General features: G+C 72.6%; 40 protein-coding genes and 6 tRNA genes (1 of these 46 only partly in view). 33 read left to right on the top strand and 13 right to left on the bottom strand.

Annotated elements, in window-relative coordinates:
* The first annotated feature begins 993 nt into the window (after window positions 1-993).
* The 12 genes from FHG10_RS10140 to FHG10_RS10085 all read left to right on the top strand — a co-directional run bounded on the left by FHG10_RS10140 (window position 994) and on the right by FHG10_RS10085 (window position 15196).
* Window positions 994-2070, top strand: a complete 1077-nt coding sequence (locus FHG10_RS10140; protein ID WP_152353171.1) for a tetratricopeptide repeat protein — start codon at window positions 994-996, stop codon at window positions 2068-2070.
* Window positions 2067-3062: an HAD-IIA family hydrolase gene (locus FHG10_RS10135; RefSeq protein ID WP_152353170.1), complete on the top strand. Its 996-nt coding sequence runs from the start codon at window positions 2067-2069 to the stop codon at window positions 3060-3062. Before FHG10_RS10140 ends, FHG10_RS10135 begins: the two co-directional genes overlap by 4 nt.
* Window positions 3059-4054, top strand: a complete 996-nt coding sequence (locus FHG10_RS10130) for a TlyA family RNA methyltransferase (protein WP_152353169.1) — start codon at window positions 3059-3061, stop codon at window positions 4052-4054. The genes FHG10_RS10135 and FHG10_RS10130 overlap by 4 nt, the downstream gene beginning before the upstream one ends.
* On the top strand, window positions 4051-4995 hold the full coding sequence (locus tag FHG10_RS10125; protein WP_152353168.1) for an NAD kinase: 945 nt from the start codon (window positions 4051-4053) through the stop codon (window positions 4993-4995). Before FHG10_RS10130 ends, FHG10_RS10125 begins: the two co-directional genes overlap by 4 nt.
* 12 nt (window positions 4996-5007) lie before the next feature.
* Window positions 5008-6750 carry a DNA repair protein RecN gene (recN, locus tag FHG10_RS10120; RefSeq protein ID WP_152353167.1) on the top strand — a complete coding sequence of 581 codons (1743 nt, stop codon included), beginning with the start codon at window positions 5008-5010 and terminating at the stop codon, window positions 6748-6750.
* The gene (steA, locus tag FHG10_RS10115) at window positions 6747-7928 is read left to right on the top strand and encodes a putative cytokinetic ring protein SteA (RefSeq protein ID WP_152353166.1); all 1182 of its coding nucleotides are present in this window, start codon (window positions 6747-6749) and stop codon (window positions 7926-7928) included. The genes recN and steA overlap by 4 nt, the downstream gene beginning before the upstream one ends.
* A gap of 12 nt (window positions 7929-7940) precedes the next feature.
* Entirely contained in the window at window positions 7941-8972 is a 1032-nt protein-coding gene (locus FHG10_RS10110; protein WP_152353165.1) for a copper transporter, read from the top strand.
* Entirely contained in the window at window positions 8969-9841 is an 873-nt protein-coding gene (locus FHG10_RS10105; protein ID WP_152353164.1) for a hypothetical protein, read from the top strand. The genes FHG10_RS10110 and FHG10_RS10105 overlap by 4 nt, the downstream gene beginning before the upstream one ends.
* Window positions 9838-11478, top strand: a complete 1641-nt coding sequence (gene murJ, locus FHG10_RS10100; protein ID WP_152353163.1) for a murein biosynthesis integral membrane protein MurJ — start codon at window positions 9838-9840, stop codon at window positions 11476-11478. Before FHG10_RS10105 ends, murJ begins: the two co-directional genes overlap by 4 nt.
* Window positions 11475-12602, top strand: coding sequence for a glycosyltransferase (locus FHG10_RS10095; RefSeq protein ID WP_227488163.1), 1128 nt, complete (start codon window positions 11475-11477; stop codon window positions 12600-12602). The genes murJ and FHG10_RS10095 overlap by 4 nt, the downstream gene beginning before the upstream one ends.
* A 291-nt stretch (window positions 12603-12893) precedes the next feature.
* Window positions 12894-14612, top strand: coding sequence for a CTP synthase (locus tag FHG10_RS10090; RefSeq protein ID WP_227488176.1), 1719 nt, complete (start codon window positions 12894-12896; stop codon window positions 14610-14612).
* A 5-nt stretch (window positions 14613-14617) separates the two neighbouring features.
* A complete protein-coding gene (locus tag FHG10_RS10085) occupies window positions 14618-15196 on the top strand; it encodes an NUDIX domain-containing protein (RefSeq protein WP_152353161.1) in 579 nt (192 codons plus the stop codon).
* Window positions 15197-15245: 49 nt separating this feature from the next.
* Here the strand turns inward: FHG10_RS10085 and FHG10_RS10080 are convergent, their stop codons facing one another.
* From FHG10_RS10080 to msrB, 3 genes are all read right to left on the bottom strand, one after another.
* Window positions 15246-16616 (bottom strand): HRDC domain-containing protein, encoded by a 1371-nt coding sequence (locus tag FHG10_RS10080; protein WP_152353160.1) that lies wholly within the window; start codon window positions 16614-16616, stop codon window positions 15246-15248.
* A gap of 4 nt (window positions 16617-16620) precedes the next feature.
* Window positions 16621-17229, bottom strand: a complete 609-nt coding sequence (locus FHG10_RS10075; protein WP_152353159.1) for a DUF3000 domain-containing protein — start codon at window positions 17227-17229, stop codon at window positions 16621-16623.
* A gap of 134 nt (window positions 17230-17363) precedes the next feature.
* Complete coding sequence (msrB, locus tag FHG10_RS10070; protein ID WP_152353158.1) at window positions 17364-17786, bottom strand: peptide-methionine (R)-S-oxide reductase MsrB; 423 nt, start codon at window positions 17784-17786, stop codon at window positions 17364-17366.
* Between the two features lie 99 nt (window positions 17787-17885).
* Here msrB and FHG10_RS10065 point away from each other — a divergent pair, with 99 nt between their 5' ends.
* On the top strand, window positions 17886-19292 hold the full coding sequence (locus tag FHG10_RS10065; RefSeq protein WP_152353157.1) for an alpha/beta hydrolase family protein: 1407 nt from the start codon (window positions 17886-17888) through the stop codon (window positions 19290-19292).
* 45 nt (window positions 19293-19337) lie between these two features.
* Here the strand turns inward: FHG10_RS10065 and FHG10_RS10060 are convergent, their stop codons facing one another.
* Complete coding sequence (locus FHG10_RS10060; RefSeq protein ID WP_152353156.1) at window positions 19338-20099, bottom strand: dihydrofolate reductase family protein; 762 nt, start codon at window positions 20097-20099, stop codon at window positions 19338-19340.
* A 188-nt stretch (window positions 20100-20287) separates the two neighbouring features.
* Between FHG10_RS10060 and zapE the strand changes: the two genes are divergently transcribed.
* Window positions 20288-21334 (top strand): cell division protein ZapE, encoded by a 1047-nt coding sequence (gene zapE, locus FHG10_RS10055; protein ID WP_152353155.1) that lies wholly within the window; start codon window positions 20288-20290, stop codon window positions 21332-21334.
* On the opposite strand, the gene treZ is transcribed toward zapE, so the two are convergent.
* From treZ to FHG10_RS10025, 6 genes are all read right to left on the bottom strand, one after another.
* Window positions 21313-23310 (bottom strand): malto-oligosyltrehalose trehalohydrolase, encoded by a 1998-nt coding sequence (gene treZ, locus FHG10_RS10050; RefSeq protein ID WP_152353154.1) that lies wholly within the window; start codon window positions 23308-23310, stop codon window positions 21313-21315. The genes zapE and treZ overlap by 22 nt on opposite strands.
* The gene (gene treY / locus FHG10_RS10045) at window positions 23307-25865 is read right to left on the bottom strand and encodes a malto-oligosyltrehalose synthase (protein WP_193636254.1); all 2559 of its coding nucleotides are present in this window, start codon (window positions 25863-25865) and stop codon (window positions 23307-23309) included. Before treY ends, treZ begins: the two co-directional genes overlap by 4 nt.
* A 67-nt stretch (window positions 25866-25932) precedes the next feature.
* Window positions 25933-28206: a glycogen debranching protein GlgX gene (glgX, locus tag FHG10_RS10040; protein WP_152353152.1), complete on the bottom strand. Its 2274-nt coding sequence runs from the start codon at window positions 28204-28206 to the stop codon at window positions 25933-25935.
* Window positions 28207-28268: 62 nt separating this feature from the next.
* Complete coding sequence (locus FHG10_RS10035; protein ID WP_152353151.1) at window positions 28269-29057, bottom strand: NAD-dependent epimerase/dehydratase family protein; 789 nt, start codon at window positions 29055-29057, stop codon at window positions 28269-28271.
* 145 nt (window positions 29058-29202) lie between these two features.
* Window positions 29203-29274: transfer RNA gene (locus tag FHG10_RS10030), tRNA-Val, on the bottom strand.
* Window positions 29275-29299: 25 nt separating this feature from the next.
* Window positions 29300-29372 (bottom strand) — tRNA-Gly (locus tag FHG10_RS10025).
* A 271-nt stretch (window positions 29373-29643) separates the two neighbouring features.
* Between FHG10_RS10025 and FHG10_RS10020 the strand changes: the two genes are divergently transcribed.
* From FHG10_RS10020 to FHG10_RS09940, 17 genes are all read left to right on the top strand, one after another.
* Window positions 29644-29715: transfer RNA gene (locus FHG10_RS10020), tRNA-Val, on the top strand.
* Window positions 29716-29741: 26 nt separating this feature from the next.
* A tRNA-Gly gene (locus FHG10_RS10015) sits at window positions 29742-29814 on the top strand.
* Between the two features lie 76 nt (window positions 29815-29890).
* A tRNA-Cys gene (locus FHG10_RS10010) sits at window positions 29891-29961 on the top strand.
* 30 nt (window positions 29962-29991) lie between these two features.
* Window positions 29992-30063, top strand: a tRNA-Val gene (locus tag FHG10_RS10005).
* A gap of 224 nt (window positions 30064-30287) precedes the next feature.
* On the top strand, window positions 30288-31820 hold the full coding sequence (locus FHG10_RS10000) for an OFA family MFS transporter (protein WP_152353150.1): 1533 nt from the start codon (window positions 30288-30290) through the stop codon (window positions 31818-31820).
* A gap of 176 nt (window positions 31821-31996) precedes the next feature.
* The gene (thrS, locus tag FHG10_RS09995; RefSeq protein ID WP_152353149.1) at window positions 31997-33997 is read left to right on the top strand and encodes a threonine--tRNA ligase; all 2001 of its coding nucleotides are present in this window, start codon (window positions 31997-31999) and stop codon (window positions 33995-33997) included.
* Between the two features lie 9 nt (window positions 33998-34006).
* A complete protein-coding gene (locus FHG10_RS09990; RefSeq protein ID WP_152353148.1) occupies window positions 34007-34639 on the top strand; it encodes an HIT family protein in 633 nt (210 codons plus the stop codon).
* On the top strand, window positions 34636-35925 hold the full coding sequence (locus FHG10_RS09985; RefSeq protein WP_152353147.1) for a PrsW family intramembrane metalloprotease: 1290 nt from the start codon (window positions 34636-34638) through the stop codon (window positions 35923-35925). The genes FHG10_RS09990 and FHG10_RS09985 overlap by 4 nt, the downstream gene beginning before the upstream one ends.
* Window positions 35926-35969: 44 nt before the next feature.
* On the top strand, window positions 35970-36728 hold the full coding sequence (locus tag FHG10_RS09980) for a YebC/PmpR family DNA-binding transcriptional regulator (protein WP_152353146.1): 759 nt from the start codon (window positions 35970-35972) through the stop codon (window positions 36726-36728).
* A 52-nt stretch (window positions 36729-36780) separates the two neighbouring features.
* The gene (gene ruvC / locus FHG10_RS09975; protein ID WP_152353145.1) at window positions 36781-37371 is read left to right on the top strand and encodes a crossover junction endodeoxyribonuclease RuvC; all 591 of its coding nucleotides are present in this window, start codon (window positions 36781-36783) and stop codon (window positions 37369-37371) included.
* 26 nt (window positions 37372-37397) lie between these two features.
* Window positions 37398-38018: a Holliday junction branch migration protein RuvA gene (gene ruvA, locus FHG10_RS09970; RefSeq protein ID WP_152353144.1), complete on the top strand. Its 621-nt coding sequence runs from the start codon at window positions 37398-37400 to the stop codon at window positions 38016-38018.
* On the top strand, window positions 38015-39088 hold the full coding sequence (gene ruvB / locus FHG10_RS09965) for a Holliday junction branch migration DNA helicase RuvB (RefSeq protein ID WP_152353143.1): 1074 nt from the start codon (window positions 38015-38017) through the stop codon (window positions 39086-39088). The genes ruvA and ruvB overlap by 4 nt, the downstream gene beginning before the upstream one ends.
* Before the next feature lie 194 nt (window positions 39089-39282).
* Entirely contained in the window at window positions 39283-39783 is a 501-nt protein-coding gene (locus FHG10_RS09960) for a preprotein translocase subunit YajC (protein WP_227488162.1), read from the top strand.
* Between the two features lie 41 nt (window positions 39784-39824).
* Window positions 39825-41729, top strand: coding sequence for a protein translocase subunit SecD (gene secD / locus FHG10_RS09955; protein WP_152353142.1), 1905 nt, complete (start codon window positions 39825-39827; stop codon window positions 41727-41729).
* Window positions 41726-42793: a protein translocase subunit SecF gene (gene secF, locus FHG10_RS09950; protein ID WP_152353141.1), complete on the top strand. Its 1068-nt coding sequence runs from the start codon at window positions 41726-41728 to the stop codon at window positions 42791-42793. Before secD ends, secF begins: the two co-directional genes overlap by 4 nt.
* A gap of 113 nt (window positions 42794-42906) precedes the next feature.
* On the top strand, window positions 42907-43419 hold the full coding sequence (locus FHG10_RS09945; RefSeq protein WP_227488174.1) for an adenine phosphoribosyltransferase: 513 nt from the start codon (window positions 42907-42909) through the stop codon (window positions 43417-43419).
* Window positions 43420-43556: 137 nt separating this feature from the next.
* Complete coding sequence (locus FHG10_RS09940) at window positions 43557-45911, top strand: RelA/SpoT family protein (RefSeq protein ID WP_152353139.1); 2355 nt, start codon at window positions 43557-43559, stop codon at window positions 45909-45911.
* Here the strand turns inward: FHG10_RS09940 and FHG10_RS09935 are convergent.
* Window positions 45854-46699 carry a hypothetical protein gene (locus FHG10_RS09935; RefSeq protein WP_152353138.1) on the bottom strand — a complete coding sequence of 282 codons (846 nt, stop codon included), beginning with the start codon at window positions 46697-46699 and terminating at the stop codon, window positions 45854-45856. The genes FHG10_RS09940 and FHG10_RS09935 overlap by 58 nt on opposite strands.
* A 106-nt stretch (window positions 46700-46805) precedes the next feature.
* Window positions 46806-48452 (bottom strand): DUF349 domain-containing protein, encoded by a 1647-nt coding sequence (locus FHG10_RS18390; RefSeq protein WP_152353137.1) that lies wholly within the window; start codon window positions 48450-48452, stop codon window positions 46806-46808.
* Between the two features lie 332 nt (window positions 48453-48784).
* On the opposite strand from FHG10_RS18390, the gene hisS reads away from it, so the two are divergent.
* Together hisS and trxA are read left to right on the top strand one after the other, a co-directional pair.
* Entirely contained in the window at window positions 48785-50140 is a 1356-nt protein-coding gene (gene hisS / locus FHG10_RS09925) for a histidine--tRNA ligase (RefSeq protein WP_152353136.1), read from the top strand.
* A 100-nt stretch (window positions 50141-50240) separates the two neighbouring features.
* Window positions 50241-50609, top strand: coding sequence for a thioredoxin (trxA, locus tag FHG10_RS09920; protein WP_152353135.1), 369 nt, complete (start codon window positions 50241-50243; stop codon window positions 50607-50609).
* Window positions 50610-50741: 132 nt separating this feature from the next.
* On the opposite strand, the gene FHG10_RS09915 is transcribed toward trxA, so the two are convergent.
* Window positions 50742-52268 carry the 3' portion of a DEAD/DEAH box helicase gene (locus FHG10_RS09915; protein WP_152353134.1) on the bottom strand. 384 nt of this gene lie beyond the right edge of the window, so the window shows 1527 of its 1911 coding nt (coding positions 385-1911); its start codon lies off the right edge, out of view — the gene reads right to left on this strand; it ends in the stop codon at window positions 50742-50744.

Raw genomic sequence — 52268 nt, 5'->3', positions numbered from 1 at the left:
GCCGGACTTCTTTGTGAATGAGGGTTGTGGCTCGTTGCCAGCTGCTCCTCGGGCTCGTTTGATCGGGTCCGGGTGGAGCGCGGTGACGAGCCACAAGCCTTTTCTGCGTCCATACGCTCTTTCCCTTGGCACGGCCGTGCTTGCCCTGCGGCGACCAGGAACTTCGTCCATTCGTCGTCATTCGTTCGGCGATGAGCTTGCAGCCCTGCGCGGACCGGGCCTCTCCACTCGACAGTGTTGCGACGGCGCTCGGGTCGGGAAGTGCTTGTCGTCCACGGCCCTGCCCACCGCGCGGTGGGCCGGCGGTCGGAGGTCCCGTGAGGGCTTGAGGCGACGTGCGCCACGCCGCGGGCTCTCCCACCCGTGGAGTCAGTCACCGCGAACGGGAGAACCCTCGGTGCTGGTGCCGCCGTCGCCTAGCCTGTGAGCCCTAGGCAGTACTCATAGAGACTTTCGAGGGTGGAGAACGTGGCGGACGAGAGCACAGGGAGCCGATCGGGCGGCTCGCACGAGGACCGTGGACACTCCGGTCGCGCCGAGCACCAGGGCCGTCCGCCTCGTGCAGCAGACCGTTCCCGCCACGGCGGCCGGGGCGACGGGCAGCGTTCGCAGCGTCCGAACGATCGCTCTGATGAGCGCCGGCAGGAGGACCGACGGGGCCCTGCTCGGGATTCCGGCCGTCGCGGTGGATACCGCGGTCAGGGCGGGGACCGGCAGGGTGGTTCATACCGCAGCGGCGATGACCGACGCGGACCTCGTCGTGAAGGCGACCAGCGGGGGTTCCGTCGCGAGGGCACTGGTTCCGGACAGCGCGGAGACGGCGATCGTCGGAGCTACGCCCGCGACGACGAGCGGCGCGGCCCTCGCCAGGGTGGTCCCTCGCGCGCCTCACGTCGAGACGACGACAGGCGCGGTCCGCGCCGGGATGACGACAAGCGCAGTTTCCGTCGTGACGAAAGCCGCCGCGATGGTCGCTCTGACGGCGACCGCCGCGTGCGCCGCGATGACGCTCGGCGAGGCCCCCGCAGGGACGACGACCGGCGAAGCCCTCGCAGGGACGAGGATCGGCGCGGTCCTCGCCACGATCGCGACCAGCGCGGCGGCGGGCGGTTCGGCGGCCCGAGGGAATCCTCCTCGCAGCGGCCGGGCGAAGCGCGGCGCAGCACCCGTCCGCCGGAGCCCGCTCTGGACGAGGCGATCACGGGTCGTGAGCTCGACCGGGACATCTCCGACGAGCTCCGCTCTCTGCGCAAGGAGACCGCGGAGCGCACGAGCCGCCACCTCGTCGCCGCCATCGCCGCGCTCGACGAGGACGACCTGCCTCTCGCGCTGGCTCACGCCCAGTTCGCCGCGAGCATCGGCGGACGCGTCGGCATCACCCGGGAGATCTACGGCATCGCCGCCTACCGCAGCGAGGAGTTCCGCACTGCGGCTCGGGAGTTCCGCACCGCGATGCGCATATCCGGCCGCGTGGACCTGCTGCCGATGCTCGCCGACTGCGAACGCGGCATCGGCCGTCCGGAGCGCGCGCTGGAGATCGCCGCCTCGGAGGACGCCTCCACGCTCGACGTCTCCGGGACGATCGAGCTGATGATCGTCGTGGCCGGCGCGTACGCCGACACCGGGGACATCGAGACCGCCCTCGGCACGCTCGACATCCCCGCTCTGCGCAGCAAGGTCGACGGGCGCTGGCAGGTGCGCCTGTGGGTCGCCTACGCCGATCTCCTCGAGCGCGCCGGACGCAGCGACGAGGCGCACCGCTGGCTCACGCTGGCCGCCGATGCCGACTCCGACCACGAGACGGACGCCGCCGAGCGCCTGGGCCGCCCCGTGCCGGAGCCCGAGCGCGATGATCTGCCCTGGGACGACTCCGAGGAGCTCAGCGTCCTCGACGCCTTCGAGGACGCCGACGGCTCCGACGAGCAGGAGCACGAGCCCGAGGCCGTCGAGCAGAAGCCCGAGGGCGACGAGCAGAAGCCCGAGGCGGACGCGCAGGACGAGGCGAGGGATCCCCGTGACGACGCTGCGGTGACCGAACAGGCGGATCAGCAGGAGGAGCGGCAGGCATGAGCGCGCGCGCACACGACCTCACCATGCTCGAGCGGTACGACGCCCTCCTCCTGGACCTCGACGGCACCCTCATGCACGGCACACGTCCCATCCCGCACGCCGCGGAGGCCGTGCGGACCGCGCGGGATCGGGGCCTGAAGATCGGCTTCGTCACCAACAACGCCTCCCGCACGCCCGAGCAGGCCGTGGCGCATCTCGCCACTGTCGACGTCGAGGCGGCACCCGAGGAGATCGCCTCCTCCCCGCAGATCGCGGTGCAGCTCCTCGCGGAGCACGCGCCGGCCGGCTCCACGATCCTCGTGCTCGGCGCCGACGGGCTGATGCAGTCCGTCGCCTCCGCGGGATTCACCCCCGTGCGCGAGGACGGCGACGAGGTCGCGGCCGTCGTCCAGGGGTTCTCCCCGGACCTCGGCTGGGCCCAGCTCGCCGAGGGCGGCTACGCGCTGCGACGGGGCATCCCCTGGATCGCGACCAACACGGATGCGACCCTGCCCACCGAACGGGGCATCGCCCCGGGAAACGGCGCGCTCGTGCAGGCGCTCGTGCACGCCACCGGTCGCACGCCGCTGGTGGCGGGCAAGCCCGAGCCGGCCATGTTCTCCCTCGCCGCGAAGGCGCTGGGAGCCCGGCGCCCCCTCGCCGTCGGCGATCGCCTCGACACCGACATCGAGGGCGGCAACCGCGCCGGCATCGACACCCTTCTCGTCCTCACGGGCGTCGACAGCATCGAGACCGCGCTGCGCGCCGAGCCCGTCCGTCGGCCGACGTGGATCCTGCCCGACCTCTCCTCCCTCACCGACCCCGCGCCCGAGGCCGTCGTCGATGGCGCGACGGCGCGCTGCGGAGCCGCCTCCGCCGGGCTCGAGGGCGAGGACCTCGTCCTCTCCGGACGCACGGGGACCCCGCAGGCCCTCACCGCGGCCCTCGGGCTGCTCGCGGCGCGTCTGCCCGAGAGCGCCCTGCCCGGCGCGGTGCGCATCCAGGACTCGTGACCGCGGACGGCGGAGCCCGGCGGCTCGACGTGGCACTGGCCGTCGCGGGCCTCGCGTCCTCCCGCACCCACGCCCGCCGGATCGTCGAGGAGGGCAGGGCCCGCGTCGACGGCCGACCCGCCCGCAAGCCCTCCGCGGCCGTCGCGGCGGACGCCCTCCTCGAGGTCACCGATGTCCCCGAGGGAGGCGAGTACGCCTCCCGGGCGGCCCACAAGCTCCTGGGCGCGCTCGACGCGGCGGGGCTCGACCCTCGCGGACTCCTCTGCCTGGATGCCGGTGCGTCCACCGGCGGGTTCACCGACGTCCTGCTGCGGCGTGGGGCGCGCGAGGTGCGTGCGGTGGACATCGGCCACGACCAGCTGCATCCGCGCCTGCGCGAGGACCCGCGCGTCGCAGTGCACGAGGGCACGTCGATCCGCGGACTGCGCCCCGCGGACGTCGGCGGGCCGGCGCAGCTCGTCGTCGGCGATCTCTCCTTCATCTCCCTCGTCACCCTCATGGCGGACCTCGCCGCCCTCACCGCGCCCGGCGGCGACCTGCTGCTCATGGTCAAGCCCCAGTTCGAGGTCGGGCGCCGCAGGCTCCCGCGCTCGGGCGTGGTCGCGGACCCCGCACTGCGCCGCGAGGCCGTGCTCGGCGTCGTCGAGGAGGCCGACGCCCGCGGGCTCGACCTGCGCGGCGTCGCCGAGAGCCCCCTGCCGGGGCAGGACGGGAACCACGAGTACTTCCTGCACCTGCATCGTCGCGACGTCCCCGCACGCGCAGAGGACACGCGTGCAGAGGATCCGCTGCCCGCCGGAGCGGCGCGCAGGATCCCGGGCGCCGCCTATGACATGATCGAGCAGGTGCTCCCGCGTACGCGCGCGGGCTCCCGCGCCGGACGTCGGCGCGGGCAGGTCACGGAGCACGTCACGGAGCATGACCAGGGTCCGCGCCGGGCCGATGGTCGCAGGACCGAGCTGAGGACGAGGGAAGGGGACCGCCGAGCATGAGGCGCTTCCTGCTGTACGCGCACTCGGGGCGCGCCGCCGCCCTCGAGGCGCTGATGAGAGTCCTGGCCGAGCTCGGGAACCGCGGAGTGCGCGCCGTCATCACCGACGAGCAGTACGACCAGATCCGCATGTCGCCGCCGGCGAGCCTGCCCGAGGGGCTCCTGGACATCCTGGACTCCGAGGAGGTCGACGTCGTGGACGCCGTCTCCGCGGCGGACCTCGTCGAGCTCGGCATCGTGCTCGGAGGCGACGGCACCATCCTGCGCGCCCTCGAAGTGGTGCGCGAGGCCGAGATCCCCGTGCACGGCGTGAACCTCGGACACGTCGGCTTCCTCGCCGAGAGCGAGGTCGAGGAGCTCTCGACGACCGTGCGGCGCCTGCTGGACGGCGACTACGACATCGAGGAGCGCTCGACCCTCGACATCGTCATCCGCGGCCCCAAGGACCAGATCCTCCACACCGACTGGGCGCTGAACGACGCGAGCCTCGAGAAGGCCGACCGCCAGAAGATGATCTACGTGGTCATCGAGATCGACGGCCGCCCCGTCTCCTCCTTCGGCTGCGACGGCGTGCTGCTGACCAGCCCCACCGGCTCGACCGCCTACGGCTTCAGCGCCGGCGGCCCCATCATCTGGCCCGAGGTGGACGCCTTCCTCGTCGTCCCGCTCGCCGCCCACGCCCTGTTCTCGCGCCCCCTCGTGCTGGGACGCTCCTCCGAGGCGGCGATCGAGCTCACCGTCGAGAACCGCGACGAGGGAGTGCTCACCCTCGACGGCCGCCGCACCATCGACATCACCCCCGGCATGCGCGTCGAGGGGCGGCTCTCCCCGCGCTCCGTGCGGCTCGTGCGCCTGACCACCACTCCGTTCGCCGACCGCCTCGTGGAGAAGTTCCAGCTGCCGGTCGTGGGCTGGCGCGGACGCGTCGGCCGCGACGTCTGAGCGGGAGCCGCCGTGCTCTCCACCCTCCGCATCCGCCGCATCGGCGTGATCGACGACGCCACCCTCGAGTTCGGCCCCGGCTTCACCGCGCTGACCGGCGAGACCGGCGCGGGCAAGACCATGATCGTCACCGGCCTCTCGATGCTGCTGGGTGCGCGGCTGGACCGCGGCCGTGCGGGCACCGCCGGTACCGTCGACGGCACCCTCGTGCTCACGGGTCACGACGAGCTGGAGTCGGCCCTGGACGAGCTCGGCGCCGAGGACGAGGACGGCGAGGTGCTCGTGGTCCGCCGCGTCACCAAGGACGGCCGCTCCCGGGCCCAGATCGGCGGAGTGCCCGTGCCGATCGGGACGCTGGCCCGGCTCGTGGGCTCCGCGGTCACCGTCCATGGGCAGGCCGACCAGGCCCGCCTGCGCGAGGCCGACCAGCAGCGCGAGGCCCTCGACCGCTTCGCCGGCGAGACCGTCGGCCCCCTGCTGCAGCGCCATCGCGAGCTCTGGGATCGTCACCAGGAGCTTCGCGGGCGCATCGAGGAGCTCGAGCACCTCGTCGCCGAGCGCGACCGCCGAGGGGACCAGCTGCGCACGGCCCTCGAGCGCATCGAGGAGGTCGACCCGCAGGACGGCGAGGACGAGAGCCTGCGCGCCCAGCTCGAGAGGCTCAACCACGCCGTGGACCTCCGGGCCGCCGCCGAGCAGGCGTCCACGCTGCTGCTCGGAGAGGACGACGGCCCCGCGGCCGGCTCCCTCCTCGACCTCGCGATCGACCAGGTGCGCACCGCGTCCGGCACGGACCCCGAGCTCGAGGGCACCCTGGGCCGGCTCGAGAGCCTGCGCCTCGAGCTCTCCGACGCCGCCGCCGACCTCTCCCGCTACGCGGACGGCATCGACGCCTCGCCCGGGAGCGTCGAGCAGGCCAACGAGCGCCTTCACGAGGTGACCACGCTGGTGCGGGACCTCGGGCCCGTCCTCGGCGGCGCTGCGACCATCGGCGAGCTGCTCGAGAGGTCCCGCACCGCCGCCGCCGACCTCGACCGCTTCGACGGCGCCGAGACCGAGCTGTCCGCCGCCAGCGAGGAGATGACGGGCCTCGAGAACGCCCTCGACGAGGCCGCGGAGGCGCTCACCGGGGCCCGGGGCGACGCCGCCTCGCGACTCGCGCGCGCCGTCGAGTCCGAGCTCGTCCACCTCGAGATGCCGCAGGCGAGCCTCGAGGTCGAGGTCGCCCCGCACTCGCCCCGTCCGCACGGCCGCGATCGCGTGGCGTTCCTCCTCGCGCCCCACGCCGGCGCCGACCACCTGCCCGTCGCGACCGCCGCGAGCGGCGGCGAGCTCTCGCGCGTCATGCTCGCCCTCGAGGTCGCGCTCGGCTCCTCCCGCGATGACCGCACCGCCGCCCCCGTGTTCGTCTTCGACGAGATCGACGCGGGCATCGGCGGCCGCGCTGCCCTCGCCGTGGGCCAGCGCCTCCAGCGACTCGCCGAGAACGCGCAGGTCATCGTCGTCACACACCTCCCTCAGGTCGCCTCCCACGCCTCCACCCACCTGCAGATCGTCAAGCACAGCGAGGACGGCGGCACGAGCTCCACCGTGCAGAGACTGGACCGCGAGGGGCGCATCGGCGAGCTCGCCCGCATGCTCTCCGGGGAGACCAGCGAGCTCGCCCTCGCCCACGCCCGGGAGCTGCTCGACGATTCGGCGGACCCGTCGGCGCAGGAGCCGGCACGGGGACAGGCGCCGGGGGAGGGGCGATGAGCACGACCGTCGGCACCGTCCTGGGGACCGCACGCATCGGCCGGCGCACGAAGGACCTCACCAAGCGCCTCGAGCCCGGCGACATCGCGGTCATCGACCACGAGGACATCGACCGCGTCGCCGCCGAGGCACTCGTCGAGAAGGCGCCCGCTGCCGTCCTCAACGCCGCCCGCTCCACCTCCGGCCGGTACCCGAACGCCGGGCCGCAGATCCTCGTGGACCACGGCATCGCGCTCGTCGACGACTGCGGCCCCGAGCTGTTCGAGAAGGTCCGCGAGGGCGCCCGCCTCACCGTCGCCGACGGCGTCGTCCGAGAAGGCGGGAGCACGCTCGCGCGCGGCACCCGCCAGGACCCCGCCACGATCGCCGCCTCCCTCGAGGCCTCCCGCGAGAGCCTCTCCGAGCAGCTCGAGCTGTTCGCCCGCAACACCCTGGAGTACATGCTCCTGGAGAAGGACCTGCTGCTGGACGGCGTCGGCGCGCCCGAGGTGCGCACCGTCATGGACCGCCGCCCCGTCCTCATCGTCGTGCGCGGCTACCACTACAAGGAGGACCTCGCGACGCTCGGCCCGTTCCTGCGCGAGAACCGCCCCGTGGTGATCGGCGTCGACGGCGGCGCCGACGCGGTCCTCGAGGCGGGCTGGAAGCCCGACATGATCATCGGGGACATGGACTCCGTCTCCGACAGGGCACTGGCATCGGGCGCCGAGCTCGTCGTCCACGCCTATCGCGACGGCCGCGCCCCGGGCATGGAGCGCCTGGCGGAACTGGATCTCGCCGAGGACGCCGTGGTGTTCCCCGCCGCCGGCACCAGCGAGGACATCGCGATGCTCCTGGCCGATGAGAAGGGCGCGAGCGTGATCGTGGCCGTCGGCACCCACGGCACCCTCGAGGAGTTCCTGGACAAGGGACGCGCCGGCATGAGCTCGACCTTCCTCACCCGGCTGCGCGTGGGCTCCAAGCTCGTGGACGCCAAGGGCGTCTCCCGGCTCTACCGGCAGCGGATCTCCACCCTGCAGCTCGTGCTGCTGGCCGTCGCCGGCCTGCTCGCCCTCTCCGTGGCCATGTGGGCCACGCCCGGCGGACAGGCGCTCTTCCAGATCCTCGGTGCACGATGGGACGACGCCATCTCATGGTTCACCTCCCTGTTCGCGACCCGACCCGCCACCGGAACCTAGGAGCCTCGGTCCGTGATCGACTTCCGCTACCACCTGGTCTCCCTGATCTCCGTGTTCCTCGCCCTCGCGGTGGGGATCGTGCTCGGGGCCGGACCGCTGCGCGAGAACCTGGGCTCCCAGCTCACCGGCCAGGTCGAGCAGCTGCGCAAGGAGAAGGACGACCTGCGCACCTCCAACGACTCGCTGACCTCGCAGAACGACGAGCTCAGCGCGTTCATCTCGCAGACCTCGCCCGACCTCGTCGCGGGGACCCTGAGCGGACGCAGCACCGCTGTGGTCTACGACGACGACTCGGTGCGCAACCAGGTCAGCACCCTCGACTCCCTGCTGGACGAGGCCGACGCGGGCACGCCGCTGAGCGTGCGCCTGGACAGTTCCCTGTGGGATCCCGAGCAGGAGGACACCCGCACCACGGCCCTCGACTCCCTGCGCGAGGCGGACGCCGCGCTCGTCACGGCGGCAGAGTCCGACACCGACTCCAGCTCCGGTGCGCTCTCCACGATCATCGGCCACCTGCTCGTCGACACCTCGATCGGCGACGAGCAGCGCCAGCAGCTGTGGGCCGTGCTGACGGACGCCCGCCTCGTCGACGTCGACGGCAGCACCGACGCCCCCGTGGACTCGATGATCTTCGCGAGCGCCGCGCCCTCGGACCTCACCGTGGGCGGGGACGACGCCTCGACCGCCGCCGAGCGCGCCCAGATGCTGCTCGAGGCCCAGACCGGACTGCTCGAGCGCATGGTCGCCGCGAAGGTCCCCGCGGTGGTCTCGGGCTCGACCCCCTCGAACGACGACAGTGCGGGCCTGCTGCGCACGGTGCGCGGGGACTCGCGGTTCACCGACCTCTCCAGCGGCGATCGCCTGCAGGAGCCCGACGGGCCGACGATCGCCGTGCTCGCCCTCGCCGAGCAGGTGCGCGGCGAGCAGGGGAGCTACGGGACCGCAGCCGACGCCCAGGACCGCGTGCCGGAGGTGCCCGGCGGGTCCGGCGGCGGGTCCGGGGATTCGTCGGGCTCCGGCGCGAGCGACGGAGGCGAGGGATGACCGACGGGATCTCCGGCGCCCTGCGCCGCACGAACCACGCCGGTCGCAGCGTGACCCTCGCGGAGGGCGTCGCCGTGGCCGGGGGAGCGGCGGCCGCTCTCGCCGCGCGCGGTCTGCGCGGCGATGCGCTCGCCGTCGCCGCCGTCGGCGGACTGGGTCTCGCCGACGACGTCCTCGAGCCCTGGCTGCGCTCCCGCGGGATCACCCCGACCAAGGGCCTGCGCGGCCACCTCGGCGCCCTGCGCCGCGGACGCCTGACCACGGGTGCCGCGAAGGCGCTGGGCATCCCCGTGGTCTGCCTGCTCGACGCCGCCGCGGCCCGTGTCCGCACGGCGAGGGTACCCGGTCCGGACGCCGGAGCGCCGACGGGCGCGCGTGCCCTCCCCGTCGTGGCGGGCGCCGGGGCCGGCGCCCTGGTCGACGCGGGCGTCGCCGCGGGTGCCGCGAACCTCGCGAACCTCCTGGACCTGCGCCCCGGGCGCGCGCTCAAGGCCACCACGGCCTGCGCGCTCGTGCTCGCCCTCCCGCCCGCCCGCAGTCCGCGCGCACGGGAGGGGAGGACCCTCGCCGTGATCGCCGCGGTCGCCGGGCTCGCGGCCCTGCCCGGCGACCTCGCCGAGGGCGGCATGCTCGGCGACACGGGCGCCAACGCCCTCGGCGCCCTCGTGGGCGCGGCGGCCGCGCGCAGGCTCCCCACCGGGCCCCGCCTCCTCGTGCTCGGCGGTCTCGGGGCCCTCACCCTCGCGAGCGAGCGCGTGAGCTTCAGCGCCGTCATCGACGCGACGCCCGCGCTGCGCCGCCTCGACCGCTGGGGGCGCCGCGCACCCGATCCCACGGGATCCGGGGACGCGGGGAGCAGTCCGTCATGAGCGCCCCGTCCTCGACCGCACGGGTCATCGTGCGCGGCGCGACGGTGATCCTCGTGGTCACCCTCGTCGCGCGCATCGTCGGCTTCCTGCGCTACCTCGTCTTCGGCGCCAGCGTGGGCGCCGGCGACGTCGGCACCGCGTACTCGAGCGCGAACCTCGTCCCGAACCTGCTGTTCGAGGTCGCCGCCGGCGGCGCGCTCGCCGCGAGCGTGGTCCCGCTCGTGGCCGGTCTGGTCGAGAACGACGAGACCGGGGAGGGCAGGCGACGGGCCGACGGCATCATCTCCGCGATGCTGAGCTGGATGCTCCTGCTCACGATCCCGCTCGCCCTCCTCGTCGGCCTGCTCGCCGGCCCGATCGCCTCGCTCGTCCTCACCAGCGGCGACTCCGACGAGTCGGTCGTCGAGCTCGGCGCGTCGATGCTGCGGATCTTCGCGCTGCAGCTGCCGATGTACGGGGTGACGGTGGTGCTGGGCGCCTACCTGCAGGCCCGCAAGCGGTTCCTGTGGCCCGCCCTGGTGCCGCTGCTGTCCTCGCTCGTCGTGATCATCTCCTACCGCGTGTACGCGGCCGCGGTGCCCGCCGTGGCGACGGCCTCGACGATCTCCCCGTTCGCGCACGGGGTGCTCGCCTGGGGCACCACCGCCGGGGTCGTCGTGATGGCGCTGTCGGTGCTCGTGCCGGCCGCACGCGCCGGGCTGCGCCTGCGCCCCACCCTGCGGATGCCCGCCGGGATGGGCAGCAGGGCCGTGCGCCTCGCGGGAGCCGGGCTCGGCGCCGTCGGCGCGCAGCAGCTCGCCCTCGCGCTCGTGCTGCTGCTGGCCATGCGCACGGGCGGCACCGGCACCCTGCCCGTGTTCCAGTACGGGCAGGCGATCTACCTGCTGCCCTACGCCGTGCTCGTGGTCCCGCTGATCACGAGCGTGTTCCCGCACCTGTCCGAGCAGCGCCTGGTCGGGGATCTGCGGGGCTTCGCCGTCACCGCCCGCGCGTCGCTGCGCTCGGTCGTGGTGATCGGGACCGTGGGCGCGGCGACACTGTTCGCCGCCGGCCCGGCCCTCGAGGCCTTCTTCCACCACATCGACCGCGCGGGCGCGGTCGGCGTCGGCGCGGTCGTCGCCGCCCTCTCCGTGGGGCTGCTGCCGTACGCGATCACCATGCAGTGCACCCGCGTGCTGTCCGCGGCGATGCGGGCGCGGGACGCGCTGCTCGTGGGCTCCGTCGGCTGGGTCGTGGGCGGGATACTCATCGTGGTCGTGGCGGTGCTCTCGAACTCCGGCAGCGCGGCCGTGGCCGCGACGGCCTTCGCCTTCGCCCTGAGCGCGGGCATGTGGGTCTCGGGCATCACCGGCCTGGCCCGGGTCGCGGATCTCCTCGAGGGCGTCGAGGGCGGTGCGCCCCTGGTGCGCGTCGTGCCGATCGGCGCCGTGGTCTCCGTGGCCGCGGCCATCCCAGGGCTGCTCCTGGGGCGCGCGATGGTGGACCAGGGGACATCGGAGGTGCTGTGCGTGCTGATCGGCGTGCTCACCGGCGGCACCGGCATGGTGCTCGCGCTCGCCGCCATGGCCCTCGCCGATCGTCGGACCGCGGCCTCGCTGCTGGCGCGCCTGCGCCGCGGGCGCACGGAGCAGGCGTGAGGCGCACGCAGGAGACCGAGCGGCCCTCCGTCGGCCCCGCGCCCCGCGTGCTGATCGTCGAGCCCACCGCGAGCGGGGGACTGGCGGCCCACGTGCGGATGGAGCGCGCCGTGCTCGCGCAGGCCGGTGTCGAGCTGCCCGAGACGGACGTGAGGATCTCCTCGCGCCCCGCGCCGGCGGACGTCCGCACCGTGCGCACCCTGCGCGCGCGCATGCGCGGGGCCGGAGCCCGAACCGCGGTCGACGCGGTCCATGCCCACGGGCTCCGCGCCGGGGCGCTCGCCGCGCTCGCCCGCGGGCTGCGCGGCCGCGGACCCCGCCTCGTGGTGACGCTGCACAACCGCGTCGTCGGCCCGCGTGCGGTGCGCGCCATGGGACGCCTGCTGCTGCGGGTCATCCGCTCTCGAGCCGACGCCGTCCTCACCGTGTCCCCGGACCTCGACCCGCTCGTGCGGGGCGTCCCGGAGGTCGAGCACGCCCTCATCCCCGCGACGCCGGGGCCCGAGGCGCACGCCGCCGCGCGGGGCGCCGCATCCGACGTGCCGGCAGGTCCCGCCCGGGACGAGCCTGGCGGTCACGGCGTGCTCGACGCGCTCGACGTGCTCGTCGTCGCCCGTCTCGCCCCGCAGAAGGGGCTCGACGACCTCCTGGACGCCCTGGTCCTGCTCGTCGCCGAGGCCTCCCCGGCCGCTCCCGGGCTCCGCGTGCGGATCGCGGGGGACGGGCCCCTCGCGTCGCACCTGAACGGGCGCATCCGCGCCGAGCACCTTCCCGTCGAGCTGCTCGGCAGGCGCGAGGACGTGCCGGACCTGCTCGCCGACTGCGACCTCGTGGTCTCCTCGGCGCTGTGGGAGGGCCAGCCGGTGTTCCTGCAGGAGGCCCTGCGCGCCGGTCGCGCGATCATCGCGACCGACGCCGGCGGCACCCGCCTGGTCACGGGCCGGGCGGCGCACCTCGTCCCCGTCGGAGATCCGGCCGCTCTCGCCCGGGCGATCACGTCCCTGCGCGAGGAGGAGACGCGGGGGAGCGCCGAGCAGGCCTCCCGCGAGCGCTCCCGCGAGCTGAGCGGCCCCGACGACCTGCTCGCGCAGCTCACGCAGGTCCTGCGGATCTCCCTGCCCTGACGCGGCCCTCGGCGCCCCGACACGGCCGTCGGCGACACGTCCGGCGGCGCCGTCGGACGCTCGCATCCAGCGTCCTCCTCGGCGCTCGCGGCGGGGCCGCGCGTCGCCACCGGCATGGAACACCTCGCACATCCGCGGGTGTCGGGCGCGCCGAGGGGGTGTTCGATGCTAGGTTGGGACTCCGTGGCAGACAGCAGCGTGAACCCCCCGCGAACCCCGTCCGCATCGACCGCCCGCCCCGGCTCCGGCCCGGCAGCGAAGCCCTTCCGGAATCCCGGCACCACCAAGCACATCTTCGTCACCGGCGGCGTCGTCTCGAGCCTCGGCAAGGGGCTGACCGCCTCCTCGCTCGGGATGCTCCTGAAGAACCGCGGCCTGCGGGTGACCATGCAGAAGCTGGACCCGTACCTCAACGTGGACCCGGGCACCATGAATCCGTTCCAGCACGGCGAGGTCTTCGTGACCGAGGACGGCGCCGAGACGGACCTCGACATCGGCCACTACGAGCGGTTCCTCGACGAGAACCTCTCGGCCGACTCCAACGTGACCACCGGCCAGGTCTACTCCGGCGTCATCGCCAAGGAGCGCCGCGGCGAGTACCTCGGCGACACCGTCCAGGTCATCCCGCACATCACGAACGCCATCAAGGAGTCGATGCGCGCTCAGGCGAGCGATGAGGTCGACGTGGTCATCACCGAGATCGGCGGCACCGTCGGCGACATCGAGTCCCAGCCGTTCCTCGAGGCCGCCCGGCAGGTCCGCCAGGACGTCGGCCGCGACAACGTGTTCTTCGTCCACGTCTCCCTGGTGCCCTTCATCGGCCCCAGCCAGGAGCTGAAGACCAAGCCCACGCAGCACTCGATCGCGGCCCTGCGCTCGATCGGCATCCAGCCCGACGCCATCGTGCTGCGCGCCGACCGCGCCCTGCCCGCCTCGGTGAAGGCGAAGATCGCCTCCATGTGCGACGTGGACCTGGACGCCGTCGTCACCTGCCCGGACGCGCCCTCGATCTACGACATCCCGCACGTGCTGCACGACGAGGGCCTGGACGCCTACGCGATCCGCCGCCTCGACCTCCTCAGCCACGACGTCGACTGGTCGCTGTGGGACGGGCTGCTCGAGCGCGTCCACCACCCCGAGTACGAGGTCGCCGTGGGCCTCGTGGGCAAGTACATCGACCTGCCGGACGCCTACCTCTCGGTCACCGAGGCGCTGCGCGCCGGAGGCTTCCACCACGACGCCCGCGTGAAGATCTCCTGGGTCGAGTCGGATGCCTGCTCCACCCCCGAGGGCGCCCAGGCGGCCCTCAAGGACCTCGACGCGATCGTGGTGCCCGGCGGCTTCGGCATCCGCGGCGTCGACGGGAAGGTCGGCGCCCTGCGCTTCGCCCGTGAGAAGGGCATCCCGGCCCTCGGCCTGTGCCTGGGCATGCAGTGCATGGTGATCGAGTACGCCCGCACCGAGCTGGGCTGGGCCGATGCGCAGTCCACCGAGTTCGAGGCCGACACGGCGCACCCTGTGATCGCGACCATGGCGGAGCAGGCCGACATCGTCTCGGGCGCGGGCGATCTGGGCGGCACCATGCGCCTGGGCGCCTACGACCACGAGCTCACCCCCGGCAGCCTCGCCGCCCGCACCTACGGGACCACGAAGGTCTCCGAGCGCCACCGCCACCGCTACGAGGTGAACAACGCCTACCGCAAGGACCTCGAGACGGCGGGCCTGGTGATCTCCGGCGTCTCCGCGGACCGCTCCCTCGTCGAGTTCGTCGAGCTGCCTTCCGAGGTGCACCCGTACTACATCGGCACCCAGGCGCACCCCGAGCTGAAGTCGCGCCCCACCCGGCCCCACCCGCTCTTCGCGGGCCTGATCGGCGCCGCCGTCGACCTGCAGAAGGCCACCCGCCTGCTCGAGGTCCCCGCCGAGCGCGGGGCCGAGGAGTCCGGCGAGACGGGATCCGGCGCGGACCCCGCCGTGCAGTCCGACGGGGCCGACGAGGCCGGGGAGTGACAGGGATGCTCCGGGACGAGGACGGCGCACGTCCGGTCCTCTCCCGGAGCACCGCCTACCGCGGCGCGATCTGGGACGTGCTCCGCGACGAGGTCGACTTCGCCCCCGGTGTCCGCTTCACCCGCGAGTACATCGCCCACACCGGCGCCGCCGCCGTGCTCGCGCTCGACGACGAGGGCGCGAGCGACGTGCGCGATGCGCGCGTGCTGCTCATCCGCCAGTACCGCCATCCTGCGGGGCGCACCTTCTGGGAGCTGCCCGCGGGCCTGCTCGACCACGAGGGCGAGGACCCGATGCAGGCCGCGGGGCGCGAGCTCATCGAGGAGACCGGCCACCGGGCCGAGCACCTCCGGCACCTGCTGGACATCCATCCCTCGGCCGGCAGCTCGAGCGAACGCATCCGGATCTTCCTCGCGACCGGCATCGGCGAGGCCGCCACGGACTTCGTGCGCGAGGACGAGGAGTCGGAGATCGAGCTGCGCTGGGTCCGCCTGGGCGAGGTGCTCGATGCGATCCGCGCGGGCCGCCTGACCAACGCGGCCCTCGTCGCCGCGGTGCTCGCGGTCGCGGCCCTCGGGGTCTGAGACCGTTCGGGCGCGTGCCGGCCGCGCGCCGGCAGCCGGCCCCGGGGTCCTACTCGGTGGGCGTGTTCGACGCCGTGGGCGCGGCGGCGAGGACGGGGGCGACGATCTCCGCCTGCCACTCGCGGGCGCCGAGCCCCGAGAGCTCGGCGCGGATCTCCTCGGCGTCGCCGGGAGTCTCGTGCTCCCAGACCCACTGGCGCAGCAGGCCCGGGGTGAGCAGGTTCTCCGAGGGCACGTGCAGCTGTTCCGCGCGCTCCGCCACCGCCTCGCGGATCGGCAGGTAGCGCTCCCACACCTCGGGCCACTTCTTGGACCAGAGCTTGTGGGGCGGCGGGTAGCTGGGCTCCGAGCGCGGGGGCAGGTGCGCCTCGGGGAGGTTCGCGCCCGCGCGCGCCGCCTGCCACCAGGTCTCCTTGCCGTGCATGGGCTTGGGCAGGGCGGCGAGGAAGGCTGTGTGCGAGGCGGTCGCGACCTTCGCGGCGTCGACGATCGCGCGGTCCTTGATCACGCGGTGCGGGGAGAGGTCCTGCTCACGGGCGATCCGGTCGCGCCGCTCCCACATGGCGCGGGCGGCCGCGAGCTGGCGAGGGGTGCGCAGGGCGCCCAGTCCGTGCAGCTTCCGCCAGGGCTCCGCGCGCGCGGCGGGCAGGGGATGGGCGGCCTCGTGCGCGAACTCCTCGCGCGCCCAGCGGGTCTTGTCCGATTCCTCGAGACGTGCGGCGAGGATGTCGCGCACCTCGACGAGGACCTCGACGTCCAGGGCCGCGTACACGAGCCACGGCTCGGGCAGCGGGCGCTTGGACCAGTCCGCGGCGGAGTGCTCTTTGGCCAGGCGCAGGTGCACCGTGTCCTCGACGACTGCGCCCAGGCCCACACGGGGCATGCCCAGCAGCCTCGCGGCGAGCTCCGTGTCGAACAGCGACGCGGGGCGCAGACCCAGCTCGCCCAGGCTCGGGAGGTCCTGGGTGGCGGCGTGCAGCACCCACTCGCGGGAGTTCATGAGCTCCACGAACGTGGTGGGCAGGGTGAAGGCCGTGGGATCGATGAGGGCCGTTCCCGCCGCCTCGGTGCGGATCTGCACGAGGTAGGCCTTGGCGCTGTAGCGGTAGGAGGAGGCCCGCTCGGCGTCGACAGCGATCGGCTCCTCGGGCGCGCTCGCGGCGCGCTCGCACCACTCCAGCAGCGGTTGGATGCGATCGATCACGGGGACCAGCCCGTCGCGCGGGGCGCCCAGAGGGGTCGGCTCTATCGCGGGGGAGTCGGCGCCGAGGCCGTCGCCGGTCGCGCCCGTGGCGGCCTTGCCCGTGCCCGTCGTGCCGGTGGCGGTCGTCGGCGCGGTGCGCGGCGAGGTCGCGCCGTCCGCGGGGACGCCGTCCTCGGTGCGTCGGGCGCGGGCGGCGGAGCGGTTGCGGGTCCTCATGGGATCAGTCCTCCTCGTTCGCCGAGCCCTGCCGCGGGCGGGCGCGGTGGGAGGGGACGAGCGGCGCCACCTGGGCGGGAGCGGGCGGCAGACCGCCGGCCGCCGCGAGCATCGCCGTCCAGGCGGCGAAGTGCGGGGCCAGTTCGGAGCTCGTCGGCGTCCAGGACACGCGCATCTCGACGTCGACGGTCGAGGGGCGCCCGGCGAGCGCGCCGTAGCTCTGGGACACCACGCGGGTGGCGGTGCACCCGAGCTCGCGGGACTCGGCATCGAACAGCTCGAGCGACTCGGTGACCCACGACCAGGCGACGTCGCCGAGCATCGCCTCGATCGCGAACTCGGGCTCGAGCTGGGCCTGGACGAGGACCACCATCCGGTACTCGCCCTTCCACGCCTCCTCGCCCGCGGGATCGTGCAGGACCACCAGGCGGCCGCTGGCGACCTCCTCGTCGTGCAGGATCACCTCGCCGTTGGCCGCCCACGTGTGCGGGGCCATCCGGCCGGGAGCGGGGATCGAGGTCCAGTGGACCTCTGGACGCAGGGGCGCACGGGTCATCTCCTCGATCGCCGTGCTGAAGGCGCGGGCGGCGGCGGGGAACTGGTGGACGGGCACGGCCGTGAGCCTAGCCCCCGACCCGTCACCAGCGACCGAGGCGCGCCGTCGACCCGCCGACGACCTCCGCCCGGCCTCCGGTCGCCCCGTCGGCCGGGCGTGCGGAGGGCCCCGCAGGGTTCCTCGCGCGGGCCTCAGTCCTCGTGGACGAGGCTCAGGGAGTTGATGCAGTAGCGCTGGTCGGTGGGGGTCGCGAAGCCCTCGCCCTCGAAGACATGGCCCAGGTGCGAGCCGCAGTTCGCGCAGCGCACCTCGGTGCGGACCATGCCCATCGAGGCGTCCTCGAGCAGCTCCACGGCGTCGCTGTCCTGCGGGGCCCAGAAGGCGGGCCAGCCGCAGTGCGCGTCGAACTGCTCGTCGGCGCGGAACAGCACTGCCCCGCACGCTCGGCACGCGTAGGTCCCGGCCGGGCGCACCTCCTCGTACTCCCCGCTGAACGGCCGCTCGGTGCCCGCCTGGCGCAGCACCTGGTACTCCTCCGGCGAGAGCCTCTCCCGCCACGCGGCGTCGTCCAGCTCGATCGCGTAGTGACCGCTTCCGATGGGCTTGGTGCTCATGGCTCATACCTCCGGGTTCGGGTGCCGACGGGTGGGGCGGGGATCGCCTCGGACCCGCGGCGTCACCCGCGATCCTACGGCGGACGTAGACTGCGCGTCATGATGCGCCTCACCTCCCTCGGCTCCCGCGCGACCAGCCCCGAGGAGGCGCCCGGCGGGCGCGACGCGGCTCGTGGACTGGGGCGATGGGGCCGGGCACTCGCCGTCGGCGGCGTCGGCGCGCTCGGTGCGTTCGCCCTCAGCGCAGGGGCGCTCGCGGCGGGGGCCCGGCTGCTCGCGAGGGTCCCGCTGACCCCGCAGACGTCGCAGCGGGGGAAGGTCGACCAGGTGGTGCGCGCCGCGTATCCGGACCGTGTGCACCTCGACCGGACGGCGGAGGCCGTCCGCGGAGGCGTGATCGCCCTGCGCCGCTCCGGCGGCGCCGTCCACGTGCGCCTCGGCCCGGTCGACGGCGAGCCGACGCCCACCACCGTCTCCCGCCCGATCCTCGCCCGCGACACCGACGAGCCGATCGGGATCGGACCCGTCGGCCTCGACGGCTTCTTCTGGCCCGGCACGCCCGAGACGTCCCTGGGCCTGCCCACCCGGGAGGTCGAGGTCTCCTCGCCCGTCGGCCCCATGCCGGCGTGGCTGGTGCCGGGGCGGCCCGACGCCTCGGAGGAGGGTCCCGGTGCCTCGAGCGGGGACGCCGCCTCGCGGGAGGACGGCGCAGCGGGGCCGACGGGCGACACCTGGGCCGTGCTCACGCACGGTCACGGCGCGACGCGCGGGGAGGCCCTGCGCGTCATGTCGCTGCTGCACGAGCTGGGCCTGACCAGCCTCGCCCTGACCTACCGCAACGATCTCGGATCGCCCGCGTCGGCCGATCGGATGCACCATCTGGGCCTGGACGAATGGGAGGACACCGAGGCGGGCATCGAGTACGCCCTCGCCCACGGCGCGCGCCGGATCGTGCTCATGGGCTGGTCGATGGGCGGCGGCATCACGCTGCGCACCTCCGTGCACACCGCGCACCCGGAGGCGATCGCCGGACTCGTCCTGGACTCGCCGGCCGTGGACTGGCAGGACATCCTCACCTACCACGCGACGGCGCTGCGCGCTCCCGCGCCCATGCGGCGCCTGGCCCTGTGGATGATGACGAGCCCGCTCGGGGCGCGCCTGGTGCGCCTGCACGAGCCGCTCGCGCTCGCCGAGATGCGCGCCGAGCACTACGCGCAGCACCTGCGTCACCGCACCCTGCTCATCCACGCCCTCGAGGACACGACGGTGCCGCCCGCGCCGAGCGCCCGCCTGGCCGCGCTGCGCCCCGACCTCGTGGAGTTCGTGCCCTTCGCCGGCGCCAGCCACACGCGCGAGTGGAACCGCGATCCCGCCCAGTACGAGCGTCTGCTCGCGGACCACCTCGTGGACCTGCTGGACCTGGACGTCGACGTCGAGGCCATGGAGCTGCCCGTGCGCGACCCCGCGGCCGCGCCCTTCGAGGGGTCGATCGGCGCACGGGTGTGACCCGTGCGCGCGGGGCCGGCCCCGCGCTCGGGCCGATCCTCGGGATCAGGCCCGGTCTCGCACCGTCCGGTCGCGCACGTAGCGGGAGAGCGTCGCGTGCGCGCCGACCGTGAGGGAGCCCAGCTCCCACTCGCCCTCCGCGTCGACGCCGCGCATCACCCGGGAGGCGTCCCCTCCGACCGTCCGATGGGTCACCGAGAAGCACAGCTCGTCGAGCTCCCCGGAACCGGCGAAGCGCGCGAGAGCGCTCGGGCCGCCCTCGAGCTGGATCCCGCGGTGCCCGAAGCCGGCGAGGGCGCGGCGGATGCCCTCCGGGTCGTCCGCGAGGATCAGACTGCTCTCGGGCAGACCACTCGCGGCGAGTGCCCGCTCGCCGTGCGCGGCGTCGGTCACGAGGTACGTCGGCCACGCGGGGTCGATGCTCGCGGGCAGCCGACCGGACTGCGACATGATCGCCAGGGCCGGGCGCTCGCCCCCGGCCGGCCGCAGCGACGGGGCGAGCAGGTCCGAGCGGCCCTGGGGGCGGCGGTAGTCCTCGACCCGCACTGTCTCGGCGCCCACGAGCACCACGTCGGTGAGGGCGCGCAGCACGCCGAAGGCGAAGGAGTCGGTGGGATTGCGCAGGGGACCGCTGGTCTCGTCGGAACCGGTGATCGCGCCGTCGATCGTCGTGTTCATCATCGCCCGCACCCACGTGCGGTCCGCGGGGTACGCGTAGACCTCGGCGAGCGCGCGTGCGCCGGCGGCGTCCTCGGTGATCTCGCGCGGCGCGGCAAGCGCGCGCCCGTCGTCCCAGAGCAGCTGCATGGCCTCGATCCTCTCGTCGTGCGGGCACTGCGTGCCCCCGGATCATCCCGCACCCGCGCCGGCCCCGCGAGCCGACGCGCACCAGGACCCGAGCACCCCGGACCCGAGCACGGCCGGGCCGACGCGCGATCGTGGACCTGCCCACAGGGGATCTGCCAAGATCGGCCGTGCCCCTAGACTTGGCGGCCGTGACCGAGTCCCTCACCGCGCGCACCCCAGCCCCCTCCCTCGAGCGCCTGGTCGCCGACCTCGTGCCGCCGCCGCGCTTCGCGAAGGCGCGGCTGGACAACTACGTGCCCGATCCGCAGTACCCCTCCCAGCAGGAGGCCAAGGAGCGGATCGCCGAGTTCGCGCGCGGCATCGGCCGCAGCGGCGGCTCGAAGGGGCTGCTGGGCATGTTCCGCAAGCGGCCGCAGGCGGCGCGCGGCCTCTACCTCGACGGCGGCTTCGGCGTGGGCAAGACCCACCTGCTGACCTCCCTGTTCCACATCACCGGCGGGAACCCCGTCTACGGCACCTTCGTCGAGTACACGAACCTCGTGGGCGCTCTCGGCTTCACCCGCGCCGTGGACCTGCTGGGCGGCTCCTCGCTCGTGTGCATCGACGAGTTCGAGCTCGACGACCCCGGGGACACCCTGCTGATGACGCGGCTGATCCGTGAGCTGTCCGATCGCGGCGTCGCGATCGTCGCGACCTCGAACACGCTGCCGGAGGCCCTCGGCGAGGGACGCTTCGCCGCCCAGGACTTCCTGCGCGAGATCCAGTCGATGTCCGAGCGCTTCGACGTGCTGCGGATCGACGGCGAGGACTACCGGCGCCGCGAGGCCGTCGCCGAGGCCCCCGCCCTGCCCGAGGAGACCGTGCGCGAGCACGCCGAGGCCACGCCGGGTGCGACGCTCGACGATCTCCCCTCCCTCCTCGCGCACCTCAAGACCGTGCACCCCTCCCGCTACGGGGCGATGCTCGACGAGGTCTCGTTCGCCCACCTCACCGAGGTGTCCACGATCGCCGACCACAACAACGGCCTGCGCTTCGTGGTGCTCGTGGACCGGCTCTACGACCGGGAGATCCCGGTGCTCGCGAGCGGGCAGGACGCGGCGGGCATCTTCACCGAGGAGCTGCTGCGCAGCGGCTACCGCAAGAAGTACTACCGCTCTCTCTCGCGCCTGACCTCGCTCGCGCGCGACGGCGCGAAGGACCTCGAGGGCGCTGCTCAGGACGCTTCGGCCGACTGAGCTGCGGCGGCGGCGCTCCCGCGGACGACGAGCGCGCCGGGGCCCGCGAGGCCGGCGACCCGCTCCCGGGCATCGCGGCGCAGCGCGCCGAAGGAGGCGAGGACCTCCCGGTCGACGGCGATGCCCGACGCGGGCATCTCGGCCCCGCCGTCCGCGCGGCTGACGAGCACGTGCACGTCCCCGCGCCGCAGCACGAGGGACTCCTCGTCCAGCACATCGGCCTCGACGCGGCGGAGGTCGGGATCCGTGAGCTCCGGCAGCGCGCGGCGCAGGCCGATGAGCGTGCGGTACCACTCGAGCATCGTGCCGTGCGCGCCCTCGTCCCTCTCCTCCCAGTCGAGGAAGGAGTCGGTGAAGGTGGAGCGCGACTGCGGGTCGGGCACGTCCGATGAGTCCCAGCCCATCTGCGCGAACTCCTCGCGCCGCCCTGAGGTGACCATCGCCCCGAGCGGCTCGCCGTGGTCGGTGAAGTACCGGAACGGGGCGCTGCACGCCCACTCCTCGCCCTGGAAGAGCATGGGCGTGGGGGCACCCAGCAGGATCAGAGCGATCGCGGCGGCGTGCTCGGCGGGGGAGAGGAGCTGGTGGACGCGGTCCCCGCGGGCACGGTTGCCCACCTGGTCGTGGTCCTCGAGGAAGGCCACGAAGGAGTGCGCGTCGTAGGCGTCGGTCGCCGGATCGACGGGCGCGCCCCAGACCCTTCCGCGGAAGGTGGAGCGGGTCCCGGCGTGCTCGAAGACGCGGGTGAGGGTGCGTGCGAGCACCTCGGCGCTCCCGAAGTCGACGTAATAGCCCTGGCGCTCGCCGCTGATCCACGCGTGGACGGCGTGGTGGACGTCGTCGGCCCACTGCATGTCCATGCCGAGACCGCCGCGAGCGGTGGGGGTGACGGTCGCGGGGTCGTTGCGGTCCGATTCCGCGATCAGGGCGAGCGGCCTGCCGGTCTCCCGCTCCCAGTCGGCGACGGCGTCGGCGAGCTCGGCGAGGAAGTGCCGGGGCGAGTCGTCCTGCAGCTCGTGCACCGCGTCCAGGCGCAGTCCGTCCAGCTGCATGTCCACGAGCCAGTGCCGGGCGACCCCGCGCAGGAAGGCGCGCACCTGGTCGCTGCCCGCGTCGTCGAGGTTCACGGCCCAGCCCCACGGGGTCTCGTGGCGGTCGGTGAAGTAGGGGCCGAAGGCGCTGAGGTGATTGCCGTCGGGACCCAGATGGTTCAGCACCACGTCGAGGATCACCGCGAGGCCGCGCGCATGGGCCGCCTCGACGAAGCGGGCGAGGGCGGCGGGACCGCCGTAGGCCGGGTGCACGGCCATGAGGTCTACCCCGTCGTACCCCCAGCCGCGCTCGCCGGGGAAGGTCGCGAGCGGCATCAGCTCCACGGCGTCGACCCCGAGCGCGACCAGGTGGTCCAGGCGCTCGATCGCGGTGTCCAGGGTGCCGGTCGAGCCGTCGGCGGGCGGCGCGAAGGTGCCCACGTGCAGCTCGTAGACCACGCCGCAGCGGAAGCAGCGCCCCTCCCACGGCGCGTGCGGGAACAGCCCGGGGTGCACGACCTCGCTCGGGCCGTGGACCCCGTCCGGCTGGGCGAGGCTGCGCGGGTCGGGCAGCCAGTCGCCGTCGCCGTCCAGGCGGAACGCGTAGCGGGCGCCCGTGCCGGCCGCGGCGGCCGGATCCTCCGCGGCGGCCTCCTCACCGCCCAGCCGGTGCCAGCCGTCCCCGACGGGCTCGAGCGTGCGCACGTCCGCGTCCTGCTCCACGCGCGTGTGCGCCGGGTCGTGAAGGGCCCCGGCCGCCCTGCCGCCGAGCGGGGCCTCGAGGCGCACCTGCACCGTCCGTGCGCGCGGAGCCCAGACCTCGAGGACGCCGTCGCTGTCGCGCACCGGCAGGGGAGCCGGGCCAGACGGGGGCCCCGTCGTGGAGGGGGCCGACGCCGTGCGCGTGCCCCCGAGCCTGGTCGCGTCGCTCGCGCGCTCGTTCATACGTCCCCCTCGTCCTCGTCCTCGATGTCGTCCTGCCCGGACGTCCCATCGGTCCCCACCAGCAGCGCAGTCGGCCAGTCCTCGAGCAGAGCCGCCAGGCGCACCTGGCCGCCGTCCGTCTCCCGGCCGCTCAGCAGATCGCGCCAACGGCCCTCGGGCAGCACGAGGACGGCGTCGCCGAAGCCTCCGCGCTGGGCGAGGCCGTGCGCGAGACGGGTGACCACCGTGACCGCCTCGAGGGGCCCGTCCTCGAGGGCGCGGCCGAAGGCCACCGCGTGCGCGGTCGAGGTCGGCACCGGGCGGTAGGCGGCGGAGCGCCCGCGGAAGAGCTCCGGACGCTCGCGGCGCAGGCGCAGCGCGCGATGGGCGAGCCAGAGCTTCTCGTCGGCCACGCCGTCCGGTCGCGCGCCCTCGCGCATGCGCTCGAGGCGCGCCGCACGGGCCGCGTGGTCGACCTCGCGGCGGTTGTCCGGGTCCACCAGCGAGAGGTCGATCGCCTCGCAGCCCTGGTAGACATCGGGCACTCCCGGCATGGTCAGCTGCACGAGCTTCTGGCCCAGGATCGCCGCGCGCTGCGCGCCGAGCGTCCTGCGGGTGAGGTCCTCGAGGATCCGGGCGACGTCGGGTGAGGCGAGGGCCGCGCGCCCCAGCTCCCGCACCTGGTCCTCGTACTCGGTGTCCCGGTCCGTCCAGGTGGTGCGGGTCTTCGCCTCGCGCATGGCCTTCTCGAGGTACCCGATCAGCCGGTGCTCGTCGATCCGGGAGATGGGCGCTCCCGGCAGGTCCCAGGTCGCCAGCAGCGTCTGCCACAGCAGCAGGCGCAGGGCCCCGTCGACCCTGTCCCCGATGTGCCCGGACGCCGCCTGCTCGAGGTCGAGCACGGCCAGGGCCCACTCGTCGGGGATCTCGGTGAGCACGGCGAGGCGGGCACGCACGTCCTCGCTGCGCTTGGTGTCGTGCGTGGAGAGGGTGGTCATGGAGTCCGGACGGGTGTGCACCATCGTCGCGCAGTGGTCGTGGAGATCGTCGGGCTCGACGCCGATGCGGTCGGGGTCCGCGCCCACCTCGGTGACGGGCAGGAACCGCGGGTAGCGGTAGAACGCGGTGTCCTCGAGCCCCTTGGCGTGCACGGGGCCGCAGGTCTGGGCGAACCGCACGATCAGCTCGGCGCGGTCCGCGCTCGCCGTCCGCCCCGCGCTGCCCGCCTCGTCGCCGCACGCGAGCGCGAGGACGACCTCGAGGGCGCTCCGCAGATCCGCGTCCTCGCCCAGGAGTCCGCGGGCGCGGGCGGCGGCCGCCTCGAGCACTGCGCGCTCGGTGCCGCTCGCGCTCTCGCCGGGCACGATGTAGGCGCGATAGCGGTCCATCGACGAGAGCAGCGCGACCAGCACCTTCTGGATCTGGCGGCGCGTGGTGTCGCGCAGGCGGATGTCCTCGGCGCAGATGCGGTGGACGAGATCCGTGAGGCGCTCGACCTCGGCCCACAGGCTCGTGGAGATGATCAGCGCGGTGGACTCGGCGGCGATCTCCTCGAACGGCCTCAGGTCGCCCGTGGTGCGCTGCCAGACGTGCGTGAGGCCCAGGGCCCCGCGGGGGTCGTGGAAGAGCCCGCCCACGCGCCAGAGGGCGTCGTACCCGGTGGTGCCGTCGCAGGGGAAGTCGCCGGGCAGCTGCTCATCGCCCTCCAGGATCTTCTCCACCACGGTCCATGCGCCGCCGGAGGCACCGTGCAGGTCCCGCAGATAGCCGCGCGGATCGGCGAGGCCGTCGGGATGGTCGATCCGGTAGCCGTCGACGACCCCCTCGGACTGCAGCTGCAGGAGCAGGGCATGGGCAGCGGTGAACACCTCGGGCAGCTCCACCCGCACCGCGGCGAGGGTGTCGACGTCGAAGAAGCGCCGATAGTTCAGCTCGTCGTCGGCGACCTTCCAGTAGGCCAGGCGGTACCACTGCCGTTCGAGCAGGTCGACGAGCCCCAGGTCCTCGGTGCCCGGGGCGATCGGCAGCACGTGGTCGTAGTAGCGCACCACGCTCTCCTCGCGCGTGCCGCCGTCGCGCTGGGGCACGTCGGCGCGGGACACCTCGATCTCGCCGTCGGCGAGGACCTCGCCGATGGGACGCCCCAGCACGGGCATGAGGATCGAGTTCTGCGCGGTGATGTCCACGTCGAACCAGTCGGCGAAGGGCGAGGCGGGGCCCTCGCGCAGCACCGACCACAGGGCGCGGTTGTGCCAGACGGGCGTGGGGATCGCCATGTGGTTGGGGACGACGTCGACGATCAGGCCCATGCCGTGGGCGTGGACGGCGGCGGCCAGTCTGCGCAGGGCGCCGATCCCGCCGATCTCCTCGCCGATCCGCGTGTGGTCCACGACGTCGTAGCCGTGGGCGGAGCCGGGGGCGGCCTGGAGCACGGGGGAGCAGAACACGTGACCCACCCCGAGGTCGGCGAGGTAGGGCACGATCGCGGCGGCGTCGTCGCACGTGAAGCCCGCGTGCAGCTGCAGCCGGTACGTGCTGGTGGGGACGATCCGGGAGGGGGCGGGGAGGGTGACCATGTGCTGCATGCTCCTTCGCGGGTCGGGACCGGTCGGGGCCGGGCGGGACCGCGGTGGGCCGAAGGGGTCAGCGCCGCGGATGCGAGGCGCTCGTGATCCGCGGCGCGGCGAGCGGGCCGGGGGACTGCGAGGACGCGCTGGTGTACACCGGGGCGCGCGGCGGCAGGGCGGCCTCCGAGGACCCGTCCTGCTCCTCGGCGTGCGCACCGCCGGTCTCGTCCAAGACGGGCTCGGCGGGGTGTCGTCCCAGGATCAGCACGGAGTGGGCGGGGCGCGTGATCGTCTGCCCGGGCTCGAGCCTCTCGCCCAGATCGAACTGGTGGGCCGTGCCCGAGGCGACGTACCAGGCGGCGCCGAACTCCTCGGGCGGGACGCGGAAGTCCACGTCGTTGCCCGCCCAGTTGAACATGAGCAGCGCGGAGTCGTCGATGATGCGCTCGCCGCGGGTGTCCGGCTCGGGGATCGCGGAGCCGTTGAGGAACACGTCCACGCACTTGTTCTGCGGGTCGTCCCACTGGTCCTGCGTCATCTCGGTGCCGTCGGTCGCGAGCCAGACCACGTCCGGCAGCGACTCGTCGCCCTCGCAGGGGTTCTGGCCGCCCAGGAAGCGCCGTCGCCGGAAGATCGGGTGCGCCCGGCGCAGGGCGATCATGTGCCGGGTGAAATCGAGCATGTCCTGCTGGTCCTCGTCGAGGTCCCAGTCGACCCACGAGATCTCGTCGTCCTGGCAGTAGGTGTTGTTGTTGCCCTGCTGGGTGCGGCCCATCTCATCGCCGTGGAGGATCATCGGCACGCCCTGGCTGACCAGCAGGGTCGCCATGAAGTTCTTGGCGCGGCGCAGTCGCAGCGAGGTGATGGCGAGGTCCTCCGTCGGGCCCTCGGCCCCCGAGTTCCAGGAGCGGTTGTGGCTCTCGCCGTCGTTGCCGCCCTCCCCGTTGGCCTCGTTGTGGCGCTCGTTGAAGGAGACGAGGTCGCGCAGGGTGAAGCCGTCGTGCGCGGTGACGAAGTTGACGGAGGCGATCGGGGTGCGGCCCGTGTGCTGGTAGAGGTCGGAGGAGCCCGCGAGGCGCGAGGAGAAGTCCGGCAGCACGCCCGGCTCGCTGCGGCCCGCGTCGCGCACGGTGTCGCGGTAGCGGCCGTTCCATTCCGACCACAGGGGCGGGAAGCCTCCCACCTGGTAGCCGCCCTCGCCGAGGTCCCAGGGCTCGGCGATGAGCTTGACCTGGGAGATGATCGGGTCCTGCTGGATGATGTCGAAGAAGGCGGAGAGCCGATCCACCTCGTGCAGCTCGCGGGCGAGCGTCGAGGCGAGGTCGAAGCGGAAGCCGTCCACGTGCATCTCGCTGACCCAGTAGCGCAGCGAGTCCATGATCAGCTGCAGCACGTGTGGGGTGCGCATGAGCAGGGAGTTCCCCGTGCCCGTGGTGTCGTAGTAGTGGGCCCTGTCGTCCTCGACGAGCCGGTAGTAGGAGGCGTTGTCGATGCCGCGGAAGGAGAGGGTGGGCCCCTTGTCGTTGCCCTCGGCGGTGTGGTTGTAGACGACGTCGAGGATCACCTCGATGCCGGCGGCGTGGAGGTTCTTGACCATGGTCTTGAACTCCTGGACCTGCTGGCCGGCGTCCCCCGCATAGGAGTACTCGTTGTGCGGGGCGAAGAACCCGATCGTGTTGTAGCCCCAGTAGTTGCGCAGCCCCTTCTCGACGAGGTGGCCGTCCTGGACGAACTGGTGCACGGGCATCAGCTCCACGGCGGTCACGCCGAGCGACTGCAGATGGCGGATGATCTCGGGGTGGCCCATCGCCACGTAGGTGCCGCGGATGGACTCGTCGATCCCCGGGTGCTGCATCGTCAGGCCCTTGACATGCGCCTCGTAGATGACGGTGTCGTGGTACTCGTGGCCGGGGGAGTGGTCGCTGCCCCAGTCGAAGTAGGGGGAGACCACGATGCCCAGCATCGTGTGCGGCGCAGAGTCCTCCTCGTTGCGCTGCTCGGGATCCTCGAAGTCGTAGGAGAAGAGCGAGGGATGGTTCGTGGCCATCCCGCTGATCGCCTTCGCGTACGGGTCCAGCAGCAGCTTGGACGGATCGCAGCGCTGGCCGGCGGCGGGATCGTAGGGGCCGTGGACGCGGTAGCCGTAGCGCTGCCCGGGCTGGACCGCCGGAAGGTAGACGTGCCAGACGAACGCGTCGACCTCGGTGACCTGCACGCGGGTCTCGGTGCCCTCCTCGTCGAACAGGCACAGCTCGACCCGCTCTGCCGCCTCGGAGAACAGGGCGAAGTTCGTGCCGCCGCCGTCGAAGGTCGCGCCGAGGGGGTACGGCTGTCCCGTCCAGATCTGCATGTGTGCACAGTACCCGGGCCCACCTGGGGCCGGACGGGGCGCAGCGCCGGTCGACGGCGCTCTCAGGACCCCTCGGGCCAGTTGCCCGGGCTGTCGGCCCCGCCCTCGACGACCTCCTCGTGCGCTCCGGGGAAGGCGGTCCAGTCGTCCTGCGGGCGGTAGCCCAGCTCGAGCATGGTGTCGGTGATGTCCCAGCGGCGATTGGGGTTCGCGGAGATCGCGTAGTAGATGCCGAAGGGGACGTCGGCCTCGAGCGCGCTGCGGACGGCCCGGGCCGCATCGTCCGGGGAGAGCCACATGGCGCGCAGCAGGTCCACGTCCGTGGACAGCGGGTCCTCGCTCATCCACCCGATGCGCAGGGCGATCACCTCGAGGCCGAAGGCGTCGTGGTAGTGGCGCCCCAGGGCCTCGCCGAACACCTTGGAGACTCCGTAGAGGGAGTCCGGCCAGGGCGGCATGTCACTGTGCACGGGCCACTGCTCGTGGCGGTCGTAGCCGCCCATCGCATGGTTCGACGAGGCGAGCACGACCCGGCGCACGCCGGCGTCCCGCGCCGCCTCCAGCACATTGCGCTGGCCCACGATGTTCGGGCCCAGCACCGCCTCCCAGTCGGACTCGGGGGAGGCCGATCCGGCGAGGTGCACGACCGCGTCGATCCCGTCCATCAGCGCGCGGACCTGGTCGTAGTCGGTCACGTCGGCGATGCGCAGCCGGTCGCGCAGGCCTTCGGTGCGGGCGTGCCGACCCTGCGGGACGATGTCGTACTCGTCGTCGAGCCGGGCGAGCAGCGCCGTGCCCACGCCCCCCGTCGCCCCGGTCAGCAGGATCCGCTTCTTCGCGTCATCGCTCATGGGGCCATTGTGGGACGTGCGCGGGGACCTGGCCAGAGGCGGGGCCCGGACACGAGAAAGGCCCCGGTCGATGACCGGGGCCTTCAGNCCAGAGGCGGGGCCCGGACACGAGAAAGGCCCCGGTCGATGACCGGGGCCTTCAGCGTGGGCGATACTGGGATCGAACCAGTGACCTCTTTCGTGTCAGGAAAGCGCGCTACCACTGCGCCAATCGCCCATGCAGCCGAGCTGCGAGGGGACGGAGCGGACGACGGGACTCGAACCCGCGACCCTCACCTTGGCAAGGTGATGCTCTACCAACTGAGCCACGTCCGCGCATCTGCCGGATCCATCGCCCCGGGTCGCCCCGGCGCAGGTGGTTCCCGCTGACGAGGAGACACATTACGGGTGTGTGCACGCCCCGTGCAAATGCACGTGATGCGCGGCACCAGCCCTGCGGGGCGTCGGCCGGGGTGGCTCACGCCACAGCGAGAAGTGGTCTCTGACGTTCGGATCTGCGCCGCCGGTGGTGTAATCTCGTCCAGGTCCGATCGGGAGCCCGGCTCCCGCCCAGGACAGCGAAGGGCTCGCTCGCGGGCGGCCCGACGGGCGATTGGCGTAGTGGTAGCGCGCTTCCTTCACACGGAAGAGGTCACTGGTTCGATCCCAGTATCGCCCACGACAGGATCCTCGGATCCTCGTCACGCGGACGTGGCTCAGTTGGTAGAGCATCACCTTGCCAAGGTGAGGGTCGCGGGTTCGAGTCCCGTCGTCCGCTCCGGGAGGCGGCGCGCCCGACACTGTCGGGAGCGCCGTTCCTCATGAGGGGCCGTCCTCGCGTCGGCCGCTCGTCCGGTGGGTTGGCCGAGAGGCGAGGCAACGGCCTGCAAAGCCGTGTACACGGGTTCGAATCCCGTACCCACCTCCGCTTCCGCCTCCGGGCGGAGGACGACCAGGGCGATTGGCGCAGTGGTAGCGCGCTTTCCTGACACGAAAGAGGTCACTGGTTCGATCCCAGTATCGCCCACCCCTGAAGGCCCTGACCGGCGCATCCGGTCAGGGCCTTCGTCATGCCCCGACCGTTCCCCGCCGCTCCGGGGCGGTCCGGGACCACGCCGCCGCGACGCCGGCCCTCGTGCCCACTGCGCCGCCGCGGACCGTGTAGCGTCTGCTCGTCCGGTCCCCACGACGTCGTGCCGGAGACCGGTGCCGCCCCGCCCCGTGCCCCGACCTCGCTGCTGAGGAGCCCCCATGTCCGTGCTCGAACGCGACGCGATCGTCGCGCCCGTGAAGTTCAACCGCTGGCTGATCCCGCCCGCGGCCCTCGCCATCCACCTGAGCATCGGCCAGGTCTACGCGTTCTCCGTGTTCAAGGCCCCACTCATCGACCACTTCGGCTTCGACGAGGGCAGCGGCGAGGTCGCGACCGGCTGGATCTTCTCCCTCGCGATCGCGATGCTCGGCATCTCCTCGGCGATCGCGGGCGCCTGGGTCGAGAAGGTCGGCCCGCGCGCGTCGATGGTGGTCTCCGGCGCCTTCTGGGTGGCGGGCTTCCTCGTGGCCACGCTGGGCGTCGCGACCAGCCAGCTCTGGCTCGTGTACGTCGGCTACGGAGTCATCGGCGGCATCGGGCTCGGGATCGGCTACATCTCCCCGGTGTCCACGCTCATGAAGTGGTTCCCGGATCGTCCGGGCCTCTCCACGGGGCTGGCGATCATGGGATTCGGGGGCGGCGCGCTCATCGCGAGCCCCACCTCCAACGCGCTGATGGCCCTGTACGGCGGCGGCGCCGATCGTCTCGGCGACGGCATCACCGGCACCTTCCTCACCCTCGCGGTGATCTACCTGATCGTCATCGCGCTCGGCGCGTACGTCATCCGCCTCCCGCATCCGGACTGGACGCCGACCGGCTTCGACGCCTCGCGAGCCACGGCCAAGCCCATGCAGTCCGCGGGCAACGTCTCCGTCCGGGGAGCGATGCGCACCCCGCAGTTCTGGCTGCTGTGGATCGCGCTGTTCACCAACGTCACCGCCGGCATCGGCATCCTCGAGTCCGCCTCGCCCATGATCCAGGGATCCTTCGCCGGCATCACCGCGGTCGCCGCCGGCGGCTTCGTGGGGCTGCTCTCGATCTTCAACATGGGCGGCCGCTTCGTGTGGTCCACGGCCTCGGACTACCTGGGCCGGAAGACCACGTACCTGGTGTTCCTCGGCGGCGGGATCCTCCTGTACCTGCTGCTGGTGACCGTCGGCTCCCAGGCGCTCGCGATCTTCGTGCTCTCGGCGCTCGTGATCATCTCCTTCTACGGGGGCGGCTTCGCCACGGCGCCCGCCTACCTCAAGGACCTGTTCGGCGTGTACCAGGTGGGCGCGATCCACGGCCGACTGCTCACGGCGTGGTCCGCCGCAGGCATCGTGGGCCCGCTGATCGTGAACTCCGTGGTCGAGCACCAGAAGAGCGCGGGCCAGGAGGGCTTCGGCCTCTATCGTCTGGCGCTGATCATCATGATCGGCATCCTCGCCGTCGGCTTCGTCTCGAACCTCCTGATCCGCCGGCTCGACCCGCGCCACTTCGAGGACCCGGAGGTCGTCGCGAAGAAGGCCGAGCATGACCGCGAGGCCGCGGCGAAGGCGTCGGACGCATGGCACGGAGCCGACGGGGCGGCGTCCGCGGGCGGCGCGCACGCCGCCGCGGCCGGCGTGCTCGCACTCATCGTGGTCGCGGCGCTGGCCTACGGCGTCGTCAAGACGCTCATCACCGCCGTCGGACTGTTCACCGGCTGAGCCCGCGCAGACCGGTCCCGCGCCCCGAGCCATCCGGCGCCGCGCCCTCTCCGGTCCCGCGTCGCGCGCGTCTCGCGCCGGTCGAATGCGGTTCTCGGGGGAGGCGGCGGCCCGATACGATCGTCCGCGGAGCCGACATCGTCGGCCGGCTCGAACCGACCAGCAAGGAGCACCCCGTGGCCCAGATCGCCATCACCCTCGACGGATCCCCCCAGCAGATCGAGGAGGGGACCACGGGCGCCGAGCTGTTCGAGGGCCAGGGCACGATCATCGCCCTGCGGGTCGACGGCGAGCTGCGGGACCTCGCGACCGCCGTGGCCGACGGCCAGGAGATCGAGGGCGTCGAGCTCGGCAGCGAGGACGGCCTCGCCATCCTGCGCCACTCGACCGCGCACGTGCTCGCCCAGGCGGTGCAGCGCGTGAACCCCGAGGCGAAGCTGGGGATCGGACCGCCCATCACCGACGGCTTCTACTACGACTTCGACGTCGAGACCCCCTTCACCCCCGAGGACCTCAAGAACCTCGAGAAGCAGATGGGGCGCATCGTCAAGGAGAACCAGCGGTTCGTGCGCCGCGAGGTCAGCGATGACGAGGCCCGCGCCGAGGAGTCCGGCGAGCCCTTCAAGCTCGAGCTGATCGGCCTCAAGTCCACCGCCGACGACGCCGCCGAGGGCGCGAGCGTGGAGGTCGGCGCGGGCGGACTGACCATGTACGACAACGTCTCCAAGAAGGGCGAGGTGGTCTGGACCGACCTCTGCCGCGGCCCCCACCTGCCCTCGACCAAGCACATCGGCAACGGCTTCGCCCTCACCCGCTCCGCCGCCGCGTACTGGCGCGGGAGCGAGAAGAACCCGATGCTGCAGCGCGTCTACGGCACCGCCTGGCCCACCAAGGACGAGCTCAAGGCCTACCAGGAGCGCATCGCCGAGGCCGAGCGCCGCGACCACCGCCGCCTGGGCTCCGAGCTGGACCTGTTCTCGTTCCCCGACGAGATCGGCTCCGGGCTGCCCGTGTTCCACCCCAAGGGCGCGATGATCAAGATGGAGATGGAGGAGTACTCCCGCCGTCGTCACATCGAGGCCGGCTACTCCTTCGTCTCCACCCCGCACATCACCAAGAAGAACCTCTTCGAGACCTCCCGCCACCTCGAGTGGTACGCCGACGGCATGTATCCGCCCATGCACCTGGACGAGGAGCACGACGCCGAGGGCAACGTCACCAAGCAGGGCCAGGACTACTACCTCAAGCCCATGAACTGCCCGATGCACAACCTCGTCTTCCGGTCCCGCGGGCGCTCCTACCGCGAGCTCCCGCTGCGGCTGTTCGAGTTCGGCAGCGTCTACCGCTACGAGAAGTCCGGCGTGGTCCACGGCCTCACCCGCGCCCGCGGCTTCACCCAGGACGACGCCCACATCTACACCACCCGCGAGCAGATGCGCGACGAGCTCGCGAGCCTGCTGACCTTCGTGCTCGACCTGCTGCGCGACTACGGGCTCGACGACTTCTACCTCGAGCTGTCCACCCGCGACCCCGAGAAGTCCGTGGGCGACGAGGCGACCTGGGAGGAGGCGACCCGCACCCTCGAGGAGGTCGCGCGGGAGTCGGGGCTCGACCTGGTGCCGGATCCGGGCGGCGCCGCCTTCTACGGCCCGAAGATCTCGGTCCAGGCCAAGGACGCGATCGGCCGCACCTGGCAGCTCTCGACCATCCAGCTCGACTTCTTCGAGCCCGAGCTCTTCGAGCTCGAGTACACCGCGTCCGACGGCTCCCGCCAGCGCCCGGTGATGATCCACCGCGCGCTCTTCGGATCGATCGAGCGCTTCTTCGGCGTGCTGCTCGAGCACTACGCGGGCGCCTTCCCGGTCTGGCTCGCCCCCGTGCAGGTCGTCGGCATCCCGGTGGCCGCCGAGTACGCGCCCTACCTCGACCAGGTCGCGCAGCGGCTGCGCGAACGGGGAGTGCGCGTGGAGGTCGACGCCTCGGACGACCGGATGCAGAAGAAGATCCGCACCCACACCAAGGAGAAAGTGCCCTACCTGCTCATCGCCGGCGGCGAGGACCAGGAGAACGGGGCGGTCTCCTTCCGCTTCCGCAACGGCAGCCAGGACAACGGCATCCCCGTGGACGAGGCCGTCGAGCGCATCGTCGAGTCGATCCGCACCCGCGCCCAGGTCTGAGGAGGTCCGATGGGCACGCCCGAGCAGCACGGTCCCGCGGGGCCGACGTCCGATCAGCCGCAGGCCGACGAGCCCGTGCGCGTCGAGTCCCCGAGCGCCTTCGCGGGCGAGGACGACGGCATGGACCGGCTCTGGACGCCCCATCGGATGGTGTACATCCAGGGCGAGGGCAAGCCCGAGGATCCCGACGACGGCGAGCAGTGCCCCTTCTGCGCGGGGCCCGCGAAGAGCGACGAGGACGCGCTCATCGTCCATCGCGGGTCCCTCGCGTTCGTGATCCTCAACCTCTTCCCCTACAACAGCGGTCACCTCATGGTGTGCCCGTACCGGCACGTCGCGGACTACACCGACCTCACCCAGGGCGAGGTGCTCGAGGTCGCGGAGCTCACCCGCACCGCCATGCGGGTGGTGCGGGAGGTCTCCCGGCCCGACGGCTTCAACCTGGGCATGAACCAGGGCCAGGCCGGCGGAGCGGGCATCGCCGCGCACCTGCACCAGCACGTCGTCCCGCGCTGGATCGGCGATGCGAACTTCCTGCCGATCGTCGGCCGCACCAAGGCGCTGCCCATCCTGCTCGCCGACACCCGCGCCCAGTACGCCGCGGCCTGGCCCGCCGGAGCAGGGGAGGGCGAGCACGCATGAGCGCCCCGGGGACCGCCGCCGACTACGGGTACGACGTCGATCGCACGGACCCGCAGTCGCCCGGTCACCTGCGTCCGGGGGATGCACGGCGCACCCGAAGGCGGCGCCCCTGGGTGCAGCTCCTCGTCTGGGGCGGTGCGATCGCGGCCCTGATCCTGGTCGCCGCGGGCGTGTGGTTCTTCACGATCCGGCCGCTCGGCACGGGCACAGCCCTGGTCGCGTTCACCGCCGCGCTCGTGCCCGTGAGCCTCGTGCTCGCCGCCGTGTGGTGGCTCGACCGCTTCACCCCTCAGCCGCGCATCACCCTCGTCTACTCCTTCGTGTGGGGCGCGGCCGGATCGGTCGCGCTGACCTTCGTCATCGGCGGTGCCGTGACCTGGTGGATCACCCCGCAGGACGCAGGTGAGAACACCGCGAACTTCCTCGCCGCCGTGGTCCAGGCGCCGCTGGTCGAGGAATCGATGAAGTCCTCCGGGCTCATCGCCCTGCTGATCTGGGGGCGCCGCTTCATCGGCGGGCCGATCGACGGCGTCGTCTACGCCATGCTCATCGCCGGCGGCTTCGCCTTCACCGAGAACGTCCTCTACTTCGGACGCGCCTTCCAGCAGGCACAGGCCTCGGGCACCGTCGACGCCTTCTGGCAGACCTTCCTGCTGCGCGGCCTGCTCTCCCCGTTCGCCCATGCCAGCTTCACCTCGCTGTGCGGGCTGGGGCTGGGGATCGCCGCCGAGCGCCGCTCCCTCATGCTCTACTTCGGACTGGGCGTGGGCGGTCTGTCGCTGGGCATGTGCCTGCACGCGCTGTGGAACGGGTCCACCTTCTTCATCGAGGTCGACCAGGCGGCGCCGATGTCGGGCTTCCTGCGCTACTACCTCGCGATCCAGCTCCCGCTGTTCCTCCTGCTCGCCGGCATCATGACCTTCCTGAGGCTGCGGGAGAAGCGGATCGTGCGCACGCAGCTCTCCGCCTACGGGCGTGCCGGATGGTTCGCTCCCCGCGAGGTGGACATGCTGGTCTCGATCCGCGCCCGCCGCCGGGCCGAGAGGTGGGCGTCCGCGCACGGGGCCGTGCCGCGGATGGCGATGCACGACCTCATCCTCGCCTCGGTGGACCTCGCCATCACCCGCCACGGCGTGCTCCACGGGAAGCCGACGGCCAAGACCCGGGAGCGCGAGCGGGAGCTGCTCGAGCGGATCACCGCGGACCGTCGGCTGATCGGCGCGCTCAGCCGGCCCGTCGCCCCCGCCCCATCCGCCGCGGACGGCCGAGGGCCGCGTCGGCCGTAGACTGTCGGGGTCCAGACCGAAGGATCGACCAGCCGAGGAGACACATGTCGGGTCACTCCAAGTGGGCGACGACCAAGCACAAGAAGGCCGCGATCGACGCCAAGCGCGGCAAGCTGTTCGCCAAGCTCATCAAGAACATCGAGGTGGCGGCGCGTACGGGCGGGCCGGACCCCGCGGGGAACCCGACCCTGTACGACGCGATCCAGAAGGCCAAGAAGACCTCGGTCCCCAACGACAACATCGACCGCGCCGTCAAGCGCGGCGGCGGGCTCGACGGCGGCGGCGTCGACTACCAGACGCTCATGTACGAGGGGTACGCGCCCGGGGGCGTGGCCCTGCTCGTCGAGTGCCTCACGGACAACAAGAACCGTGCCGTCTCCGAGGTGCGCCTGGCCTTCACCCGCAGCGGCGGCAACATGGCGGACTCCGGGTCGGTGGCCTACATGTTCAACCGCAAGGGCGTCGTCGCGGTGCCCAAGGAGGGCAACACCGAGGACGACCTGCTCGAGGTCGTGCTCGACGCGGGCGCCGAGGAGATCAACGACGAGGGCGAGACCTTCGAGATCATCTCCGAGACCGGCGACGTGGTCGCCGTGCGCACGGCTCTCCAGGAGGCGGGCATCGACTACGACAGCGCCGAGGCGCAGTTCGTGCCGAACATCCGCACCGAGGTCGACCTCGACGGCGCCCAGAAGGTGCTTCGCCTGATCGACGCGCTCGAGGACAGCGACGACGTGCAGAACGTCTACTCGAACCTCGACATCCCCGAGGACGTCGCCGCGCAGCTCGAGGACGAGGACTGATCCTGCTGTCGCCGCGCCGGGAGTCCCCGTCCGCATCCGGAGCGTCGCAGCGATGACGCTCCGGGTGCTCGGCGTGGATCCCGGCCTCACGCGCTGCGGCTACGGCGTCCTCGACGCCGGGCGCGGCCGCTCGGCGTCCCTCGTCGACGTGGGCGTGGTGCGCTCCAGCCCGGACGAGGGCATCGACCAGCGCCTGCTCGTGATCTCCCGGGGCCTCGAGGAGAAGATCGAGGAGCACGCCCCGGACGTCGTCGCCATCGAGCGCGTGTTCAGCCAGAACAACACGTCGACCGTGATGGGGACCGCACAGGTCTCCGGGGTCGCGATCCTGCTCGCCGCCCAGCGCGGCATCAGGATCGCCATGCACACGCCCTCCGAGGTCAAGGCCGCTGTCACCGGCAGCGGGCGCGCCGACAAGAAGCAGATCCAGACCATGCTGGTCAAGCTGCTGCACCTCGAGGCGCCTCCGAAGCCGGCCGACGCCGCCGACGCCGTCGCGATCGCCCTCACCCAGCTCTGGCGCGGGCCCGGCCCCGTGCGCCTGGACGCCGGCGGACGCGCCCGCACGAGCGCGCAGTCCGTCTGGGCCGAGGCGGAGCGCAGCGCGCGGCGCGCCCGGGAGTCCTCGACCTCCCGCTTCTGATCGAACACGTGTTCTAGGGTGGTGCCGTGATCGCTTCTCTCACCGGAACGGTGGCCTCGATCGGCCTCGATTCCCTGGTCCTCGACGTCCACGGCGTGGGCTACCTCGTCCGCACCACGCCCGCCGCTCTCGCCCAGACCCGGCACGGCGCCCCCCTGACCCTGCACACCGAGCTCGTCGTGCGCGAGGACTCGATGACGCTGTTCGGGTTCCCCTCCGCGGAGGACACGGAGACCTTCCGGATCGTGCAGTCGGTGAGCGGCATCGGCCCGCGCCTCGCCCTCGCCGTGCTCGCGGTCCTGTCCCCGGAGGACCTGCGCCGTGCGGTCACCGCGCAGGACGTCAAGGCCATCACCCGCACGCCCGGGATCGGGCCCAAGGTCGCGAGCCGCATGATCCTCGAGCTCGGGGGCAGGCTCTCCGCTCCCGCCGAGGAGCAGGGCGAGCAGCAGGTCGACGCCGCCGGTGCTCCCGTGGCGGGCGCGAACCCGCTGGACGACCAGGTGGTCACGGCCCTCGTCGGCCTCGGCTGGCCCGACAAGGCCGCGGCCGACGCCGTCGCCGGCGTCCACGCGGAGCCCGAGGACCCGCAGGATGCCGCCGGGCTGCTGCGCGCCGCGCTGCGCCGTCTCGGAGGCAGCCGGTGAGCGCGTCGACGGAGGACTTCGACGAGGCCGACGACGGCGGGCGCGCCCTTACGAGCGCCGAGTCGGGCGCGCTCGAGCGGGCAGCAGAGGCCGCTCTGCGTCCGAAGAGCCTCGCGGACTTCGTCGGCCAGGAGGTCGTGCGCGAGCAGCTCTCCCTGGTGCTCGACGCCGCCAAGGGCCGCGGGCGCGCGCCCGAGCACATGCTCCTCTCGGGCCCCCCGGGGCTCGGCAAGACGACCCTGGCGATGATCATCGCCACCGAGCTGTCCGTCCCCCTGCGCATCACCTCCGGACCCGCCGTGCAGCACGCGGGGGACCTCGCCGCGATCCTCTCCGCGCTCGAGGAGGGGGAGGTGCTGTTCATCGACGAGATCCACCGGCTCGCGCGTCCCGCCGAGGAGATGCTCTACATCGCCATGGAGGACTTCCGCGTCGACGTGGTGGTCGGCAAGGGCGTCGGCGCGACCTCGATCCCGCTCGAGCTGCCGCCCTTCACCGTCGTCGGCGCGACGACGCGCGCGGGTCTCCTTCCCGCGCCGCTGCGGGACCGCTTCGGGTTCACCGGCCACCTCGACTACTACCGGGCCGAGGAGCTGCACCGCGTGGTCACGCGCTCGGCCGGGCAGCTCGCGGTCGAGATCGAGGACGAGGCCGCCGGCGAGATCTCCTCCCGCTCGCGCGGCACCCCCCGCATCGCGAACCGCCTCCTGCGGCGCGTGCGCGACTGGGCGCAGGTGCGCGGCGACGGACGCCTCGACCTCGACGCCGCCCGCCGTGCCCTGGACGTCTACGAGGTGGACGTGAGAGGCCTGGACCGCCTCGACCGCGCCGTGATCTCGGCGCTGTGCAAGCGCTTCGCCGGGGGACCGGTGGGGCTGTCGACCCTCGCGGTGTCCGTGGGCGAGGAGACGGAGACCGTCGAGACGGTCGTCGAGCCGTACCTCGTGCGCGAGGGCTTCCTCACGCGCACCCCGCGCGGCCGCATCGCGACGCCGCTCGCCTGGTCGCACCTGGGGCTCGCGGCGCCCGAGCCGGCACACGGCACGACCCCGCCGCTCGGGCGGTTCTGAAGGATCGGCGGGCCCCGGCCCGCCCTCGCGCCACCGCGGCCATGTTCCGAGGGGGCGTTCGGGGACGGCAGGTAGAGTGTTGCGGGTGCGCGTGCGGCCGGGCCGCTCCGCGCCCGCCCGTGCGGCTCCTCCGCACCCGTCGATCAGCTCGCGCCCCGCGCCTCCGGTGCCAGGCGGCGCTCGAAAGGACCCCCATGCAGTCCATGATCCCCCTCATCGTGATGTTCGGTGCGATGATCCTGCTGATGGTCTGGATGTCCAGCCGTCAGCGCAAGGCCCAGGCCGCCCAGCAGGAGAAGGTCCGGGCGCTCGGCGTCGGGGACGAGGTCCGCACCCACTCCGGCTTCTTCGGACTGATCGTCGAGGAGTACGACGACGTCGTCATCCTCGAGACAGAGTCCGGTGCGCACACCAAGTGGGCCCGCCAGGCGATCGCCGGCGCGGCGGACCCGAACGCCGCCCACAACGACGCCCCCGCCCTCGAGGGCGAGACCGTCGAGAGCGCGGAGCGCTCCGAGACCTCGCGCACCGCGCAGGACGCCACCGCGCTCGACTCGACCGCGGACGGCACCGAGGACCGTGCGGAGCCCCTCCCCGACGTCGACGACGAGTCGCCGGCGTCGGCCGATGCCGGCCGCGAGGGCGGGATCCCCGGCGTCACCACCCGGGGCGACGAGCCCCACACCGCACGCTGACACGCCCTGACACGTCGCCCCGCTGAGGAATCGCATATCGCATGAGCGCACGTCGCACGTCCCTGGGAGGGCTCGTCCTCCTGATCGTGGTCCTGATCGGCATCGTCGGTGCCGGGGTCTGGAAGGGCGGCTGGCAGGCCTCCCCGAAGCTCGCCCTCGATCTCGAGGGAGGCACGCAGATCATCCTCCAGGCGAGCACGACCGACGGCTCCGCGATCGATGCCGACTCGATGGATCAGGCCCGCGAGATCATCTCCCAGCGCGTGAACGCGATGGGCGTCGCGGAGACGGAGATCAGCGTCCAGGGCGGGACAAACATCGTCGTCGACGTCCCCGGGAACCTCGACTCGGAGACGCGCGAGGCGCTCGGGGCGACGGCCGCGCTGTCGTTCCGGCCCGTGCTCGCCACCCTCGATCCCTCGGGGACGGGCAGCGCGAAGGCCAGCGACGACGGGGGATCGGATCCCTCCGATGAGGTGTTCTCCGGCGCTATCACCCTGGACGACCCGTATGCGCCGAACTCGACCGCGCAGGCGACCGGCGCCTCCGATGCGTCCGACGGAGCCTCCGACAGCGGCGGCGACGGCTCGTCCTCCGACGTGCCGGCCGCATGGTCCTCGGACTGGGCGACCACGGCGCTGCAGTCGCAGGCCGCGGCCGTGGACTGCTCCCATCCCGAGGCGCAGCAGGAGATCGCATCCTCGGCGCCGAACTCCCAGCCCGTCGTGGCCTGCAGCGACGACGGCTCCGCCAAGTACCTGCTGGGCCCGGAGGTCCTGCCGGGGACCGTGGTGACCAACGCCAGCGTGGGCAGCGACACGAACTCCTCTGGTCAGTCGACCGGTGCCTACCTGGTGAATATGCAGTTCACCTCCGAGGGCAGCAAGACCTTCGGCACCATGACCGATGCGCTCTACAACAAGAAGGGCGCGACCGACTCCTTCGCGATCGTCCTGGACGGCCAGGTCGTCTCCGCTCCCTACGTGCAGACGCCCTCCTCCAACGGCGCCTCGATCAGCGGCAATTTCGATCAGGACACCGCGAAGCAGCTGGCCGACCAGCTGAAGTTCGGCGCCCTGCCGCTGCAGTTCGACATCCAGTCGGAGCAGCAGATCTCCGCGACGCTCGGTGGTGACCAGCTCGAGAAGGGCCTCATCGCGGGCATCATCGGACTGGTCCTCGTGGTCGCCTACGCGGCCCTGCAGTACCGCGTGCTCTCCATCGTGACGACTTCGAGCCTCGTGGTCACCGGCGTGCTCACCTATCTCACGCTCACCGTGCTCTCGCACATCCCGGAGATCGGCTACCGCCTCTCGCTCGCGGGTGTGACCGGCCTGATCGTCGCGATCGCCTTCACGGCCGATTCGTTCATCGTCTACTTCGAGCGCGTACGCGACGAGATACGCGACGGCCGCGGCATCGTCGCGGCTGTGGACCATGGCTGGAACCGTGCCAAGCGCACCATCCTCGCCTCGGACGCCGTGAACCTCATCGCCTCGATCGTCCTGTACGTCCTGTCCACGGGCAGCGTGCGCGGCTTCGCGTTCACGCTGGGCCTGACCACGATCATGGATCTCGTGGTGGTGTTCCTCTTCACCCACCCCCTGCTGCAGACCCTCGTGCGCACCCGCTTCTTCGGCAAGGGGCACCCCATGAGCGGGCTCGATCCCGCCCAGCTCGGGCGCCAGGTCCCCGCCTACGCGGGCCGAGGTCGCGTCCGCTCGGCCGCCGATCGCGGCCCCGTCGACGGCGCCGACGACGGGGCCCCCGTGCGCGAGACCCTCGCCCAGCGCAAGGCGCGCCTGGCGCGGGAGGCCCAGGAGCCCCGGGAGGGGGCGGCAACGGGGGAGACGACCCGGAAGGGGACGGCCGCGGACACCGGCCCGGATCCCGGCGGCGAGGACAGCGGATCGCAGGGCGACGAGGACGGGAGGGACGCACGATGAGGCTCAGCACGGCGAATCTCGGCAACGACCTGCACACCGGTGCGGTCTCCGTCCCCATCGTGAGGCGTCGGCGCACCTGGTACCTCCTCAGCGTCGTCGTCGTCGTCATCCTCGGCAGCATCGCGCTGGTGCGCGGCGTGAACCTGGGCATCGAGTTCACCGGCGGCTCCGAGTTCCAGGTCTCCGGGGTCAGCTCGTCCCAGGAGTCGCAGGCCCGCGACGTCGTGCGCGAGGTCGTCAGCGACAACGAGCCGAAGGTGACGATGATCGGCGGGAGCACGCTCCGCGTGCAGACCGCGCAGCTCGACACCCAGCAGACCCAGCAGGTCGCGCAGGACCTCGCGGACACCTACGGCGTGCCCGTCTCCGACGTCTCGACCTCCTTCATCGGCCCGGTCTGGGGCGGCGACGTCACCACGAAGATGGCGCGCGGCGTGGTCGTGTTCATCATCCTGGTCGCCGCGGTGATGGCGCTCTACTTCCGCAACGTGAAGACCTCGCTCGCCGCGATGATCACGCTCGTGCACGACATGCTCTTCACCGCCGCGGTGTACGGCGTCGTCGGCTTCGAGATCACCCCGGCCACCGTGATCGGCTTCCTCACGATCCTCGGGTACTCGCTCTACGACACGATCGTCGTGTTCGACAAGATGCGCGAGAACACGGCGCACCTGACGGAGCAGAACCGCAGGACCTACGCGGAGTCCGTCGAGCTCGCCGCGAACCAGACGCTCATGCGCTCGCTGAACACCTCGATCGTCGCTCTGCTGCCGGTGGGGTCGATCCTCGCGATCGGTGCCTTCGTGCTCGGCGCCGGCACCCTCAAGGACATCTCCCTCGCCCTGTTCATCGGCATCTTCGTGGGCACCTACTCCTCGGTGTTCCTCGCTCCCGGCCTCGTGGTGACCCTGCGCGGACGCGAGAAGAGCATCATCTCCCACAGCCGGAGGGTCCTCGAGGCGCGCAGCGCCGGGACTGACGGACGCGGCGAGGACGACGACTCCGACGGCGACCTCGCGACCGCCGGGGGCTCCACGACCACCACGACCAGGAGACGCCGATGACCCCCGCCCTCGCGAGCACAGTAGGCTCGACGCCCGTCGGCCCCACGCCCGCCGATGCCGGTGTCGGAGGCGGGCACTCCGGCCGGCTCGGCCCCGGGCAGGTCCGGGAGCTCATGGCCTCGCACATCGACACCTACCAGGACTTCCCCGAGCCCGGGGTGCTGTTCCGCGACATCACCCCGCTGCTGCGCGACCCCGAGTCCTTCCACGCCGTGATCGGACACTGGAGCGCGATCCTGCCCGAGCAGGTGGACCTCGTGGTCGGCGTCGAGGCGCGCGGCTTCGTGCTGGGCGCGCCGCTGGCCTACGAGATGGGCGCCGGCTTCGTCCCTGCGCGCAAGGCGGGCAAGCTGCCCGGCGCCCCGCGCTCGATCAGCTACGACCTGGAGTACGGCAGCGCCCAGATCGAGATCGCGGTGGGCGCGCTCCCGCGCGGCGCACGCGTGGTGGTGGTCGACGACCTGCTGGCCACGGGCGGCACCGCCGCGGCGACGATCGAGCTCGTGCGCCGCTTCGACGTCGAGCTGCTGGGCGTCTCCTTCCTCCTCGAGCTCGAGGGGCTGGGCGGACGCGATCGCCTTCCCGCGGACGTCCCCGTGGTCACCGTGGAGTCCGTCCCGAACTGAGGCGCCGGACCGCTCCGCCCCCACTGCGGCACGGCGCTCGGACCCCTCCGGATATGGAGGGCCCCGCCGTCCGCGGACGGCGGACACCACCACTCCCTACGGGGTCGTAGACTCGGGTGACTGCGCAGGAGGTTCGGATGAGTGAACACGGGACCACCCCCCGGTCGGAGTCGCGCCCGGCGCCCGTCCATCGGCGCTCGCGGTCTCCGTTCTCGTTCCTGGTCGGACGCACGTCGCCGACCAGTCCGAACCCCTCGTCGGCCTATTTCGAACCGCTCGTCCAGGCGGTGACCGCGGCCCATCCCAAGGAGGCCCTGGGGCTCCTGGAGCGTGCCTTCGCCGTCGCCGAGAGGGCCCACCAGGGGCAGTTCCGCAAGAGCGGCGACCCGTACATCACCCACCCGGTCTCGGTCGCGATGATCCTCGCGGAGCTCGGCAGCCCGCAGGAGGTCCTCGCCGCCGCCCTGCTCCACGACACGGTGGAGGACACCGACTACTCGCTGGACCAGCTGCGGGGAGACTTCGGCGACGAGATCGCCCTTCTCGTCGACGGCGTCACCAAGCTCGACAAGGTCACCTACGGCGACGCCGCCCAGGCCGAGACCGTGCGCAAGATGATCGTGGCGATGAGCCGCGACATCCGCGTGCTGCTCATCAAGCTCGCCGATCGCCTGCACAACGCCCGCACCTGGCGGTACGTGCCGGCCGCGTCGGCGGAGCGCAAGGCGCGCGAGACCCTCGAGATCTACGCCCCGCTCGCGCACCGCCTCGGTCTGAACACCATGAAGTGGGAGCTCGAGGACCGCTCCTTCCAGGTGCTCTACCCGAAGGTGTACGCGGAGATCGTCTCCCTGGTCGCCCAGCACGCGCCGGCGCGCGAGCAGTACCTCGCGAGCGTGTCCGGGCAGATCCAGGATGACCTGCGCAAGGCGAAGATCAAGGCATCCGTCACCGGGCGCCCGAAGCACTACTACTCGATCTATCAGAAGATGATCGTGCGCGGCCGCGACTTCGCGGACATCTACGACCTGGTGGGCATCCGCGTGCTCGTGGACACCGTGCGCGACTGCTACGGAGTGCTGGGCATCCTGCACGCCCGATGGTCGCCCATCCCCGGGCGCTTCAAGGACTACATCGCCCTGCCCAAGTTCAACCTCTACCAGTCGCTGCACACGACGGTCATCGGCCCCACCGGCAAGCCCGTCGAGGTGCAGATCCGCACCCGCGAGATGCACCGCCGCGCCGAGTACGGCGTCGCCGCGCACTGGAAGTACAAGGCGATGGCGGGTCCTGACCCGGCGCCGACGGCGAAGTCGGGGGAGATGGCCTGGCTGCGCCAGCTCATGGACTGGCAGAAGGACACCTCCGACTCGGGCGACTTCCTGGACTCCCTGCGCTTCGAGATCAACAGCCAGGAGGTCTACGTCTTCACCCCGAAGGGCGATGTGATCGCTCTTCCCCAGGGGGCGACCCCTGTGGACTTCGCCTACACGGTGCACACCGAGGTGGGCCACCGCACGATCGGGGCGCGTGTCAACGGCAAGCTCGTGCCGCTGGACTCGGCGCTGAGCACGGGCGACGTGGTCGAGGTGTTCACCTCGAAGGCCGAAGGGGCCGGGCCCAGCCAGGACTGGCTGGGTTTCGTGAAGACCCCGCGCGCCCGCACGAAGATCCGCCAGTGGTTCTCCAAGGAGCGTCGCGAGGAGGCGCTCGAGAAGGGCAAGGACGAGCTGTCCAAGGCGCTGCGTCGCCAGGACCTCCCGATGCGCCGCCTGCTCACCCACGAGACCCTGCAGTCGGTCGCGCTGGACCTCGACCAGAACTCCGTGGACGCCCTCTACACCGCGATCGGAGAGGGGCACGTCGGCGCCCAGAACGTCGTCGAGAAGCTCCGGGCGACCTTCGGCGGGACCGCCGGGGCCGAGGAGGACGTGGTCGAGACGACCCTGCCCTCGAAGGTCCTCGCCCGCCCCTCCGAGGCGCAGCGCCACACCAGTGAGACCGATCAGGGCGTCATCGTCGACGGACAGAAGGATCTGTGGGTCAAGCTCGCCAAGTGCTGCGCACCCGTGCCGGGCGATCCGATCATCGGCTTCGTGACCCGTGGCTCGGGCATCTCGGTGCACCATCGCGAGTGCTCCAACGCCACGCAGCTGCGGGAGGAGCAGCCCGATCGGATCGTGGACGTCCGCTGGTCCGGGCGTATGGGCTCGGTCTACCTCGTGCACATCAAGGTCGAGGCGCTGGATCGGGACCGACTGCTCACGGACCTCGCCCTGGTGATCGCCGACCAGCAGGTGAGCCTGCAGTCCGCCTCGTGCCAGTCGCACCGGGACCGTCTGGCCACGGCGTACTTCTCCTTCGAGCTCGCCGACCCCTCGCACCTGCAGGCCGTCCTCGCGCAGGTCCGCAAGGTCGAGGGCGTCTACGACGCCTACCGGGTCACGGCGGACGGCAAGGTGGTCGAGGGCAGGGGGATGGCCGAGGCCTGAGCCCTGTGTCCTCGGCGCGCCCAGCGCTCCGCCTCCCGCACCCGCAGCACGGCGCGCTCGCGCGTGTCGGCGTCCTCCGCCCCCGCGGGAGCTGACGCGCAGCGCCGCACGATCTGCTCGAGGAGCCTGCGGGCGACCCTGCTCCCGGAGCCCCCTCGCACCGCTGCGAGCCGCTCACCGATCTGCTCTCCCGTGCACAGCCCGGTGCGCACGAGCGCTTCCACGCCCTCGAGCGCGGCCTCTCCGTCGAAGCGCAGCAGATCGGCGCCTGTCTTCGCGGGGGTCGTCACCGGCGTGCCCGCGATCTGCTCGATGTCGGTCACCGCGACGCCGGAATGGCGGACGCGCACCCCGGGGATCACGCTGCGGTGGGAAAAGGTCATCAGGTCGATGGGGTCGGGGAACGCCGCGCCCGTGTGCACCCAGTGCGCCGACCAGAGGGCGATCACGTGATCGCTGCGCAGTCTCGCGCCGACGGCGCATCCCACCAGCAGAGCCCGGTCCGAGGCGTGCTCGGCGAAGTAGAAGGGGACCAGCCGCCCCTCGCCGACGGGCACCAGGGATCCCGTGCGCACGTCGTCGTAGTGGGAGAGCGTCGCCGGCCAGCGGGCGACCTCCTGCTCGAGGGTGACGGCGAGCTCTGCCGCCTGCTGCGACCATGCGGCACAGGGAGCATCGGCCCACGGCGGGGGCGGGGACTCGTCGGCGGGGATCGCAGGGGAGGGGTCGGCGGAGCCGGACGAGGCAGGCGAGGTGCCGGCAGGGGAGGGCGACTGCGGTGGAGGCATGCGCCGAGCATCCCGGCTGGGAGCCCGCGCATCAAGGCGCCCGCCCGTCCTGTGGACGAGCGGGCGCTGTGGAGGAGCGGGAGCGATGCGCGGAGGCCGCGCGGGATCAGCCCAGGTCGCGCGCGGAGCGCTCGATGACCTCGAGCCACTCGCGCCGTGCGCGCAGCGCCTCCTCGGCCTTCGCGATCTTCGCGGGGTCGCCGGTCGCGCGTGCCTTCTCGAGATCGTCCTCGTAGCTGGAGATCGCCTCCTGGAGCTGCGAGGATGCGCCCTCGACGCGGGCGCGGGTACGGGGATCGGTGCGACGCCACTCGGCGTCCTCCGCCTGCTTCAGCGAGCGCTCGAAGGCGCGCAGGCGATCCTCGATGCGCCGCATGTCGCCGCGGGGCACCTTGCCGGCCTCGTCCCAGCGGTCCTGGATCCTGTGCAGCGCCGCCCGGGCGCCGTCGAGATCCTCGGCCGGGTCGACGGCCTCGGCCTCTGCGAGAAGGGCCTCCTTGACCTTGAGGTTCTCCTTCTGCTCCGCGTCGGAGGCGGCGAGGTCCTCGTTGCGCGCCGCGAAGAAGGTGTCCTGGGCCGCCTTGAAGCGGGCCCACTGGGCGTCGTCCTTCTTGCGGTTGCCGCGCGGGGCCGCGCGCCACTCGTCCATGAGGGAGCGGTAGGCGCGGACCGTCGGGCCCCAGTCCGTCGAGTCCTTCATCTCCTCGGCGCGGCGGATGATGTCCTCGCGGACCTTCTCCGCCTCCGCGTGCTGCTCGTCGAGGTGGGAGAAGAACTGCCGGCGCTTGCGGTCGAAGGCGCTGCGTGCCGTCGAGAGCCTCTTCCACAGCGCGTCCTCGGCGGAGCGCTCGAGGGAGGGCCCCTCCTTCTGCATCGACTTCCAGGTGCCGACCATGCCGCGCATGGTCTCGCCGGCGCTCTTCCAGCTCATCCGCTCCGGCTCGGTCTCCACGAGCTGCTCGATCGACTCCACGAACGCGGTGCGCTCGGCGGTCGCCGCGTCGCGGGCCCGCAGGCGCTCCTCCTCGAGGGCGTGGATCTTCTCCTTGGCGTTCTCCCGCAGCTCCGACGCCCGCGCGCGCAGCGCCGGGATGTCGCCGACGACCTGCGGCTCCTTCATGTTCTTGCGAAGGTTCTCGAGCAGTCGGTTCAGATCGGCCTGCGTGAGCTGCGGTGCCGCCAGCCGCTGCTGGGTGACGTCGAGGAAGGCCACGAGATCGAGGTAGGCGCGCGCGAAGGGCGCCAGCGCCTCCTCGCGGTCCGCGGAGGCCGCGGCCCCCAGCGAGCGCTTCTGCGTGCCGTCCTGCACGCTGACCGTGCCGTCCTCCTCGAGCGTGCCGAAGGCCAGGGCCTCCTGGATCGCCGCGTCGTCGTACTCCTGCACGGGAGGCGCGACGGGGATCAGCGGGGCAGACGGGCGCCGGCCGGCGAGTGCGGCCGGGCTCGGGGTGCCGGGACGAGGGGTCGGCCGAGGCGCCGGGCGCGGAGTCGGGGCGGCGGGAGTCGCCGCCTCGGGCACCGTGGCCCCCGACGCCTCGCTCTGGCTCTCGGTCGCGACCTCGGGCGTCGTCGCCTCGTCGTCGGCGTCCGACGTCGAGGCCCCGGGCGCGGTGCCGGGCGTCGGCCCCTCGGTCGCGGCATCCGACGTCGGCGCCTGTGTCGTCGCGCCGTCGGACGCCGCACCCTCGGTGGTCGAGGTGTCGGGGGTCGCGCCGTCGGGCGCGGTGGCATCGGGAGTCTCGGACTCGCTCACGGGGGAGCTCCTTCTCTCGTTCCGCTGGATCGCGGGTCACTGCCGTCGCCGGGACGGCGTCATGGTCGTGGTGCGGGACACCACGCCAGGGAACTCTACCGCCGATCGTGCACGCATCCGCGCGCGTCCCAGGGCCCGCATCCCTCGGGGCCCCTCGGCCTCCCCGCTGCGGACCCCGCCCGCCGGCCCGCCACGCGGGCGCGGTCCCGGAGACGGCGCACGTGGGTCGATAATGGGTCCTCGGTGCGCGGGCACCCACCGCCCTCGCACTCCGCACCGGTCGCGCCAGCACGCGCGGTCCGCCGCACGCACAGCACGCAAGGAGCACACCCGTGGCGAAGATCAGCGCCCTGTCCGGATTCCCCGAGCACCTGCCCGAGCAGCGTCTCGTCGAGCAGCACGTCATCGACGTGTTCCGCCAGGTCGCCGAGCTCCACGGTTTCTCCGGCATCGAGACCCGCGCGGTCGAGCCGATGAGCCAGCTGCTGCGCAAGGGCGAGATCGACAAGGAGGTCTACGTCCTGCGGCGCCTGCACGCCGAGGAGGAGGACGGGTCCGACGCCGATCCCGATCGTCAGCTGGGCCTGCACTTCGATCTCACCGTGCCGCTCGCGCGCTACGTGCTCGAGAACGCCGGCAGGCTCGCCTTCCCGTTCCGCCGTTTCCAGATCCAGAAGGTCTGGCGCGGGGAGCGTCCGCAGGATGGCCGCTATCGCGAGTTCTACCAGGCCGATCTCGACATCATCGGCCAGGACTCCCTGCCCTCCCACCAGGAGGCCGAGGTCGCCGTGGTGATGGCGGAGATCCTCTCGCGTCTCCCGCTCCCCGCCTTCACGATCCGTGCGAACAACCGGAAGCTCTCCGAGGGCTTCTTCCGGTCGATCGGCCTCGAGGACTTCGAGGGCGTGCTGCGCACCATCGACAAGCTCCCCAAGATCGGTGACGAGGCCACCGCGCGCCTGCTCGTCGAGGACGCCGGCGCGAGCGAGGAGCAGGCGCGCACCTGCCTGGCCTTCGCCTCGATCCGCACCCGCGACGACTCGTTCGCCCAGCAGGTGCGCGATCTGGGCGGCGAGGGCGAGCTGCTCGAGGAGGGAATCGCCGAGCTCGCCGCCGTCCTCGCGCAGGTCGAGGCGGCCGTGCCCGGAGTGATGATGGCCGATCTCTCCATCGCCCGCGGGCTCGACTACTACACGGCAGGGGTCTTCGAGACCTTCCTCGAGGGCAGCGAGGCGCTGGGCTCGATCTGCTCCGGCGGTCGCTACGACCGGCTCGCCGCGGACAACCGCCACACCTACCCCGGTGTGGGCCTCTCGATCGGGCTCTCGCGCCTGGTCTCGCGGATGCTCTCGTCCGACCTCGCGCGCCCCAGCCGCGCGGTCCCCACGTGCGTCCTGGTCGTCGTGGAGAGCGAGGAGACCCGGCGGCGCAGCGAGGCCGTCGCCCGCGACCTGCGCTCCCGAGGCATCCCCACCGAGGTCTCGCCGACCTCGGCGAAGCTCGGCAAGCAGATCCGGCACGCCGACCGCCGCGGCATCCCCTTCGTGTGGTTCCCGCACGAGGACGAGGCGGACGAGGTGCGCGACATCCGTGCGGGCGAGCAGGTCGAGGCCCGCGCCGACTCCTGGCAGCCCCCGCACGAGGACCTGCACGTGCAGGTCCTCGCGGGCCCCGGCGGCGAGGGCTGACCCGCTCGCGCAGCACCGCCGGACGCCCCGGTCCCGGGAGACATGGGTCACCGGCCCTCCGCACGGGAATGCGCGAACCGCCCGGTGCGTTGTGGGGGGCATGGCTACAGTCACGCTGACGTCCGAGAACCACGACGAGACCGTCAAGGACGGCGTCGTCCTCATCGACTTCTGGGCAGGATGGTGCGTCCCCTGCCAGCGCTTCGCGCCGATCTTCGAGCAGTCCTCGGAGGACCACGGCGATGTCACCTTCGCGAAGCTCGACACCGAGGACCAGCAGGAGCTGGCCATGCGCTACGGCGTGACCTCGATCCCGACCCTCGTGGCCTACCGCGACGGCGTGCCCGTGTTCCAGCAGGCCGGTGCGCTCCCGCAGGCGGCGCTCGAGGACCTCATCTCCCAGGTCCAGGGCCTGGACATGGATGAGGTCCGCAAGGCCTACGCCGAGGCGCAGGCCCAGCAGTCCTGACCCTCCCGCCGGCAGGCGGCCGGCGGTCCCACCACGCGGAACGGCCCCGCACCCATCGGGTGCGGGGCCGTTCTGCGTCCGTTCGGGGGCGCGACGCGTCACCCGGACCGGCGTGCGCGTCGCGCCGCGCGCTCAGCGGCCGCCGTGCCCGCGGCTGTCGCGGCGGGGACCGCCCTCACGACGCGGTCCGCCGAAGCGCCGACCACCCTCGTGGCGTCCCCCCTCACGGGAGTCGGGACGACGCGAGCCGTGCTCGCGGCGGCCGCCGGCGCGCGGGCCGCGGTCCTCGCTGATGCGCAGGGTGCGCCCGGCGATCTTCGCGTGGCCGATGCGGTCGATCTGGTCGTCCTTGAGAGACCCACGGATCTGGACCAGGGAGAACGAGCCGAAGATGTCGATCTTGCCGATCGACTTCCCGTTCAGGCCGCCCTCGCCCGTGATCGCACCGACGATCGCCGCGGGCTTCGCCCCGTGGGAGTGGCCCACGGACACGCGGTAGCTCGTGAAGCCCTTCTCGGGCTGGCCGGGCGCAGGACGGCCCTTGCCGTCCGACTCCCGATCACGGTCGGAGCCCTTGAGGTGGGCGCCGGTGAACTCCTCGTCGCCCTCGGCCTCAGCACCCGGCCCGTCGTCCCCGACGGCCGTCGCGGCGAGCACCGCGGCGAGCATCCGCGGCTCCATGCCGCTGCTCTCCAGGAACGCGTCGACCTTCTCGAGGTAGAGATCGAGCCGCCCGCGCTCGGCGCGATCGGGCACGGAGGCCAGCAGCTTCTCGGTGCGGTGGGCGGAGACGTCCCGCGGGGACGGGATCGAGATCTCCTGCAGGGTCTGGCGCGTGGTCTTCTCGATCGCGCGCAGCTTGCGGCGCTCGTGCGGGGCGACGAACGTGAGCGCCTCGCCGGTGCGGCCCGCACGGCCGGTGCGGCCGATGCGGTGGACGTAGGCCTCGGGCTCGCCGGGGACGTCGAAGTTCACGACCAGGCCGATCTTGTCGACGTCGAGGCCGCGAGCGGCGACGTCGGTCGCGACGAGGACCTGCAGCGAGCCCTCGCGCAGGCGCTCGACGATCTTCTCGCGCTCCTTCTGCGGCACGTCGCCGCTGATGGTCGCGGCGACGACGCCCCGCGAGACGAGGGCGGTGCCGACCTCCTCGGCGGCCGAACGGGTGCGCACGAAGACGATCGCCGCCTCGGCGTCGGAGGTCGCGAGCACGCGGGCGAGCGCGCCGGTCTTGTGGCGGAACGGCACGACCGCGAAGCGCTGGGAGACGTTGGTCGTGGTACTCGCCTGACGCGACACGGAGACCCGCACCGGGTCGCTCATGTGCTCCTCGGCGACCCGCTGGATCGCGGGCGGCATGGTCGCGGAGAAGAGTGCGACCTGCTTGGACTGCGGGGCGTGGGAGAGGATCTCGTCGACGTCCTCGGCGAAGCCCATGCGCAGCATCTCGTCGGCCTCGTCGAGCACCAGGTACCTCAGGGTCTCCAGGTGCAGGTTGCCGCGCTTGAGATGGTCGATCACGCGTCCCGGGGTGCCCACGACGACCTGGGTGCCGCGCGAGAGCGCGCGCTCCTGGGGTCCGTAGGGCGAGCCGCCGTACACGGAGGTCACGGAGAGACCGTCGACGTCCTGGGCGAACGTGCTGATCGCCTCGGCGAC

Origin of the sequence: Brachybacterium subflavum, assembly GCF_009299795.1 — a bacterium.
In the GTDB taxonomy this organism is placed as follows: domain Bacteria; phylum Actinomycetota; class Actinomycetes; order Actinomycetales; family Dermabacteraceae; genus Brachybacterium; species Brachybacterium subflavum.
The sequence above is the reverse complement of the archived record's forward strand: the minus strand, read 5'-3'. Positions and strand labels throughout refer to the sequence as shown.

Coding starts and splice junctions, on each gene's coding strand:
- FHG10_RS09945 (WP_227488174.1), top strand. CDS start 42,907: ATGGCCTCGCACATCGACACCTACCAGGACTTCCCCGAGCCCGGGGTG.
- glgX (WP_152353152.1), bottom strand. CDS start 28,206: ATGCAGATCTGGACGGGACAGCCGTACCCCCTCGGCGCGACCTTCGAC.
- FHG10_RS09990 (WP_152353148.1), top strand. CDS start 34,007: ATGGGCACGCCCGAGCAGCACGGTCCCGCGGGGCCGACGTCCGATCAG.
- secD (WP_152353142.1), top strand. CDS start 39,825: ATGAGCGCACGTCGCACGTCCCTGGGAGGGCTCGTCCTCCTGATCGTG.
- FHG10_RS10065 (WP_152353157.1), top strand. CDS start 17,886: ATGATGCGCCTCACCTCCCTCGGCTCCCGCGCGACCAGCCCCGAGGAG.
- FHG10_RS10035 (WP_152353151.1), bottom strand. CDS start 29,057: ATGAGCGATGACGCGAAGAAGCGGATCCTGCTGACCGGGGCGACGGGG.
- trxA (WP_152353135.1), top strand. CDS start 50,241: ATGGCTACAGTCACGCTGACGTCCGAGAACCACGACGAGACCGTCAAG.
- FHG10_RS10135 (WP_152353170.1), top strand. CDS start 2,067: ATGAGCGCGCGCGCACACGACCTCACCATGCTCGAGCGGTACGACGCC.
- FHG10_RS09935 (WP_152353138.1), bottom strand. CDS start 46,699: ATGCCTCCACCGCAGTCGCCCTCCCCTGCCGGCACCTCGCCTGCCTCG.
- treZ (WP_152353154.1), bottom strand. CDS start 23,310: ATGAACGAGCGCGCGAGCGACGCGACCAGGCTCGGGGGCACGCGCACG.
- FHG10_RS09940 (WP_152353139.1), top strand. CDS start 43,557: ATGAGTGAACACGGGACCACCCCCCGGTCGGAGTCGCGCCCGGCGCCC.
- secF (WP_152353141.1), top strand. CDS start 41,726: ATGAGGCTCAGCACGGCGAATCTCGGCAACGACCTGCACACCGGTGCG.
- murJ (WP_152353163.1), top strand. CDS start 9,838: ATGAGCGCCCCGTCCTCGACCGCACGGGTCATCGTGCGCGGCGCGACG.
- FHG10_RS10105 (WP_152353164.1), top strand. CDS start 8,969: ATGACCGACGGGATCTCCGGCGCCCTGCGCCGCACGAACCACGCCGGT.
- FHG10_RS10000 (WP_152353150.1), top strand. CDS start 30,288: ATGTCCGTGCTCGAACGCGACGCGATCGTCGCGCCCGTGAAGTTCAAC.
- treY (WP_193636254.1), bottom strand. CDS start 25,865: ATGGTCACCCTCCCCGCCCCCTCCCGGATCGTCCCCACCAGCACGTAC.
- FHG10_RS09980 (WP_152353146.1), top strand. CDS start 35,970: ATGTCGGGTCACTCCAAGTGGGCGACGACCAAGCACAAGAAGGCCGCG.
- FHG10_RS10080 (WP_152353160.1), bottom strand. CDS start 16,616: ATGAGGACCCGCAACCGCTCCGCCGCCCGCGCCCGACGCACCGAGGAC.
- FHG10_RS10060 (WP_152353156.1), bottom strand. CDS start 20,099: ATGCAGCTGCTCTGGGACGACGGGCGCGCGCTTGCCGCGCCGCGCGAG.
- FHG10_RS09985 (WP_152353147.1), top strand. CDS start 34,636: ATGAGCGCCCCGGGGACCGCCGCCGACTACGGGTACGACGTCGATCGC.
- FHG10_RS10085 (WP_152353161.1), top strand. CDS start 14,618: ATGCTCCGGGACGAGGACGGCGCACGTCCGGTCCTCTCCCGGAGCACC.
- ruvC (WP_152353145.1), top strand. CDS start 36,781: ATGACGCTCCGGGTGCTCGGCGTGGATCCCGGCCTCACGCGCTGCGGC.
- msrB (WP_152353158.1), bottom strand. CDS start 17,786: ATGAGCACCAAGCCCATCGGAAGCGGTCACTACGCGATCGAGCTGGAC.
- FHG10_RS09960 (WP_227488162.1), top strand. CDS start 39,283: ATGCAGTCCATGATCCCCCTCATCGTGATGTTCGGTGCGATGATCCTG.
- steA (WP_152353166.1), top strand. CDS start 6,747: ATGAGCACGACCGTCGGCACCGTCCTGGGGACCGCACGCATCGGCCGG.
- FHG10_RS10125 (WP_152353168.1), top strand. CDS start 4,051: ATGAGGCGCTTCCTGCTGTACGCGCACTCGGGGCGCGCCGCCGCCCTC.